The 57671-nt window shown below is 58.9% G+C and carries 51 protein-coding genes and 4 pseudogenes (2 of these 55 cut by a window edge); 24 read left to right on the top strand and 31 right to left on the bottom strand.

Annotated features, from left to right (window positions below):
* The 7 genes in view from rpmH to ACLI1O_RS11720 are tightly spaced (at most 33 nt apart) and all read left to right on the top strand, a layout consistent with a single transcriptional unit that may run on beyond the window.
* A protein-coding gene (rpmH, locus tag ACLI1O_RS11750; protein ID WP_005275994.1) for a 50S ribosomal protein L34 crosses the window boundary here: on the top strand, positions 1-31 show its final stretch. The gene continues 113 nt to the left of window position 1, outside the view; only the last 31 of its 144 coding nucleotides appear in the window; its start codon lies off the left edge, out of view; the stop codon is at positions 29-31.
* 3 nt (positions 32-34) lie between these two features.
* Positions 35-415 carry a ribonuclease P protein component gene (gene rnpA, locus ACLI1O_RS11745; RefSeq protein WP_034653281.1) on the top strand — a complete coding sequence of 127 codons (381 nt, stop codon included), beginning with the start codon at positions 35-37 and terminating at the stop codon, positions 413-415.
* A complete protein-coding gene (gene yidD, locus ACLI1O_RS11740) occupies positions 403-684 on the top strand; it encodes a membrane protein insertion efficiency factor YidD (protein WP_349839157.1) in 282 nt (93 codons plus the stop codon). Before rnpA ends, yidD begins: the two co-directional genes overlap by 13 nt.
* 13 nt (positions 685-697) lie before the next feature.
* A complete protein-coding gene (gene yidC / locus ACLI1O_RS11735; RefSeq protein ID WP_284785355.1) occupies positions 698-1681 on the top strand; it encodes a membrane protein insertase YidC in 984 nt (327 codons plus the stop codon).
* A gap of 33 nt (positions 1682-1714) precedes the next feature.
* Positions 1715-2314, top strand: a complete 600-nt coding sequence (gene rsmG / locus ACLI1O_RS11730; RefSeq protein ID WP_296090104.1) for a 16S rRNA (guanine(527)-N(7))-methyltransferase RsmG — start codon at positions 1715-1717, stop codon at positions 2312-2314.
* A gap of 10 nt (positions 2315-2324) precedes the next feature.
* Entirely contained in the window at positions 2325-3173 is an 849-nt protein-coding gene (locus ACLI1O_RS11725) for a ParA family protein (RefSeq protein ID WP_284783121.1), read from the top strand.
* A gap of 6 nt (positions 3174-3179) precedes the next feature.
* Positions 3180-4220: a ParB/RepB/Spo0J family partition protein gene (locus ACLI1O_RS11720; RefSeq protein ID WP_005275978.1), complete on the top strand. Its 1041-nt coding sequence runs from the start codon at positions 3180-3182 to the stop codon at positions 4218-4220.
* 75 nt (positions 4221-4295) lie between these two features.
* Here the strand turns inward: ACLI1O_RS11720 and ACLI1O_RS11715 are convergent, their stop codons facing one another.
* The 11 genes from ACLI1O_RS11715 to ACLI1O_RS11665 form a co-directional block, all read right to left on the bottom strand.
* Positions 4296-5657: an MFS transporter gene (locus ACLI1O_RS11715; protein ID WP_284770787.1), complete on the bottom strand. Its 1362-nt coding sequence runs from the start codon at positions 5655-5657 to the stop codon at positions 4296-4298.
* 141 nt (positions 5658-5798) lie between these two features.
* Entirely contained in the window at positions 5799-6980 is a 1182-nt protein-coding gene (locus tag ACLI1O_RS11710; protein ID WP_034659476.1) for an N-acetylmuramoyl-L-alanine amidase, read from the bottom strand.
* Between the two features lie 82 nt (positions 6981-7062).
* The gene (gene trxA, locus ACLI1O_RS11705; RefSeq protein WP_005280453.1) at positions 7063-7386 is read right to left on the bottom strand and encodes a thioredoxin; all 324 of its coding nucleotides are present in this window, start codon (positions 7384-7386) and stop codon (positions 7063-7065) included.
* A gap of 7 nt (positions 7387-7393) precedes the next feature.
* The gene (gene trxB, locus ACLI1O_RS11700) at positions 7394-8320 is read right to left on the bottom strand and encodes a thioredoxin-disulfide reductase (protein ID WP_005275966.1); all 927 of its coding nucleotides are present in this window, start codon (positions 8318-8320) and stop codon (positions 7394-7396) included.
* A 129-nt stretch (positions 8321-8449) separates the two neighbouring features.
* The gene (locus ACLI1O_RS11695) at positions 8450-8998 is read right to left on the bottom strand and encodes an RNA polymerase sigma factor (protein ID WP_411706885.1); all 549 of its coding nucleotides are present in this window, start codon (positions 8996-8998) and stop codon (positions 8450-8452) included.
* 93 nt (positions 8999-9091) lie between these two features.
* Positions 9092-11611 (bottom strand): aminopeptidase N, encoded by a 2520-nt coding sequence (gene pepN, locus ACLI1O_RS11690; RefSeq protein ID WP_284770790.1) that lies wholly within the window; start codon positions 11609-11611, stop codon positions 9092-9094.
* 91 nt (positions 11612-11702) lie between these two features.
* Entirely contained in the window at positions 11703-12074 is a 372-nt protein-coding gene (locus ACLI1O_RS11685) for a hypothetical protein (protein ID WP_284770791.1), read from the bottom strand.
* Positions 12075-12376: 302 nt separating this feature from the next.
* A complete protein-coding gene (locus ACLI1O_RS11680; RefSeq protein ID WP_023024584.1) occupies positions 12377-12910 on the bottom strand; it encodes a YceI family protein in 534 nt (177 codons plus the stop codon).
* Between the two features lie 111 nt (positions 12911-13021).
* The gene (gene murJ, locus ACLI1O_RS11675) at positions 13022-16459 is read right to left on the bottom strand and encodes a murein biosynthesis integral membrane protein MurJ (protein ID WP_239275428.1); all 3438 of its coding nucleotides are present in this window, start codon (positions 16457-16459) and stop codon (positions 13022-13024) included.
* Between the two features lie 20 nt (positions 16460-16479).
* Positions 16480-18711 carry a hypothetical protein gene (locus ACLI1O_RS11670; RefSeq protein WP_239269573.1) on the bottom strand — a complete coding sequence of 744 codons (2232 nt, stop codon included), beginning with the start codon at positions 18709-18711 and terminating at the stop codon, positions 16480-16482.
* Positions 18711-19376 (bottom strand): NUDIX hydrolase, encoded by a 666-nt coding sequence (locus ACLI1O_RS11665; RefSeq protein ID WP_239269574.1) that lies wholly within the window; start codon positions 19374-19376, stop codon positions 18711-18713. Before ACLI1O_RS11665 ends, ACLI1O_RS11670 begins: the two co-directional genes overlap by 1 nt.
* 28 nt (positions 19377-19404) lie before the next feature.
* Between ACLI1O_RS11665 and ACLI1O_RS11660 the strand changes: the two genes are divergently transcribed.
* Genes ACLI1O_RS11660 through ACLI1O_RS11645 form a run of 4 tightly spaced genes read left to right on the top strand, consistent with a single transcriptional unit; the run spans position 19405 to position 22541 of the window.
* Entirely contained in the window at positions 19405-20841 is a 1437-nt protein-coding gene (locus ACLI1O_RS11660) for a CCA tRNA nucleotidyltransferase (protein WP_023029759.1), read from the top strand.
* Positions 20841-21437: a YqgE/AlgH family protein gene (locus ACLI1O_RS11655; RefSeq protein WP_239269626.1), complete on the top strand. Its 597-nt coding sequence runs from the start codon at positions 20841-20843 to the stop codon at positions 21435-21437. Before ACLI1O_RS11660 ends, ACLI1O_RS11655 begins: the two co-directional genes overlap by 1 nt.
* 39 nt (positions 21438-21476) lie before the next feature.
* Positions 21477-22208, top strand: a complete 732-nt coding sequence (locus ACLI1O_RS11650; RefSeq protein WP_284772021.1) for an AzlC family ABC transporter permease — start codon at positions 21477-21479, stop codon at positions 22206-22208.
* A complete protein-coding gene (locus tag ACLI1O_RS11645) occupies positions 22209-22541 on the top strand; it encodes a branched-chain amino acid transporter permease (RefSeq protein WP_239269576.1) in 333 nt (110 codons plus the stop codon). It begins immediately after the preceding gene.
* A gap of 7 nt (positions 22542-22548) precedes the next feature.
* Here ACLI1O_RS11645 and ACLI1O_RS11640 read toward each other — a convergent pair whose 3' ends face one another.
* The 5 genes and pseudogenes from ACLI1O_RS11640 to ACLI1O_RS11620 all read right to left on the bottom strand — a co-directional run bounded on the left by ACLI1O_RS11640 (position 22549) and on the right by ACLI1O_RS11620 (position 25458).
* Positions 22549-22860: a hypothetical protein gene (locus ACLI1O_RS11640; protein WP_239269577.1), complete on the bottom strand. Its 312-nt coding sequence runs from the start codon at positions 22858-22860 to the stop codon at positions 22549-22551.
* A 6-nt stretch (positions 22861-22866) separates the two neighbouring features.
* Positions 22867-23840: pseudogene (locus ACLI1O_RS11635) on the bottom strand (bile acid:sodium symporter family protein).
* Positions 23841-23971: 131 nt separating this feature from the next.
* Positions 23972-24337, bottom strand: coding sequence for a Rieske (2Fe-2S) protein (locus tag ACLI1O_RS11630; RefSeq protein ID WP_411706884.1), 366 nt, complete (start codon positions 24335-24337; stop codon positions 23972-23974).
* 117 nt (positions 24338-24454) lie between these two features.
* Complete coding sequence (locus ACLI1O_RS11625; RefSeq protein WP_239269580.1) at positions 24455-24670, bottom strand: catechol 1,2-dioxygenase; 216 nt, start codon at positions 24668-24670, stop codon at positions 24455-24457.
* Positions 24671-24978: 308 nt separating this feature from the next.
* Positions 24979-25458, bottom strand: coding sequence for an SdpI family protein (locus ACLI1O_RS11620; RefSeq protein ID WP_370658460.1), 480 nt, complete (start codon positions 25456-25458; stop codon positions 24979-24981).
* 200 nt (positions 25459-25658) lie between these two features.
* Between ACLI1O_RS11620 and ACLI1O_RS11615 the strand changes: the two genes are divergently transcribed.
* Positions 25659-26870, top strand: a complete 1212-nt coding sequence (locus ACLI1O_RS11615; protein WP_239269581.1) for a dicarboxylate/amino acid:cation symporter — start codon at positions 25659-25661, stop codon at positions 26868-26870.
* Positions 26871-26962: 92 nt separating this feature from the next.
* Here ACLI1O_RS11615 and trpA read toward each other — a convergent pair whose 3' ends face one another.
* From trpA to ACLI1O_RS11585, 6 genes are read right to left on the bottom strand one after another with little or no spacing between them, the layout of a single operon-like run.
* Entirely contained in the window at positions 26963-27805 is an 843-nt protein-coding gene (trpA, locus tag ACLI1O_RS11610) for a tryptophan synthase subunit alpha (protein ID WP_239269582.1), read from the bottom strand.
* Between the two features lie 2 nt (positions 27806-27807).
* A complete protein-coding gene (trpB, locus tag ACLI1O_RS11605; RefSeq protein ID WP_411706883.1) occupies positions 27808-29010 on the bottom strand; it encodes a tryptophan synthase subunit beta in 1203 nt (400 codons plus the stop codon).
* A 2-nt stretch (positions 29011-29012) separates the two neighbouring features.
* Positions 29013-30440, bottom strand: a complete 1428-nt coding sequence (gene trpCF / locus ACLI1O_RS11600) for a bifunctional indole-3-glycerol-phosphate synthase TrpC/phosphoribosylanthranilate isomerase TrpF (RefSeq protein WP_239269584.1) — start codon at positions 30438-30440, stop codon at positions 29013-29015.
* Between the two features lie 23 nt (positions 30441-30463).
* Complete coding sequence (gene trpD, locus ACLI1O_RS11595) at positions 30464-31483, bottom strand: anthranilate phosphoribosyltransferase (RefSeq protein ID WP_411706882.1); 1020 nt, start codon at positions 31481-31483, stop codon at positions 30464-30466.
* The gene (locus ACLI1O_RS11590) at positions 31483-32130 is read right to left on the bottom strand and encodes an anthranilate synthase component II (RefSeq protein ID WP_239269586.1); all 648 of its coding nucleotides are present in this window, start codon (positions 32128-32130) and stop codon (positions 31483-31485) included. The genes trpD and ACLI1O_RS11590 overlap by 1 nt, the downstream gene beginning before the upstream one ends.
* Positions 32127-33653, bottom strand: coding sequence for an anthranilate synthase component 1 (locus tag ACLI1O_RS11585; protein WP_239269587.1), 1527 nt, complete (start codon positions 33651-33653; stop codon positions 32127-32129). Before ACLI1O_RS11585 ends, ACLI1O_RS11590 begins: the two co-directional genes overlap by 4 nt.
* Positions 33654-33963: 310 nt before the next feature.
* Between ACLI1O_RS11585 and ACLI1O_RS11580 the strand changes: the two genes are divergently transcribed.
* Together ACLI1O_RS11580 and ACLI1O_RS11575 are read left to right on the top strand one after the other, a co-directional pair.
* Positions 33964-35439, top strand: coding sequence for an NAD-dependent succinate-semialdehyde dehydrogenase (locus ACLI1O_RS11580; protein ID WP_239269588.1), 1476 nt, complete (start codon positions 33964-33966; stop codon positions 35437-35439).
* Between the two features lie 220 nt (positions 35440-35659).
* Positions 35660-36844: an MFS transporter gene (locus ACLI1O_RS11575; protein ID WP_370657797.1), complete on the top strand. Its 1185-nt coding sequence runs from the start codon at positions 35660-35662 to the stop codon at positions 36842-36844.
* Positions 36845-36870: 26 nt separating this feature from the next.
* On the opposite strand, the gene ACLI1O_RS11570 is transcribed toward ACLI1O_RS11575, so the two are convergent.
* From ACLI1O_RS11570 to ACLI1O_RS11560, 3 genes are all read right to left on the bottom strand, one after another.
* Entirely contained in the window at positions 36871-37503 is a 633-nt protein-coding gene (locus tag ACLI1O_RS11570) for an MOSC domain-containing protein (RefSeq protein WP_239269628.1), read from the bottom strand.
* A 1-nt stretch (position 37504) separates the two neighbouring features.
* On the bottom strand, positions 37505-40090 hold the full coding sequence (locus ACLI1O_RS11565) for a hypothetical protein (protein WP_239269590.1): 2586 nt from the start codon (positions 40088-40090) through the stop codon (positions 37505-37507).
* Between the two features lie 111 nt (positions 40091-40201).
* Positions 40202-41785: an alkaline phosphatase gene (locus tag ACLI1O_RS11560; protein ID WP_239269591.1), complete on the bottom strand. Its 1584-nt coding sequence runs from the start codon at positions 41783-41785 to the stop codon at positions 40202-40204.
* Positions 41786-42082: 297 nt separating this feature from the next.
* On the opposite strand from ACLI1O_RS11560, the gene leuS reads away from it, so the two are divergent.
* The 6 genes from leuS (at position 42083) to ACLI1O_RS11530 (ending at position 49408) form a co-directional block, all read left to right on the top strand.
* Positions 42083-44929, top strand: a complete 2847-nt coding sequence (gene leuS / locus ACLI1O_RS11555) for a leucine--tRNA ligase (protein WP_411706881.1) — start codon at positions 42083-42085, stop codon at positions 44927-44929.
* 3 nt (positions 44930-44932) lie between these two features.
* Positions 44933-45667, top strand: a complete 735-nt coding sequence (locus tag ACLI1O_RS11550; protein ID WP_284772023.1) for a metal-dependent transcriptional regulator — start codon at positions 44933-44935, stop codon at positions 45665-45667.
* A 136-nt stretch (positions 45668-45803) separates the two neighbouring features.
* Positions 45804-46277 carry a class Ib ribonucleoside-diphosphate reductase assembly flavoprotein NrdI gene (nrdI, locus tag ACLI1O_RS11545; RefSeq protein WP_023016373.1) on the top strand — a complete coding sequence of 158 codons (474 nt, stop codon included), beginning with the start codon at positions 45804-45806 and terminating at the stop codon, positions 46275-46277.
* A gap of 39 nt (positions 46278-46316) precedes the next feature.
* Positions 46317-47330 carry a class 1b ribonucleoside-diphosphate reductase subunit beta gene (gene nrdF, locus ACLI1O_RS11540; RefSeq protein ID WP_284772024.1) on the top strand — a complete coding sequence of 338 codons (1014 nt, stop codon included), beginning with the start codon at positions 46317-46319 and terminating at the stop codon, positions 47328-47330.
* A 246-nt stretch (positions 47331-47576) separates the two neighbouring features.
* Positions 47577-49211: an IS21 family transposase gene (istA, locus tag ACLI1O_RS11535; RefSeq protein ID WP_411696935.1), complete on the top strand. Its 1635-nt coding sequence runs from the start codon at positions 47577-47579 to the stop codon at positions 49209-49211.
* Positions 49212-49213: 2 nt separating this feature from the next.
* Positions 49214-49408: a hypothetical protein gene (locus tag ACLI1O_RS11530; RefSeq protein WP_284849815.1), complete on the top strand. Its 195-nt coding sequence runs from the start codon at positions 49214-49216 to the stop codon at positions 49406-49408.
* On the opposite strand, the pseudogene ACLI1O_RS11525 reads toward ACLI1O_RS11530, so the two are convergent.
* A pseudogene (locus ACLI1O_RS11525) lies at positions 49405-50622 on the bottom strand (IS3 family transposase). The gene ACLI1O_RS11530 and the pseudogene ACLI1O_RS11525 overlap by 4 nt on opposite strands.
* Before the next feature lie 69 nt (positions 50623-50691).
* Between ACLI1O_RS11525 and ACLI1O_RS11520 the strand changes: the two are divergent.
* Together ACLI1O_RS11520 and ACLI1O_RS11515 are read left to right on the top strand one after the other, a co-directional pair.
* Positions 50692-51339 (top strand): annotated as a pseudogene (locus ACLI1O_RS11520) (ATP-binding protein); the annotation flags it as partial.
* 82 nt (positions 51340-51421) lie between these two features.
* Positions 51422-51931 (top strand): annotated as a pseudogene (locus tag ACLI1O_RS11515) (NADPH-dependent FMN reductase); the annotation flags it as partial.
* 28 nt (positions 51932-51959) lie between these two features.
* On the opposite strand, the gene ACLI1O_RS11510 reads toward ACLI1O_RS11515, so the two are convergent.
* Complete coding sequence (locus tag ACLI1O_RS11510; RefSeq protein ID WP_284772240.1) at positions 51960-52598, bottom strand: hypothetical protein; 639 nt, start codon at positions 52596-52598, stop codon at positions 51960-51962.
* 278 nt (positions 52599-52876) lie between these two features.
* Between ACLI1O_RS11510 and ACLI1O_RS11505 the strand changes: the two genes are divergently transcribed.
* Positions 52877-53359 carry a MarR family winged helix-turn-helix transcriptional regulator gene (locus tag ACLI1O_RS11505; RefSeq protein WP_298693734.1) on the top strand — a complete coding sequence of 161 codons (483 nt, stop codon included), beginning with the start codon at positions 52877-52879 and terminating at the stop codon, positions 53357-53359.
* A gap of 83 nt (positions 53360-53442) precedes the next feature.
* Here ACLI1O_RS11505 and ACLI1O_RS11500 read toward each other — a convergent pair whose 3' ends face one another.
* The 4 genes from ACLI1O_RS11500 to ACLI1O_RS11485 are packed head-to-tail and all read right to left on the bottom strand — an operon-like array spanning position 53443 to position 57143.
* On the bottom strand, positions 53443-54417 hold the full coding sequence (locus ACLI1O_RS11500) for an MDR family oxidoreductase (protein WP_284772238.1): 975 nt from the start codon (positions 54415-54417) through the stop codon (positions 53443-53445).
* Positions 54418-54452: 35 nt separating this feature from the next.
* Positions 54453-55436, bottom strand: coding sequence for an NAD(P)-binding domain-containing protein (locus tag ACLI1O_RS11495; protein WP_284772237.1), 984 nt, complete (start codon positions 55434-55436; stop codon positions 54453-54455).
* Positions 55436-56053, bottom strand: a complete 618-nt coding sequence (locus ACLI1O_RS11490) for a response regulator (RefSeq protein ID WP_284772236.1) — start codon at positions 56051-56053, stop codon at positions 55436-55438. Before ACLI1O_RS11490 ends, ACLI1O_RS11495 begins: the two co-directional genes overlap by 1 nt.
* Positions 56046-57143: a sensor histidine kinase gene (locus ACLI1O_RS11485; RefSeq protein ID WP_284772235.1), complete on the bottom strand. Its 1098-nt coding sequence runs from the start codon at positions 57141-57143 to the stop codon at positions 56046-56048. The genes ACLI1O_RS11490 and ACLI1O_RS11485 overlap by 8 nt, the downstream gene beginning before the upstream one ends.
* 153 nt (positions 57144-57296) lie before the next feature.
* Here ACLI1O_RS11485 and ACLI1O_RS11480 point away from each other — a divergent pair, with 153 nt between their 5' ends.
* On the top strand, positions 57297-57671 hold the 5' end (the start) of the coding sequence (locus ACLI1O_RS11480; protein ID WP_239269598.1) for an ABC transporter permease. It continues 609 nt past the right edge of the window; the window shows 375 of its 984 coding nt (coding positions 1-375); it begins with the start codon at positions 57297-57299; the stop codon falls past the right edge of the window.

Below are 57671 nucleotides of genomic sequence, written 5' to 3'. Positions count from 1 at the left end.
CAAGAAGGGCCGCGCAAAGCTGTCCGCATAAGTCATGCTGCCAGCCCACCACAAGCTCACATCGCCGCCGCAATTTCGACGGACGATGAAGGGCAGTCGCCGGCAGGGCACTCGCACCGTCGTCGTGCATGCGCGCGATACTATGAGTGCGAATTCCAATGGCACCATGGGCAATCCGGCCGAGATCGCGGCCACCGGGCCGCGATTCGGCCTCATTGTTTCTAAAGCCGTCGGGAATGCAGTGGTACGCCACCGCACCTCCCGGCGGCTTCGCCATGTGTGCATGACGCTCATCCCCAAGCTTCCAGCGGGCGTGGATGTAGTGATTCGTGCGCTACCTGCAAGTGCGACCGCTACCAGTGAGCAATTAGAAAAAGATATTACTAAGGCGCTGCGCAAACAATGGGATATTTAAATACCCGTGGGGAAGAAATTCCCGCAGCCTCCGGACTGGCTGCACCGCTGGTTAAAGCGGTTCGTTTCTACCAAAAGCATGTCTCGGGCCTTAAGATGGTATCAACCTGTCGGTTCGAACCGACATGCAGTGCTTATGCCTTAGAGGCGTTGTCCAAACACGGCGCGCTTAAAGGTACGGCGATGGCAATGGCTAGGGTGTGCAAATGTGGGCCCTGGCATCCGGGCGGATTCGATCCAGTCCCGGGACCGGTCACCAACAACAACTGAGGATTAAACACTCGTGCTTAATTTCATTTACTGGCCAATTTCGGCCGTTTTATGGTTCTGGCACTGGCTGCTATCCCTCGTAATGGATCCCGCGTGGGGCATTACGTGGATTTTGGCCATCGTGCTGCTGACCTGGACGCTGAAGGCGCTCATGGTCAAGCCCACCGTGAGCCAGATTCGCTCTTCGCGCAAGATGCAGGAAATCCAGCCTAAGGTGCAGGAAATCCGCGCGAAGTACGGCAAGGATCAGGCTCGAGCTGCACAGGAAATGCAAAAGGTCTATAAGGAATCTGGCGTTCGCCCGATGGCCGGCTGCCTTCCGGTCTTGGTACAGATTCCAATGTTCATTGGTCTTTTCCACGTGCTGCGCTCGTTCGACCGCACGGTTTCTGTAGCCGGCGGCATTGGACACCCCAGCGGCGAGCCGATGTCCATTGAGGCCAACGCCAATACCGCGAACTACATCTTCAAGCCGGAGCTCGTTCAGCAGTTCTTGGACGCCAAGATCTTTGGCGTTCCGCTGGTTACGAACCTCCGCCTGAACTCGCCCTTGGTGGAAGGCGTTACCACCACCACCCAGGCGGCGTTCATCATTGTGCCGATGATTGCCGTCATTGTGGTGCTGATGCACTTCAACGCGCGCATGAGCCTGAACCGCCAAGAAAAGCGCCGCGCCCAGGGCAAAACTTCCGCCCCGCAGGGCCAGAATGCGGAAATGATGCAGCAGCAGATGGCCATGATGTCCAAGATGATGCTGTGGGTCATGCCCGCAATGCTGATCTTCTCCGGCTTCATCTGGCCCATCGGTTTGTTGTTCTACATGCTGTCCAACACCGTGTGGACCTTCTTCCAGACCCGCATCATCTACGGCAAGATGGACCGCGAAGAAGAAGAGGAAGAGGCCGCTAAGATTGAAGCTAAGCGCACTACCGCTCCAAAGCCTGGCGCTCGCAAGAAAGACAACCGCACCAAGAAACAGCGGAAGAACGACAACTAAACAGCTACTGAGGAGATTCTCATAGTGTCCGAGATGGACCCGTCTGCAGTATTTGGCTCCCGCCTGCCGCTCGCGCAGGAATACCACGATTCGCTCGCTACAGACGGGTCCACTCGTGGTTTTATCGGCCCGCGCGAGGTACCGCGGCTGTGGGAGCGCCACATTTTAAACTGCGCCGTTATTGAACAAGTCATTCCGGAAGGCGTCACGGTTATCGATGTCGGCTCTGGTGCCGGATTGCCCGGCATCCCGCTGGCCATCGCTCGTCCCGATCTGCACATCACGCTCATTGAGCCGCTTTTGAAGCGCTATAACTACCTCAATGAGATCACCGAAAAGCTGGGCTTAGATAACGTCACCGTGCTGCGCGGGCGCGCCGAAGAAGGACCCATTAAAAAGGCAGTGGCCGGCGCGGACGTGGTGACCTCCCGTGCAGTTGCTCCCCTGGGAAAGCTGGCAAAGTGGTCTCTTCCCCTAGTACGCAAAGGCGGGGAAATGATCGCGCTGAAGGGCTCTTCTGTACACGAAGAGCTGGAGCGCGATGCCGCGGATATTAAGAAGGCCGGCGGCGGAAAAGCCGAGGTCACGACCGTTCATGGAACCACGATTATCCGTGTCCCGCGCGTGAACTAAAGTAGACGGCATGACTAATCCGCGCCTTATCACTATTGCTAACCAGAAGGGCGGCGTAGGTAAAACCACCTCCGCCGCCAACTTGGCCGCAGCCCTTGCTACTGAAGGCAAGAAGGTATTGGTCATTGACCTTGACCCCCAGGGAAACGCATCGACCGCCATGGGCGCGGAACATAGCTCAGGAACCGATTCCAGCTATGAATTGCTCTTGGGTGATTGCACTGCGGAAAAGGCCATGCAGGCTTCCCCGCATAACTCCAACCTTTATTGCATCCCCGCGACCATCGATCTTGCCGGTGCGGAAATTGAGATGGTGTCTCTCGTGCGCCGCGAGTTTCGGCTTTACGATGCCCTCCATAACGGGTTCCTAGAAGAACACGGCTTTGAATACGTCTTTATTGATTGCCCGCCATCTTTGGGTTTGCTGACGATCAATGCCATGACGTGTGCGGAAGAAGTCATTATCCCTATCCAGTGTGAGTACTACGCACTGGAGGGCGTGGGCCAGTTACTGGGCAATATCACCATGATTCGCGAGCACCTCAATGAAGATCTGCATATCTCTGCGGTGCTCCTTACCATGTATGATGCACGTACACGTTTGGCCGAGGATGTGGCCGAAAACGTCCGCGAGCAATTTGGCGCCGTTGTCATGGGCAATGTCATCCCGCGTTCAGTGCGCGTCTCAGAGGCGCCTGGTTACGGGACCACGGTGATTGATTACGCCCCTTCGTCCACCGGCGCACGGGCGTACCTCGCCGCGGCTCGCGAGCTCAACAGGCGTGGTGATTATCGCCCGCATCCCACCACGGGAGCGATTGGCGTGAGCCCCGAAATTTATGCGGAATTGGAAGGATAGGATTTCATGGCAGAACAAAAGCAAGGTGGCCTAGGCAAAGGCCTAGCCGCTCTCATCCCGTCCGGCCCCGACGCACCCACCCGCAAACCACGGCTGGGTGATTCCGCCGCAGATATTATCTTGGGAAACTCCACGGGAAATAGTGAGCGCAAGGCACGCGGCGAAAAGCGCGTAAAAGGAGCTCCCACCATCCAACAAGGCTCTGGGTCCAAGTCCTCCAAAAAGCGGCAAGCTACGCCGGCGGCAATCGGTGCGACTTACCGTGAGATTTCCGTGGGGGAAATCGTCCCCAACCCCAAGCAGCCGCGCACCGTTTTTGATGAGGATGAGCTCAGCGAGCTGGTTCACTCCATCCGCGAGTTCGGCCTCCTGCAGCCGGTCGTCGTACGCCCCTCCGAGGAGGGCGGATTCGAGCTCATCATGGGTGAGCGTCGTTGGCGAGCTTCCTCCAAGGCTGGCTTGGCCACCATCCCGGCCATCGTCCGCGACACCAAAGATGACAACCTGCTGCGCGATGCCCTGCTGGAAAACATCCACCGCGTCCAACTCAACCCTTTGGAAGAGGCACACGCCTATCAGCAGCTCTTGGAAGAGTTCGGAGTAACCCAGAACGAATTAGCGGATCGCATTGGCCGCTCGCGCCCACAGGTGACCAATATGCTCCGCCTGCTACGGTTGCCGGTGGATGTGCAGAAGCGAGTTGCCGCAGGCACCCTCTCGGCCGGTCACGCGCGCGCTATCTTGGGCCTCGACGATAAGGAAGCGATGGACTACATCGCGGACCGGGTAATTTCGGAGGGCTTGTCCGTGCGTGCCACCGAGGAAGCCGTGACGCTATATAAGCGCGACGGGAAACCCGCAGAGAATAAGAAGAAGTCCCAAGTACCACAGCCGCAATTTTTCACCGACTCGGCCGAGCGCCTCTCGGATCGCTTCGATACTAAGGTCACCGTGACCATGGGCAAGCGCAAGGGCAAAATGGTCGTAGAGTTCGGCGACCAAGAAGATTTCGAGCGCATCATGGCGCTGATGGAGCGGGATAAATAACCTGCTCCTGTGGCAGGTTCCCCAGCTGCCTGCCACATTCGCAAAGTTAGTGCCCTCCTCTTTAGAGCGAGGGCACTATTTTTTAGAAAAGATGAAGTGGCCCTTGGCTTGTTCTTCCTCATGTTCGGCGCCCAGCGGAATGCCCTTGCGCTCGCGCAGGAGTAGGGCTGCAATAAATCCGACGATGCTTGCGGAGACAAGATATACGGATACCGCAAAGGTCGTGCCCGTTGCTTCTACCAACGAGGCCGCGATCATCGGGGCGAAGGCACCGCCGAGAACGGAGCCGATGGCATAGGTAATCGATACGCCCGAAGCGCGAATGGATGCTGGGAAAAGCTCTGTATACATGGCAGATTGCGCACCATAGGTTAAGCCGAGCCCAACCGTCAGGAAGATGAGGGCGGAATAAAGCAATCCCAGGGACGCCGTATTAACCAGCGGGAAAAGGGCCGCAGCGCCGATCGCTTGAATGACAAATCCGACGAGATACGTCGTGCGGCGCCCGATATAATCCGATAACCAGCCAGCGAAAAGCGTAAAGATGAGCCACGTGAAGGCCGATAGCGTGACGGCATTGAGGACATCGCCACGCGCGAGCGAGACCGGACCCTCGGGGTTGGTGGCGTAATTTTGGATATAGCCACCGGTGGTCATATAGCCCACGGTGCCGTTACCTGCAAAAACTAGGGCCGCGACGAGGACAAGCGGAAAATAGCGCTTGAACAAGATACCAATGGGGTTTGCCGCCTCGCGTTTCTTATTATCTGAGATCTCTTGAAAGACCGGTGACTCATCCACGCCGATGCGGATGGCATAGCCAATGATGACTAGGACGAAGGAAAGCAAGAACGGCACGCGCCAACCCCATTCAAGGAAGGCATCCCCTGGGGCGATGATATTCATGATGGAAAGCACGCCAGAGGACATCAGCAGGCCGATGGGGACTCCGATCTGTGGCCCAGCGCCAAAGAGGCCGCGCTTATCGTTGGGAGCGTGTTCAACTGCAAGCAGTACCGCGGAACCCCATTCTCCCCCGGCAGAGATGCCTTGAATGATGCGGAGGAAAATCAACAGGATGGGAGCCCATACTCCCGCCGTATCGTAGGTAGGCAGGAGGCCAATTAAAGTGGTGGCCCCACCCATGGCAAAAAGGGTGACCATGAGGACGAGGCGGCGGCCAAGACGGTCACCAAAATGGCCCGCTAGGAAGGCGCCAAGTGGGCGAAAAAGGAAGGATAGGCCCACGGAGGCGAAGGAGACGATGCTGGCTACCCCACCTTCTAAGGGGCCGAACATTACCTGGTTAAAAACTAGGCCGGCGACGGCGGCATAGAGAAAGTAGTCGTACCATTCAATCGCGGTTCCGATTGTGGTGGCAGCTACTACGCGGCGCGTTTCTTTTCTGGAAATTGGGGCGGAGGTTGAGCTGCCCATTATAGGAATCCATTCAATTAGTAGATATCAATAGCTTGGACTGATACTAATCGAATGAATTCTATTGGTGCAAGATAACGCAGTTAATCTTGCGCAGCGGCCAGTGATTAAGTCCGCTCTGTGCGCTCCAGCTTGTGCAGGCTAAGCCTGCTCCGCTTGAAGAAGCTCGGAGAATTTGTAGGTACCGGTAATGGCGGTGTCCTGCTCCATGAGGTACATGCGCTTGACGGCGATAACGATTGCTTCTGCAATATCGTCACGGCGCTTCGGGTTGGTAAGAATTTTGACGTCCTCAGGATTGGTGAGGTAACCCAAAAAGATCTGAACAACCGGCATCTGCGTCAGGCGCAAAAGATCCCAGGTGCGGCCGTGGTTAGAACAGTCCTGCAGATCGGTGCGCGCCACGATTTCACGCTGGATGAAGCCGGAAAGGGTTTCACCAATGAGTGAGGAGTTTCCGGATTCGGAACCAAAGTAGAACGTGGCTACGCCGTGGGCCTTCTCGTTGGGATAAGAATCGCACGCCAAAGAGATGACCATATCGGCATCAAAGGCATTGGCTAGCTCGGCACGGGATTGCACGTCCGCATCATCGGTGCGGGGGCGCGAAATAATGGTTTCCATGCCGGCGGCGATCATTCGGCCTTCGATGCGTTGGGTGAGATCCCAGAGGATTTCTTGCTCAGAAATATCACCAAAACGGCCCTTGACCGTGAAGCCGGAGTCCCGGCCACTTAGTGCAGGGTCAATGACCACGCGCTTGCCCGCCAACTTTGGACCAGCATTGCGCACACGCTCGCGCTCCAAAATATTGTGCGCCGAACCGCCGGTGATGCGGCGGCCGAGCAAGCTGAGCGCGCGAATGGTAGCCGGTCCACACACGCCGTCTTCCTGCAGCCCGCAATTGTGCTGGTATTCGGTTAAGGCAGCGTGGGTATTGCGGCCAAAATGACCATCGACGCGATCTTGATAGAAACCGAGCTCTTGCAGTTGTTGCTGCAATTGCGAAATGTCATCGCCCACCAATGGGTTGGTGGGTTCATAGCTCAATACGCGGCTGCCCAGGGTATAAGAGGCTTGGCGCAATTCGCGCAGGGTGAGATCGTCGATCTCTCCCGTTGGGAGGATGCCGCGCGATTGCTGGAATGCCTTGAGCACTTCAGCGAGATCGGCATCAAAGGTCTTATCAGTCTCGGAGTACTTCTGCTTTTTCCAGGCAGAGAGTTCGCCCGTGAAATCTGATAAGAGGCCAAGGCGAGCCAAGGTGGCGCGAGCTTCTGCTACGCGCACACTTGAATCACCAACCCGAAGAACGCGATTCACGCCTTTCACCCCTTCCACGGCCTAGGACTTTAGGCCGCATGGCAGATTTCCTACTCGGTAACTTTAGTAACAAGAGTAACAGCTATAGCTGCTTTTTCACTTGCGCCACGATGTCATCTTTAGAACGCAGGCCCACAAACTCGTCGACCTTTTCGCCGTTGTTGAAAATCAATACATTTGGAATGGACATGATTTGGAACATGGCGCCGAGGTTTCGTTCTTCATCGACGTTGACCTGGGCGATGGTGACTTCACCGTCGAGCTCATCTGCGACCTCTTCCAAGATCGGAGACAGCTTCTTGCATGGCCCGCACCATTCCGCCCAGAAGTCCACGACGACGGGTTTATCCGCCTCGATGACATCAGAACGGAATGTTTCAGTGGTTACCTTTTTGACGTTACTCATACTGAATCTAACGGTTTGCAGCCAAGAATTGTTCCGCATCCATGGCAGCGCGGCAGCCGGAACCTGCAGCGGTGATGGCCTGCTGATAGTGGTCATCTACCAAGTCACCGCAAGCGAAAACGCCAGGCAGAGAGGTCTTAGTAGAGGGCTGGTCAACCTCAACGTAACCATTGTCATTGAGCTTGACCTGGCCGTTGAGGAAGGACGAACGCGGATCGTGGCCAATGGCAACGAACATGGCGGTCACGTCCAAGGTGGAGGTTTCCCCAGTCTCAACGTCCTTGAGCTCTAGGCCGCCGACCTTGCCGTCATCTTCAAGCACGCGCTCGACAACCTTATTGGTTTCCCACTTAATCTGCTCGTTCTCCTGGGCGCGGTCCAACATGATCTTGGAGGCGCGGAAGTTTTCGGAGCGGTTCACAATGGTGACAGACTCCGCGAACTTAGTCAGGAAGGTAGCTTCCTCCATAGCGGAATCGCCGCCGCCGATGACGGCGATATTGTGGCCCTTGAAGAAGAAGCCATCGCACGTAGCGCAGGTAGAAACACCGCGGCCGGAGAGCTCTTCTTCGCCGGGAATGCCAAGGTGGCGTGGTGCGGCGCCGGTGGCGAGGATTACCGTGCGGGCTTCAAAAACCTCGTCGCCCACGTGGAGCTTTTTAATATCGCCCTCCAACTCGACGGAGTCGACGACTTCCATGCGCAGATCCGCACCAAAGCGGATTGACTGTGCGCGCATTTCTTCCATGAGCTCTGGGCCCATGATGCCCTTTTGGAAGCCTGGGTAGTTCTCCACCTCGGTGGTGTTCATTAATTCGCCACCGTATTCAAATCCCTCGAATACAATGGGGCTGAGTTCAGCACGAGCGGCATAAAGCGCGGCGGTATAACCGGCAGGTCCGGAACCTACGATGGCAACATCGTGGACGGTCATTGCTAACTCCCTAAAATCACAGTGTCATTTTGCGTAACGTCAAGAGTCTACCCGCCTGATTGCGAATCGTTCATATTGCAAAGGCTAGCGGCTGCGAAATTGATGCAAGAATGATGCGATATCGAGATGTTAACCGATGGCTTCGCGCAAGACCTCCCGCGCGCGTGCCCGGCGAGATTTAACGGTGCCAGGCTTTACGCCCTGGGCGGTGGCGACTTCGTTGACGCGGAACCCGGCGACATCGGTAAGCATGAGGGCTTCGCGCTGATCTTGCCTTAAAAGCTCCATGGTCTCGCGGACGACGAGCTGTTCCGCCAGATTTTCGGATGGGTTGTGTGCCAGCAGCGGATTGCGATCATCGGCAAAATCATCGCTATCGAGCGAGGCGTTTTCCCTATTAGCCCGGTGATTTAAATAGTCGTAGCCGGTGTTTTTCACCAGGCGGTGTAGCCACGTGCTTAAGGCCGATTCCCGCCGGTAGTTATGCAGATTGCAGCTAGCGCGCAGGAAGGCTTCTTGCACGACATCCTGCGCATCGTATTCATTCCTTGTATACCGCCGCGCCACGGTGGTCAGCCGCTTGCGGTGGCGTTCCACGATGGCGGAAAAGGCTTTATTATCCCCCTCGATAAAAGCATCAACTAATTCTTCGTCGCTGTGGTCAGGACTTAATGGCATCTGTAGATTCCCCCCGGATCAACAAGTGTTAAAGCAATTGTGACCCGAGGAGAACGCCGGCGCTAACCGGCGGCGGTACAGTTTATTGACCTTCTATTGTTGGGCGCGCACACGCAGGGTGCGGCGCAGGTGGTCGCGGCACTCCAGAAGCACGCGACGCAGCGCACCCGGCAGATCCTTGTGCAGGAGATCCGTGGTAGCGGACTCCGCCATGGAAGATTCCGGGTAGAGGCCGCGGATCAGCCGGTTGGCTATCTCTATCGGGTGGTTATCCCAGATGTCTTCGACGCGGCGGAAGAACTCTTCGGCGAAATCTTCTTGCAGCTTTGCCGAGCGTGGGGCATTGAAGCCTGCCAGCAGGGCATCGACCTCCGCATTGGAATATTCCTCTGGCGTCAGCGCGCTATCGAAGGCGGCCCGCTTGGTCTCCGGCGTGGGGAAGGCGTGGCTAGCGCCCAAGAATTCGGCGGCGCCGGTCAGCGTATTATCGCGCTGCTTTTCTGCTTTCAGCTCAGCCAGTTCGACGGCGTCGCGGGCGGCCAGGGCGCGCAGGATGGACCAGCGGATTTGCGGATCGAGGCGCAGGCCCTCCACCGTGCCAGCGAGCAGGTCACGCAGGCGCTCGGTTCCGGAGGCCTTAGGCGTTGCGGCCAGCGCGGCAATGGCGGTGCGGGCCAGAATGAGCTGCGCATCGGAGCCTGGATCCGCAGTGCCGAGCTGTTCCCACAGCGCATCGGCGAATTCGGCGCGCACCTGTTCGCGGCGGTCTTCGGCCACATAGTGCTGGATGGCAAAGTGCGCATTGCCGTAGGCGGTGGTCAGCAGCGTGGCATTGGTCTCTGCGGGCGCGTGCTTGGCGACGACCCCCACGTACTCCTCCGCAGTCCACTCCCCGTCCCTGGTGAGGTTCCACAGCGAGGTCCAGATGACCGCGCGGCTGAGCCCATCCTGGACCTCGGAGAGGTGATCTTTGATGGTGGCAAGCGAAGCATCGTCGAAACGGACCTTGGTGTAGGTGTGGTCGGCATCGTTAAGCAGCAGCAATGCCGGGGCCTTCTCCCCCGCTGCCTCATCCACGATGGTGCGGTGACCACCGGTGGGAAGGTCGATGTCGAACTCGCGGTACTTGTTCAGGCGGGCATCAAAAAGCGCCACGCTCAGGCGGTGCGGGCGGGTCGTATCCTCGGCCTCGGCGTTCACCGCGAGCTCGGTAATCTTCTCTCCCTCCGTGTGCAGCTCCGGGGTGAGGGTGTCCGGACCCCAGGTGCGCAGCCACGCCTTTGACCAGGAATCGAGGTCACGGTCAGTGTGCTTTTTCAGGGCCGTGAGCAGGTCATCGAAGGTGGCCGCGGCAAACGCATGCTCCTGGAAGTAATCCCGCGCACCCGCGTAAAAGTGATCGCGTCCCACGTAGTGCACGAGCTGCTTGAGCACCGCCGCGCCCTTGGCATAGGTAATGCCATCGAAATTCTGGCGCGCGGCATCCACGTCTGGGATCTCGGCCTTGATGGGGTGTGTGGTGGGAAGCTGATCTTGCAGGTAGGCCCAGTTTTTGCGCTGGCCGGCGAAGTTGACCCAGGCCTCTTCATAGGCGGTGGCGTGCACGGAGGCATCGGCGCCCATGAACTCGGCAAAGGACTCCTTGAGCCAGAGGTCGTCCCACCACTGCGGGGTGACAAGATCGCCGAACCACATGTGGGACATCTCGTGCAAAATGGTATTTGCGCGAGCGGCCTTCTGGCTGCGCGTGGCCTTAGAGCGGAAGATATAGCTTTCCGTGAAGGTCACCAGGCCCGGGTTCTCCATCGCGCCGAGGTTATATTCCGGAACGAAGATGGAATCGTACTTGCCCCAAGGGTAGGCAAAGCCGAAGTTCTCGTGGAAATAGTCCATGCCCTGCGCGGTAAGCTCCAGGATTTCCTCGTCTAAATACTCAAACATGGAGGCGCGGGCAAAGGCGCGCAGCTGCGCGGAGTGACCTCCATCCGGCGAGATCCAGGTGCGCTCCTGATACTTATATGGCCCAGCCGCAAAAGAGGTGAGGTATGTAGAAAGCGGCGGGGTGGGCGCAAAACGGACCGTAGCATTGTCCCCGTGCTCCTCGCGCTCAGCCTCCGGCTGGTTGGAGAGGATCTGCCAGTCCTTCGGCGCGGTCATGGTGACGTGGAACGGCGCCTTGAGGTCCGGCTGCTCAAAGCAGGGGAAGATGCGGCGGGCATCGGAAGGCTCGAGGTGCGAGTACAGATAGGTCGCGTCATCGGCCTGGTCGTGCATGCGGTGCAAACCCTGGCCCGTGCGCGAGTAGCGCGAGGCGCCAGTGACCTCAATCGTCAGCTCCTCCCCCACCGGTAGCCCGTGGAGGCGGATAAGGCTGCCATCAAAATCGACGTCCTGCGCCTGACCGTTAACCGTTACCTGCTCTACCGATTCTCCCAAGTAGTCCACGAAAAGCTCGGGCTCGGTGGTGGTGAGCTCTATGCGGCTCGTCGCGCCGAACGTGGGGCTTTCCTTCACCTGAGATAAGTCCAGGTGCAGGTGGTATGCCCACAGGTCTACTGCTGCGGCGCGCTCCTGAAGCAGCTCGTGCTGGGTTTTATCGCGTTGTGTCGTCATAGTTAGAAACTATAGTTACCGCAGTGAGAGATTTAACGAGATATCGGATGTGAAAACGATAAATGGAGTGTTGTGCTGCCGGGCTCAGCTCTCACTTTCCCGAGATTCGATAATCGCGATAGCAGCGAAAATAAGGTATACGATCAATAGCGAAAATAAGGTATACGATCAATGCGCCAGCCGTGGCATAGCTAAACGATGCCATTGCGGAACTTGAAAGGCTCTCCCTGAGCGCAAAGCCCACAGCTGACACAATCCCGAAAGTTATCGCAATGGAATCAACGGCAAGTGGAATCGTCGCCTTATAGTGATGAATCTGCCACGCGGTGACCGCCGTTCCACAAAGCAGGCCAATAATCGCAAATGCATTGTCTTGCATGTACATAGCCCACAGAGACGAGGAGAACGCTAATATCCCCAGCGATGCGTAGGTGAGGCCCCGTGAAGTAGTGGCCTTTTTCATGGTGTTCTCCTTGCGTCTCGTCCCGGCAATCAAGATCTGCTCGATCATTCGCGTAGGCGCAGACTCACACATCAAATCCGCGTACCTAAGGGAGGTGTACACCATCATTATTGCATGCTAGGAGCAGAGGAAGGGTGAGTTTGCTCTGGTATGGGCCCGTGCCACCCTAGCGCGGGCGCAGGCTTGAAAGCCTTGGGCAGGGAATATGACTAAAGCCCGCGGCCGGGCGGCGAGGCGGCGCGGGCTTTAGTGGTTGGTAACCAGGGGGGGCTGTGAGGCCCAAGATCTTCAAGGAAGTGCGATTACTGCTTGATGGCAGAAACCTCGAGCTCGATCTTGATGTCTTCAGAAACGAGGACGCCGCCGGTCTTGAGCGGAGCGTTGAAGTCGATGCCGAAGTCCTTGCGGTTGATCTTGGTCTGTGCCTCGAAGCCCAGACGGAAGTTGCCGAATGGGTCCTCAGCGGTAGCGACCTCTTCAACCTTGAGGTCGACAGACTTGGTGGTGCCCTTGATGGTGAGGTCACCGGTGACGGTGCCGTTGCCGTCCTCATCAACGTTGACGTTGGTGGTGGTGAAGGAAAGCTCTGGGTACTCCTCCACGTTGAAGAAGTCTTCGTTCTTTACGTGGCCATCACGGTCTTCGTTGCCGGTGGAGATGGAGTCAGCCTTGATGGTGGCCTCTGCGGTGGAGTCCGCGATGTTCTCGGCGACGTTGATGGTGCCTTCGAATTCACCGAAGTTGCCGCGCACCTTGGTGACCATGGCGTGCTTGGTAACGAAGCCGATAACGGTGTGCTCTTTGTCGATGGTGTAGGTACCTGCTGCGAGGGACATAATTGATTCTCCTAACGTTGTTGTTGATGTAACACCAACTACGATACTCGACTACGCACTTTAGTCAAGCCTTGAAGTAAAAATTCTTTTTCCAACCCGCTGACCTCGGCATTAAGGATGGCCTACAAGCTGGACCTCCCCCAGTGTAACCTCTTTTGCCTTAGGCAGTTCCGTGATGACTATGAGCGCGGCATCGAATTGTTGGGGCGCTTCTTTTAGCTCCAGCTCCTCGTTTAAGTGCTTGAACTTTCCTTCCGCCAATTTGGGAAGAGAGCTCAGCTGCGGGTGCTTCGGATCGAAATCGTCTTTATTAACGCCATAGATTTCGTAGTGCGCGCCATTGGACCTGGTGTGGGTCACGGTCATGACAGAAAGGTGGGCCGGGTTATCCAGGGTGACCAAGGCGCCGGAACCGGATTCCTTCGTGGACCAGGTGGTGATCGTCTTGCCATCGATAAGCTGCTCATTATCCTCGCCATCTGGCACCGTGATGGCGGATGATTCCTTGAGGTGCACTGGCGGGGTATCCGGGATCATCGTGGAGCCCTGCACGGTTTCGGTAACCGAACTGGTCTTTTCTACATCGCTGAGCAGGGACATCACCCACGTCGTCAGCGCCGCCATGCCCACGACGAAGATGGTGGCGAAAATGCCGATGACCACGACGCCAGAGCCCGAGTAACCGCGGCCGCCAAAGCCGGGTTCTTGCTTCGGATCCTCTTCCTGCGTGGGCTCATCTTCAACGACCACGGGGAGGGCCTCCGTCTTTTCTTCCTGCTCTTCCGGGGCAAATTCGCGCAGGCGCTTGGCGATGCCCGCCGAGGTCAGCCCCTCCGCCTCCTGCAGCTCTTCCAGCTTCTCTTCGCGGGTCTCTGCATCCGCAGCATCAAAGGCCAGCCGTGCCTCTTCGAGGCGCTCTGCGGCCTCATCGGCGGTGAGATTGGCGTCATCGGAAATATCGCGCAGCTTCTTCGGCGATGGTTCGGTCGATTCAACCAGCATGCTTAGCGCGGAGCTGAGGGCCTCGCGGTCGCTTTCTGCAGACGTCCCATCCAGCACCGCGGGGAAGGCAACCTTGACGATGCCGGAGGTGGATACGCGGAAGCGGTCGCGGTGCTCCACGCCGAGGATGAGGCCGGCGTCGTGGGCCGTGGCGGCATCGGCAAACAGCGGCGCGGTAGCGCGGGCAACGGAATTGGGATCGAGGTTATCTGCCTCTGCCACCTGCTTGAGGGAGGTGCCCTCAAACCAATCCGCCACCACCAGGCAGCCGGTGCGGTAGGACAAAATCTCGATATTATCCGCCATGGTCTCTAGGTTGAGCTCGGCCAAACGCCGCGTATTGCGGGAGATTTCGGCGGAGCGGCGGGCAGAGACCGTGGGCGTCGACGGCGCGATGGGTGCCTGGGTATTGGTATCGACGAACGTCAGCGCCACGAGGCGGCCGGTGGCTTGTTCGCGGGCTTGCCAGAACCGGGCGCCGGATACAGCGCCGTGATCCTGCAGGAGGCGGAAGCGACCGTCCGATACGGGGGCGCCGGGGACCAAGCGCGGGCCGCGGACGATACCGGCGGACATTGGTGGCGGGACCAAGGTGGCATTGAAGGAATCCTGTGTATAGACCGGCTGGATTTCCTGCAGGTCTGGTTCCTCGACCTCGATGGCCTTGGAATTGTCCACCGTGATGAACCGGGACATTCCCGGGATGCGCTGGAGGGCGCGCGCCAGGTTCTGCACCTCGGGCAGGGAGGACTTGGACAGAACCAACCCAGTGATAATCACAAAGACGATGCCCAGCACGACGACATTGACCAGCGAGACGATCGAAGGCAGCTGCTCCGGCAAGAACAATTGCACGAGCCAGTACAGCGCCCACGAGACAACCAGGCCTACCGCGCCGGCACCGGAGGACCACAGGACCGTCTGGGTCACGGCCTTGCCGCCCAGGCTGCCCAGCTTGCGCTTGAGCAGGAAGCCGCCGATGACCGCACCGGAGACAAAGCCAAAGCCGTTGGCGGTACCGAGGAGGATGACCACCCGGTCTGGGTTGCTGGTCATCAGCGGTGCCAGCAAGGTCAGCACGATCTTGGTCAGCGTGATGCCGGCAATGATGAAGGTGGGCGTCCACGCCTCTTCCCTGGCGTAGAAAACGCGCAGGTGCAGCAGCACCAACGCATATGGGATCAAGGTAAAGGCGGAAAAACTGATGGTGAGGCCGAGCTGCTCTGCGCTATCCGCGCCGTAGGCGCCGTACTGGAATAGCGCGCGGGCGATGGGCACGCCGAAGCCCGTCATGAAAATGACGATGGGGATTAGCGCGATGAAGGTCAGCTTGGTACCCAAGGTGAGGTCGCGCACCACGGCATCGACATCGCCATCGGCGGCATTGCGCGAAAGCCGCGGCATGATGGCGGTCAACAAGGTCACGCCGATAACGCCGTACGGCACCTGCAGCATCAGCCATGCGTTCTGGTACACCAGCGGCGCACCGGCATCGGCATACGCCGCCACACGGGAGGTGATGACGTAACCCAGCTGGGAGATGGCCACGTAGGTAATAATGGCCAGCGCCATGCCGCCGAATTGCTTGATGCGGGCATCGAGGCCCCACTTCGGGCGCAGGTTGATGCCGGCCTTTTTCAGGTACGGCACAAGGATAAAGCACTGCACGATCACCGCCGTGGTGGTGCCCAGGCCCAGCAGCATGATGTGTGGATCCGCCACCGGCGTAGGTTCGTGCGGGTCGAGGCGGCCTGGCAAAAAGCGATACGCCAGCAGGACGCTGATGGAGATGATGTTATTGACCACCGGCGCCCAGGCGCCAGGGCCAAAGATATTCTTGGTATTTAAGACCGCTTGGAAGAGGGCGAAAAGGCCGTAAAACAGGATCTGCGGCAAGAGCAAGAAGGCCAATGATGTTGCCTGCACGGCATTGGCCTTGGAATCTTCAGGCAGCATCATCCTTGTTAAGAATGGTGCGAAGATAACGGAGAGGATGGTAACGATGCCCAGGATCGAAAACGCCAGGGTAAAAAGTCTTCGGACGAAGGTTTCGCCGCGGTCCGAGTCCTCCTTCTCCGCGCGCACCAAGACCGGAACCACCAGTGAGGTCAGCACCGCGCCCAGCACGATTTCGGTGACCAGGTTGGGGATCTGGTTGGCGCTGCTAAAGGCCGTACCCACAGTGGCACCAAGGGTGGCGCCGATCAGCATCTGCCGCAGGAAGCCGGTGATGCGCGAGAGCAGCGTGGCGATGGCCATCGTTCCCGTCGCGCGGATGACGTCCTGATTGGAGGCCTCGATCTCCGCATTGCGGCCAGTCAGCGCGGACTTATCTTCCTCAGGGGGAACGGTCGTGTTCTGCACTGAGGGGGTGGGCCGCTTTTCTGGTACCGGTGCGGGCGGAGAGGCGCGCACGATGCGGCCGCGCGCGCCGGCGGTAACCGGGACACGGTTTTCTTCCGCATTGGGGGCGGTATCCGTGGGGTCTACCGCGCCTGCAGGTGCCTTCTCCGCGTGGTGGGCCTGGCGGCCATCTTTTTCGGTCATAGAGGATACAACTTCAACTTTTACTTTTCAGCCTTGTGATTTTTGCGTCGGTGACGGCCAAGCCGAAAGAGCGTAGCCAAAACCAGCGCGAGAGCGCCGGCTATGCCGGCAGCGTATAAGGTTACGATACCGGCACGTGTCTGCACCGAGATAGTGATGGGCTGCGAAATGGTCTGATCTTTAGGAGTGGCCAGCCACAGCCCAATGTCCGTGCGATCCGCATCCTTCGGCATATCAGCGGTCATGGATACAGTAATAGAGCCCTTAGCGGGAATACGGACGCTTTTGGGCGTGTTGAGCCGCGCGCCATCGGGGGCATCGTATTGCAGCTTCGCCTCCACCGGCAATGGCAGGCCATTTTCGGCCACGATGAGCAGCGGCGATGACTCAGATACGCGGGTATAAACATTGCCCGGCGGGATGAGGGAGACGGAATCGCGCAGATCCCGCAGCGTATTGGAGTGCATCTCCATGGTGCGGGAAAAGGACTGGCGCGCTGCGGCGTGGGTGCTCAAGCTATCGCGATTATTCAGCGATAAGGAATTGAGGAGATCGCGGCGCAGTGGCAGCACGAATTCAGAGCGCGTCATGGTGATATCAGGGTCATCCACCACGATATTCATTAGCTCATCGGTATAGCGCGCCTGTTGCTCAACGCGGGCCAATTCGGGCTCCGAAAAGACCGCCGGATCGATAAAGGGGCTGCCGGTGGGAGCGTTCGGATCGCCCTGCTGCAATTCCACCGCGCTGATCCCGCGGGGACGGGAGTGGCCGGAGTCGAGCAAGTCTTCCGCGGCGGCGAGTGCATGCTCGGCCGCGCTAGGGTCTAAGTAGTTGGGAAGCTTGGCCACGGTATCTTCCCCGCCCGCGAGGCTGAGGGCCGCCCCGCCCGTGATGGCGCGGGACAGAGCAGAATCTTTGGCGTAGTCATAGCGCAGCTCCGGGTTGGAATAGCCAACCGTCTGCGGCTTGGAGCCGGTTTGGGATAGCAGGGCGCCGAGGGAGGCATCGAAAGTCGCGGCCTCGCCGGACCAGTTCGAGTTATCCGCAACAAGGGATGGCACCGGCAATTTTTGGTCAATATAGCCGGAACCTACCGCCAAGATATTGCTGGCCGGGGCCTTGCCCAGGACGCGTTCGATGGTCTGGTTGCCGCGCTGCAAACCCTCAAAGACAAGGGCGGGATTATTAGCCCTTGCTACCGCAGAGGCATTCGCATTGGCCCAGGGCATGGCGATGAAGCAATCCAACTCGCGCAGGCGTTCCAGCCACCGCTCGGCATCATTTTTCGCATCGCCTGGCTCCCCCTTGTCATCGTCACTGCCCCGCGACCAGGAATCGCGCAGGCGCTTGGGGCGATCGCCTTGGGCGGGGCGGGTGGAATTGACCGTATAGCCTTGCGACATGCGGTTGACGGTATCGAGCAGCGCGGGGTCGATGGCCACACAGCCCGCCCCCTGCAGGTCATGATCCTCGTAGGTAGAAACCAACCTATCGAGGCGGCCGCCTTCGCGCAGTTCGTGCCCTAACTCATCGGAGGACAAGATGAGCTCTTCTCCCCCAAGCCCGCCGGGGACGATGTCTAGGTTGGCGCTGATGGGATAGACCACCGTGAGATCGTGGGGTTGGGAATCCTCGACTTCGTCGTGTCCTTCTTCTAGTGCCGTTTCTTCCGGTGCCTCGGTATCTTTGGCATCCGTGGGGCCCTCGTCAGAGAATTGGGCCACAAAGCGCTCCTCCGCCAGGCTCACCGCATCGCCCTCGAGAGTGCCGGTCAGGGTAAAGAGCAGCGGATAAGCGCCCGGTTCATTGATGGCCAAGGTGCGCTCGGCATCTAAGCCACTGGGCACGGTGAAGCTTATTTCCCGGGTTTCACCTGGTTGCAGCGGTGCGGTGGTCATGCCCGAGCCATAATAAGGAAAATTACCGGTGGCCATTTCCGTCCGCGCTTCTGCCGCATCAGCAACGCTATCGCCGCGGCGGCTAGTTACCTGCAGATCTTCCAAGGGCTGATCGGTGGGGTTATGCACGCGGAACCGCAGCCGCATGTCAGTGCCTACGGTAAAGGGCTGGGCATCGATAAGATCCAGATCGGCGCGCTCCGGCCCGCGCGCTCCCAACCAGGCTTGGATATCCATCTGCTCGTCCGGAACAGAGTCCATTTGGGCCGCCGCGTTTGGTAGGAACAATCCCCAACCGGTAAGTACCGCGCAACCGCCGGCCGCAGCGAGTGATTTCAGGCGCTGGTGCATTAGCGTGGGGTCGCTTTCCCTGCGTCGGCTTCCTTTCGTGCAAGATCGGGGAGGAGATCGTGCGCGATGCGCGCGAGCTTGCGTTCGTCCGCGTACGCCAAGTGCTCGATGAGTTCAGAAACGGGGATCCAGGACACCTCGGTAACCTCTGGATCCTCATCGTTCATGATGCCGTCCACAAAGCGCAGTAGGTGGTGGTGCACCGTCTTGTGGATGCGGACGCCATCAGAAACGAACCAATAATCGATCACGCCGAGGTCAGCGAAAACCTCGCCGGAAATACCGGTTTCTTCCCATACCTCGCGCTCCGCGGTGACCTCCTTGGCCTCGCCATTTTCCACGTGCCCCTTGGGCATGGACCACAATAAACGCCCGCGACGGTCTAGGCGCCCGATAAGAGCCACGTAGACGCGGGACAGGTCCGCTTTACCGTTGCCGTCGACGCACTCGGCCAGCCCAGAGATTACGAGCCCGCCCGCAGAGGTCTCATCGCGGGTCTCCATGACGGTGGAGGCGCCGTGATTATTGCCGCCGCGTTGCTGCCTGCGCTGCTGGGTGTTGCGGCGCGTGCGGTTATCCGGCCGCCGCCGGCGCCGGCGCCGGTTACGGCTACGGCCGCCTCCTTTGGAGGGGCCTTGCGCGGAGCCTTGTTCTTGGTTAGTCATCCCTGCCAATCGTAGTAGACTCTCACCCGTGAATTTTCAGGACACTCAGTTAATCGGCGTTCTTGCGCGCGCGGAGTCTACCGTGAACTCGCTCAGTGGCTTATTGAGCGGGCTGGTAGACAAATTCAGCGCGCGCGGGCATGCCCTCTACCTCGTGGGCGGCTCGGTGCGCGATGCCCTCCTCGGCCGCTTGGGCAATGATCTGGACTTCACCACCCCAGCGCGCCCGGAGGTGGTCAAGGAAATCCTGGATGAGTGGGCCGAAACGGTGTGGGATACCGGCATCGCCTATGGCACTGTGTCCGCCGTGTACAAGGGCCAGCAGATTGAAATCACCACCTTCCGCTCCGATTCCTATGATGGGCAGTCCCGCAACCCCGAGGTCATCTACGGCGATAGCCTGGAGGGCGATCTGGTGCGGCGCGATTTCAAGGTCAACGCGATGGCCATTGAGCTGCTTGCCGATGCCACCTTTGAGTTCCACGATCCCCTTGGCGGCCTCCACGATGTGGCCAATAAGGTGCTCGATACCCCGGATAAACCGGAAATCTCCTTCCACGATGATCCGCTGCGGATGCTGCGCGCTGCGCGCTTTGCGTCCCAATTGGAGTTTCACGTGGCAGACCGCGTGGTAGCCGCCATGCGCGATATGGCGGCAGAGATTCAGCGCATCACGGTAGAGCGCGTCCAAGTGGAGCTGGATAAGCTCATGTGCGGCAAAGCCCCGTGGGATGGCATCGATCTGCTGGTCAATACCGGGATTGCGGATTACATCTTCCCGGAGATCCCCGCCCTGCGCATGACCACGGACGAGCACGCCCAGCACAAGGATGTTTACGCGCACTCGCTGAAGGTGCTGCGCCAAGCCATGGATCAAGAAGAGGACGGTCCCGACTTGGTATTGCGGTGGGCCGCATTGCTGCATGACATCGGCAAGCCCGATACCTTCGATAACACCGACGGCAAGGTTTCTTTCCACCACCACGAGGTGGTGGGCGCCAAGTTGACGCGCAAGCGCCTGCGGAAGCTGAAATACCCCAAGGCCACGACGGAAGATATTGGCCAGTTGGTCTACTTGCACATGCGTTTCCACGGTTTTGGGGAAAATCAATGGACCGATTCTGCCGTGCGGCGCTACGTCAACGATGCCGGTGACCTCCTCCCCCGCCTGCACAAGCTGGTGCGCGCCGATTGCACTACCCGCAATGCCAAGAAGGCGCGGCGTTTGCAGCGCACCTATGACCAATTGGAGGAGCGAATCGAGGAGATTGGCCGTAAGGAAGACCTCGCGCGGGTGCGTCCGGATCTCGATGGCAACGAGATCATGGAGATCCTAGGCCTCTCCCCTGGCCCCGAAGTGGGACAGGCGTGGTCCTATTTGAAGGAAATGCGCCTGGAGTACGGCCCCCTCGAGCGGGAAGAAGCTATTGCGAAGTTGCGCCAGTGGTGGGAGTCTAAACAGTGATGTTTGCCGATAGATTATTTAATGCCCTCGAGCGCAACGATCCCGCCCCTGGGCAATTACTCGTGTCCGCACCAGGGATGTTGTCCCCGGAATTCGCCCGCTCCGTCATCTTATTGGTCGAGCACAATGACATGATGACCTTTGGCGTGGACCTTACCAAGCGCTCAGAGGTGGCCATTTTTAATGTGCTCCCAGAATGGATGCCCGTCGTTGCTAAACCGCAGGCGCTGTATATCGGTGGTCCGCTCAACCAGCAATCCGTCGTGGGCCTGGCGCAGACCAAGCAAGGCGTGGACCCAGATAAAGAAGAACAGCTCAACCGCCTCGCACCGCGCCTAGCGCACGTGGATCTGCGCTCCAACCCAGAAGATATCGAGCCGCTGGTGACCGGCATTCGAATGTTTGCCGGTTACGCCGAGTGGGGTCCCGGGCAGCTGGAGGAAGAAATCGAGGCCGGCGAATGGTTCGTGGCGCCCGCCCTAGCGCAGGACGTGGTGGCCCCAGGCCCGGCCGATTTGTGGGCCGATGTCATGAAACGCCAGCCTATGCCCCTGCCGCTGTATTCCACCTATCCCGTGAATGTGGATGATAATTAATTCCTAGCGGCCGGTATGTGATCGGTTACACTGACCCGTATGCGCGAGGAAATCCACAAGGGCATTAAAGACACGTGGGCGGTGGCTCTCGGGCTAATTCCATTGGGCTTGGCTTTTGGCCTCCTGATGGTGCAATCCGGCTTTAGCTGGTGGTGGACGCCCATATTTTCCATCGTTATCTACGCCGGCTCTATGGAGTTTCTCGCCATCTCCATGGTTACCGGCGGTGTTTCCGCGCTGTCCTCGCTCCTTACCGGGTTTATGGTGAATTTCCGCCATATCTTCTATGGGCTAACATTCCCCCGCAAACGGATTAATTCCCCCGTGGGCAAGGCCTATTCCACCTATGCCCTCACGGATGAAACGTATGCCATCGTCTCGGCGCTCCCGCGCGAGGAGCGGCCTACCGGCACCCGCATTTTGAGCATACAAATCTTTTGCCAAATTCTGTGGGTAGGCGGCGGCATCGTTGGCGCGCTCGCCGGCCAGGTAATCCCCTCTTCCGTCGAGGGAATGGAATTCGCCCTCGTCGCCCTATTCGTTGTCTTGGCGATGGACTCCTTCCGCAACAATCAGGATCTGTCCCTACCGCTATCGGCCGCGGCCTTGGGCATCCTCGCCGCTTTCATCACCCCGGGGCAGCTGCTGATGGTCTCCCTGAGCGCCTATTTCTTGTTGCTCATCATTCGCTACCTGTCACCGCGCGCGGATAACGCGCTTACCTGGCGGCTGCAGCCCCTTCCCTCCACGACCGTGAAGGAGGATAACTAAATGCCGGACGGAGTCAGTTTAGGGGCGATTGCTGCAGTGCTCATCCCTGTAGGCATCGTGACCGTCTTATTGCGGGAGCTTCCCTTCTCCGCGAAGAAGTGGATGAAGGATAGCGAGTTCTTTTCGCTGCTGGGCTTGATGATGCCCGTAGGCGTCATGACCATCTTGGTGGTCTATGCCGTTGCCGGACAGGCGGATGGCACCGGCGGGCTGTGGCCGGTGCTCTTGGGCGTGCTAGTTACCGTCGGACTACACAAGTGGAAGCGCGATTCCGGATTATCCATATTCGGCGGTACCGCGTTCTACATGATCCTGGTGAACCTGGTGCTGTAGGCCGCGGCTAGCTAAGCCCAAACTTTGTGGTGGCTTCCGTCCACAGCGCTTCAAATTGTTCTTGGTCCATGTACTGGGCGCTAATATCCGGGAACTCATCGTAGGTATCGGGGTGCGGAACTACTTCTTGCGGCGTGTCCACGTTTCCCGTGGAACTATCCGGGGTCGCTACCCCGACCACGGAATCCGCGGGATCCAAAGCGATCATGCGGTGCATGCGGCAGCGTTGGGCGTCGTGTTCTTCTAATTCTGCGAGGTGGACCGCTGAGCCCACTCCTGGGACGGAAAGCTCGGTGCGCACATAAAGGTAATTAGCCATGGGCACTTAGTGTAGTTGCTCCTCGTCCTCCTGTGCGTACCGGGAGGCCAACACAGAACAGATCATCAGCTGCACCTGGTGGTAAATCATGAGCGGGAGGATCAATAGCCCGAGCGATGTCGACCCTGAGGCAAAGATGACCGAGGCCATGGGAAGGCCGGTAGCCAAAGACTTCTTAGAGCCACAGAACTGGATCGCGATGATATCGGCACGAGAAAATCCTAGTTTCCCGGAGATAAACCGCGTCAGCCACAACATGAAAATGACGAAGGCTGCGGCGAAAACCACGAGGAACACGATCTCCCAGATAGAGATGGAGGACCAGATTCCATCGACCACGCCCTTAGAAAATGCGGAATAGACCACCATGGCAATGGAGCCGCGGTCGACCACCTTTGTGGCCTTGCTCTGAGCGAAGTCCGCAATCCAGCGCCGGGTTAATTGGCCCAATATGAATGGCGCGAGAAGCAAGAGGGAGATTTCCCCAAAGACGGAGGTATCGATATGTAGGCCGGAACCGGTACCCATGAGCACCATGACCAGGACAGGCGTGATGAAGACGCCGGCCAAGTTAGAGGTTGAGGCGGAGACAATTGCTCCAGATACGTTGCCCTTGGCAATGGAAGTAAAAGCCACGGAAGACTGCACGGTGGACGGGACCAGCGTAAGGAATAGGATCCCCATGTACATATCGTCAGTGATGAACTCGGTAAGGGGCCGCAGGGCCAGACCGATGAGGGGATAAATCACGAACGTGAAAGCAAGAATCGTGATGTGGAGCCGCCAGTGCTTAAGCCCGTTTAGAGCTTCTTGGGTGGATAGCCGCGCGCCGTAGAGAAAAACAACAGCGCGATCGCCACATTCGTCAGGCTGCCAAAGACGTCAGCGAAGGTGCCGCGGGCCGGTGCAATGATCGCGATTGCGACGGCCGTAAGGATGAGGACGATGAGCGGATCCGGCTTTTTAAGTCTGTGCAGCATGACCCAAAGTGTAAACCGTCTCGCTTGGTTCCACGAAAGGTAGTGCGGATAATTTTCTTCTGCGTACTCCCATTGAGTCTCATGGTTTCACGTGAAACGATGGGCGTAGAGGGTGAAGCGTCCGCGGGGATTTACGCTGTAGTGACCTTTGTACCCTCTTGGCTTACCCCAAATTCTTTGAGTGGGTTTCGGCCAGGTCCTTCAATGACCGAACCATCTTTCAGGTTATAGGACGTATGATGCGCCGTGCAGGTAGCAGTCATACCGTCGATTTCTGTAATGGGGTTTTGTTGGTGCGGGCAGGTTTGGGAGTAGGCCTTAAACTCCCCTTCTTTCGGCTGCGTGAAGATAACCCTGTCGACGATGATCCCGGAGCCTACTGGAATGTCCGTTGCCGCGATTTCCGCGGACGGTTCTGAGCCGCAGGCCGCGAGGTATGCACCTGCGAAAGTCGTAGCGGATCCGAGCAAGAACATGCGGCGCGAACAGATAGTCATAGCCTCTACTCTATCCTGAATGGTTCACGGCCGGAACATGATTTCGGCAACGGTTAATCATATTTCGGGGCAGCTAAAGTGAAATGGCTCAGTGTAGGTTTCACGTGAAACACGAAATTAGGACAGATTGCCGTTCCAGGTTGCGACCGGCCCAGCCTCGGTGGGTGTGAGTTCATAGGTGCCGGAATCTAGACCTATGTCATTAACGATGGGATGTGGCCCGTCCCCTCCTGCGGCGTGCGATTCAGGTTCGACGCGGTGGGAGTCGGCGACATAGGTACCGATGCTGAAGGTGGAAACGGCGATTGCGGCGAGGGCTGTGGTTTTCTTCATGTCTCCCATTGTCAACCCTTCCCCGCGTTAGGTGTAGTGGCGGAGCCGAGCTCTGCGGAACCTCTATGCGAGTTCTAGGAATGCCCACAGGAATCCCCGTAGGTTGAGACGCGCAACTATAGATGGAGTCCAACATAGGTACGAGTCGTTAAATACCCCCAACTTAATTTAGTTGTGACGAAAAGTGTGGGATTCCGTGGTTGGAATAATAACGTCACAGTGTCATAAAAACTCTCCCTGACCCGTCCCTGTGTGGCGCGATTGCCGGACAGGAAAGGGAGGGAGAAAGAAACTCAAAAGATAGTTATTTAATTATCAGAGTGGCGAGCGGCCTGGCGGAGGGCACCCAGATCAACCTCGGGTTGAGCGGCGGAGTCTGTGGCCTCCTCCCCACCGCAGCCTCCGGAGCCGCAGTTGCAGCTATCGCCACAACCATCGTCATCGGCATGCGCTTGCTCATAAAGAAACGCCGCGCGCGAGCCAAGGTTTGAGCCGACGGAAAGCGCGAGGATAGCGATTACGAAAGTGGTGACCGGAATAAGCCACATCCAACCTTCCGCGCGGAAGGCTACGACGCCGCCGAAAAGCAGCGAAACTCCGCCAAGGGCCCAGAAGGGGCCCGCAACGGCGTGGGCGTTATCCCACGCTTCACGTGACTTTCGGATCTCTTGTAAGCGCAAGCCGATGTATTTATTGCCGGGCAACCGCTTGGTGGCGGCGAGTGCGCCCACCGCGATAAGGAAAACGGCAAGGATTAAAAATATGATTCCCACTGCGACCATATCCATAGTTTAATCCTGCAACGCGATATTGGAAATTAAGCTACGGGGCTTGTGTCTTAAATATAAGGCGGCTCGGGTAATATTCAATTTGGATCGATCGATAGATATTCGCTCGATTTTGCACCTGCACCACGTTGTCTCTCCTTCCGTCGAACCACACACAAGTGAGTCCCCGGACTGGGAACACCTAACCTGATTGTGATTGCATGAATCTCAAGAAAATAGCGGACTCTCTCCTTTTCCGCATCGTTCTCGCCATCGTGCTTGGCATTGTCGTCAGCTTCTTTGCGCCCGAATGGTTCGGTCGAGCCTTTGCCACCTTTAACGGGCTCTTTGGTAACTTCCTCAACTTCTTCATTCCTGTGCTGATTTTCGCCCTTGTCGCCCCGGCGATCGCCGGTCTTGGCAAGGGCGCAGGAAAATGGTTGGGGGTTACGGCGGGCATCGCCTACGGTTCCACCATTCTCTCGGGATTGATTGCCTATGGCCTGGCACAGTGGCTCTATCCTTCGATGCTGGCGGGCCAAACCCTAGTGACCAACGTATCGGACGTGGACGAAGGCTCCCTCTCACCTTATTTCGAGGTGGAGATGGCACCACCGTTTGAGGTGATGACGGCGCTATTGCTTTCCTTCTGCATTGGTGTCGCCATGACGTCGGTGAAGTCCGATACGCTCTATACCGTCACCAAGGAACTGGAAAATGTGGTGGTTAAGGTCATTTGGGGATTCGTTATTCCCATCTTGCCGTTCTACATTTTCGGCATGTTCCTTGGCCTGGGTATGAATGGCAATATTGGCGACGTCCTTTCTGCCTTTGCGAAGGTACTGATCCTGGCAGTGGTCATGACGCTGGTGTACCTCGTGCTCCAGTATGTGGTTGCCGGTGCAATCGCAGGAAAGAATCCTTTTAAGGCCCTGCGGAATATGCTGCCGGCATACTTCACTGCATTGGGTACGTCATCTTCTGCTGCGACCATTCCGGTGTCTTTGGAATCCAGCTTGCGTAACGGCATTTCGAAGCCGGTCGCGAGCTTTGTGATCCCGCTGTGCGCGACAATTCACCTGTCCGGGTCCATGATGAAGCTGACGCTTTATGCCTTCGCCATCGTCTTTATGGCGAATATGGATATCAGCACTGGCACCGGCCTTGGCTTTATCTTCCTGCTGGGAATCATGATGATCGCCGCACCAGGCGTGCCGGGTGGTGCCGTTATGGTGGCCGTTGGCCTTTTGGCGGATATGATGGGCTTCGATGACGGAATGGTGGCGCTGATGATCGCCGCTTATATAGCGATTGACTCCGTCGGCACCGCAGCGAACGTGACCGGCGATGGTGCCATTGCGATGGTCGTCGATAAGTTCGCCCGCGATAAGGTCGATACTCTCAATGAAGAAGAGGCGGAGACTGCGGCCTAGTTTCCCGTGAAACATTTGCGCCCCCTGGCTTCCCCACCCAACAAATGTGGGAGGAAGCCAGGGGGCTTTTTGGCGCTACCGTCCGGAAGGCTCTAACGCTTGGTCGCTTCCTTCATCGCGGAGATGAAGTCGGTCAGCTCAGCGTGCAAGGCATCGGCATCCTCGATCGTCCCAGCGGCACCGGTTTCACGTGAAACATGGCGGTCGATGATCTTGGTGATCGCGGACCCAGTAATGGCGCCCGCGGCGTTTGCGGCGATGGCATCGGCGACGTGCTGCGGTGAGGAGATACCGAAACCGAGCAGCACCGGTGGACCATCAAAGCGCTGAATGCTGGCGACGACCTCGTCGAGGCCGGTGGTCTCGGATTCCTTCTCGGTTCCCGTGACGCCATCACGGGAGATGGCGTAAATATATCCCTGTGAATGCTCGGCAACGCCGGCGAGCGTGCGCTCCGCGGCGCGCGCGGGGGCGATGAAGATGGGGTCGATACCGGCTTCTTTTGCCGCGGCGATGAATGGGGCGCCTTCGCGTACGGGGACATCGGGAAGCAAAATGCTATCGGCGCCAGCGTCCGCGAACTCCGCATAGAATTGCTCCACTCCGCGGGCGAAGGCAACGTTCCCATAGATCAACATGCCGATGGGCAAATCAGGGAACTCGGAACGAATCGTCCGCACCTGATCCAAAGCACTATCAAGAGTTGCTCCCCCATCGAGGGCGCGGATATGCGAAGCCTGGATGGTGGGACCATCCGCCACTGGGTCAGAGAAGGGGACGCCGAGCTCCAAGGCGTCGGCCCCGGCGGCGACTGCGGTCCGGATGATCTCCAGGCTGGCCTCAGGGGTCGGATCGCCCAGCATGATGAAAGGGACAAACGCGCCCTCATTCTTCTCACGCAACGCGGCAAAAAGCTTATCATAACGGCTGCCCATGATTAGTTCTCCTTGAGTTGCAGTTCGGGGTGGGATTCCAGCGTGTGGCGGACATGGTCGATGTCCTTATCGCCGCGGCCAGATAGTGAGACCAAGATGGTGATGTCCTCGTTTTTGCGTTTGAGGGCATAGGCCAGCGCGTGGGAGGATTCGAGGGCGGGAATGATGCCTTCCTTCTTGGACAAGAGTTGGAATGCCTCTAGGGCCTCGGCGTCCGTGATTCCCACGTATTTTGCTCGGCCGGTTGCGTGAAGGTGCGCGTGCTGTGGGCCCACGCCGGGGTAGTCCAAACCCGCAGAGATGGAATAGGATTCTTCAACCTGACCGTCAGAATTGCGCATGAGGTAACTGCGCGCGCCGTGGAGGATGCCCACGGTGCCGTTGTTGATGGTGGCTCCGTGTTCGCCGGAGTCGAGGCCCGCACCGCCTGGTTCGGCGCCGACCAATTCCACCGCGTCCTCGTCAATGAAGTCCGCGAACATGCCGATGGCGTTGGAGCCGCCGCCCACGCAGGCGACGACGAGATCGGGAAGGCCGCCCGTCTTCTCGATCAGCTGCGCCTTGGCTTCGGTAGAAATGACGCGGTGGAATTCGCGCACGATGGTGGGAAATGGGTGCGGCCCCGCCGCGGTGCCGAGCAGGTAATGCGATTCATGGAAGGTAGCGGTCCAATCGCGCAGGGCCTCGTTGACGGCATTCTTCAGGGTTCCGGATCCGGTATCAACGGGGATGACCTTCGCGCCCATGAGTTCCATGCGGAAGACGTTCGGTTGCTGGCGCTGGACATCCTTGGCGCCCATGTAGACCACGCATTCGAGATCGAGCAGCGCACACGCTAATGCCGTTGCCGTGCCGTGCTGGCCCGCGCCGGTCTCGGAAATGATTCGCTTTTTGCCCATACGCTTTGCCAGGAGGGCCTGTCCGAGCACTTGGTTGGTCTTGTGTGCCCCGCCGTGGACGAGGTCTTCGCGCTTTAGGAAGATCCGCGCCTTCCCGCCGAGCTTTTTTACCTCGGTAACGGGGGTTGGACGACCCAGGTAGTCGCGCAGCAATCCGGCGAGCTCTTCGCGGAACCTGGGATCATTTTGGGCATCAACAAACGCCTGCTCCAATTGATCCAATGCGGGGATGAGGGATTCCGGGACGTATTGACCGCCGAATTCCCCGAAGTACGCGGGAAGGAGTGTTTCACGTGAATCGGGCATGGTTAATCTTTCTTGTCTGGTTGGTTGAATAATTGGATGGTGCGGAAGGTTTGAGAAATCAGGGCGGCGTCTTTGTTCCCGGGGCGCGTTTCTAATCCTGAATTCAGGTCGAGCCCAGCGGTACCCACGCGGAGCGCGCCTTCCAGGTTGTCTAGACTGAGGCCCCCTGCCAGGAGGCTGTGAGCTTTGATGTCTTCCGGGATCGACGCCCAATCAAATCTTTGGCCGGTGCCTCCCCTACCCGAGTCGAGCACGAGGCGGTCCACACGCGCGGCGAGTTCCGGCGCCATCTCTATCCACTGGGGGTTGGTCATGTCGATGGCCCGCCAGACAAACTCGGCATCGGTGTCCGCGAGCACCGCGCGGGCACGCTCGATCAGCGCCAGCTCGCCATCCAAGTTGCCCTGGAACGGGGCGTGCAACTGGATTCCGGATAGCCCGCGGGTCGCCGCCGCGGCCCGCAACTCTGCGGGGTCGTCGCTGCGGCTGACTGCTACGAAATCCAAGCCGTGCTCGGCGGCGATGATTTTCTCGGCGGTTTCACGTGAAACATTGCGCGGGGAATCCGGGGCGAAGATGAGCCCTCCGTAGCGGGCACCGGCGGCACGGGCGGCTTGGGCCGTGGAGGTGGCGGTGAGCCCGCACACCTTATTCGCGCCGAAGAGCAGATCCCGGGCGGCGCGGTCGATGTCCTCGTGAGAGGTGAGTTGGGAGCCGACGAGGAAGGCATTGGCGTGGGCACCTAAACGCCGGACGGTGTGGTTATCGCGGATACCGGATTCGGAGACGACGACCTTATCGTCAGGCACGTACCCGGCGAGTTGCTCGGTGCGGGAGAGGTCGATGCTCAAGTCATGGAGGTTGCGGTTATTAATGCCGATGATCTCCACCCCGAAGGATAGCGCCCGGTCCACCTCCTCCTTGGTGATGGCTTCAGTCAGTACATCTAGTCCTAATTTATCCGCCAAGGACTTCAGCTGTGCAAAAGTTTCATCATCCACGATGGACATCATGAGCAAAATCGCATCCGCGCCGTAGTAGCGCGCGGCATAGACCTGAACCGGATCGACGATGAAGTCCTTGCACAAAACCGGCAGGTGCGTGGACTGGGCTACGGTCTGGAGGTGATCGTAATCCCCGCCGAACCGCTCCGGCTCACACAGCACGGAAATGGCATTCGCGTAGCGGGAATAGACGCGCGCGATTTCGCCGGGGCGGTAATCCTCGCGAATCATTCCGAGTGATGGCGATGCAGACTTGCACTCCATGATGAAGCGATTGGTGCCATTGAGCGCCGCAAAAAGCGAACGCCGAGACGGCTCAAGCTTGTCCACATCTACGTGGGCGATGCGCTCGCGAATGCCGGCAAGGTGAGTGCGGCGCTGAGCCACAATCCCCTCGAGCACCGTCGGCAGTTTCTGTTTTGTCATTTCTTTTCCCTCGTGTGGCCTTCTTAGTATTCCGCTTGCTCGTGGGTGCGCAGCCAGCGGTCCACGTCCCCGCTATCGATGAGCCCCTTGGCGTGCGCGACGCCCTCTGCAATGGAGGCCGTGGTGCCACCCAGATAAAACATTGCCCCAGCCGATGCCACGACAGCGTCATAGTGCGCCGGCTTACCCGAGCCATTAAATATGGCGCGCACGTGCGCGGCATTATCTTGGCCGTCGCCGCCGGCAAGCTCACTGAGCTCATGCTTGGCGATGCCCAACTCCTCCGGCGTTAGCTCATAGTGTGAAATCTCGCCGTCCTTTAGCTCCCAAACCTGGGTGGTGCCGTGGGTGGCAATCTCATCGGTACCAGCGCCGTGGACGACGAGCGCCCGCGTGCGCCCCAGCTCCCGGAAGACTTCCGCGATCATGGGACCCTGGGCGGGGTTGGCGATGCCCATGATCTGTAGTTTGGGGCGGCCCGGGGAGAGCAGGGGTCCCAAGGTATTGAAGATGGTGGAGACCCCGAGCGCCTTGCGCACCGGTTGCACGTGAGCCACTGCGGGGTTGTAGGCCGGAGCGAAGAGGACGGTGAAATTGGAGGCCTCGAATTGCCGGACGGCGCGGTCCACGTCCAGGTCCAGGGGAATATTCAGTGCCTCGAGCACATCGGCGGAACCGGACTTGGAGGAAACGGACCGGTTGCCGTGCTTGACCATCCTCACTCCCCCAGCGGCGGCAACCAAGGAGGCCGCCGTAGTGATATTGATGGTATTTGCGCCATCGCCGCCCGTGCCCGCGGAGTCCATGAGTCCCTCGCCGGTAATGGGAAAGGGGTGTCCAACTTTCAGGAATGCCTTGGCGGCACCCGTGATATCCGCGAGGGTTTCGCCGCGGGTGCGGATATGTGTGAGCAACGCGGAGATCTGAATATCGTCATAATCACCCACGGCAACCGGGGTGAAGACCTTGGTGGCCTCCTCCACGGTGGGTGCGGGATTATCCAAGAAGGCTTGCAGCGTTTTCAATGGGCTTTGGTTCGTCATTAATGCTTTGGCTCCATAGTGGGATGGGTCGATAGTCGGTGGATGCAACGGTCTAGCATGTCTGGGCCACGGGGCGAGAGGATTGACTCGGGGTGGAATTGCATCCCTAGTGCCATCCCATCGTCCGTTTCTGCCGCCATGGCGATGGTCCCGATCTCTGCCTCCGTCTCCGCGAGCACCCGCATGCCGGCTGGCACGCGCGTGCACCCCAAGGAGTGATACCGGGCCACGGGGACCTGGGTGCCGGGGACGCAGGGCTGGGCGGGATCGGCATCGGTGGCTAGGCCGGCGAAGACTGGGTGGGCGGTGCCGGCATCGGTAAGCGTCATAGGTATGGACTTGCCGTGCACGGGGCCGCACGGCCCTACCCCGCCACCGTGGTATTCCAGTAGCGCCTGGAAGCCCAAGCAGACGCCGAGGATGGGGATGGTGCCCAAGGTGGCACCGATAAGCTCCATTATGCAACCAGCATCGCGCGGGTGGCCGGGGCCTGGGGAAAGGACAATAATATCGGGCTCGGCCGCCAGCACCTCCGCGACGGAGACGCTGTTGCGGTAGACGGTGGTGCGGTAACCGGCGAGGGCATCGACGAGGTTATAGACAAAGGAATCGTGGTTATCGAGCAAGACCACGTGCGGTGAATTCATCGCTGTACCTCCAGGGTGGCGTTGTGCGCGAGGGCAATGGCGTGGAGAACGGCATAGGCCTTGTGCAGGGTTTCATCGGCTTCGGATTGCGGGATGGAATCGTGCACCACCCCGGCACCAGCTTGGACGGCGGCCGTACCGCGGTGGACGAAGGCGGAGCGAATGACAATGCAGGTATCCATGGCGCCGTCGCCGCGCAGGTACCCCACTGCGCCGCCGTAGGAGCCACGGCGCTTGTGTTCGGCCTGGCGGATGAGCTCGCTGGCGCGCAACTTGGGTGCGCCGGTCAACGTTCCCATGTTCATGCAGGCGCGGTAGGCATCGAGGGCATCGAAGTCCTCGTGCAACGTGGCGGTCACGCGGGAGACCAGGTGCATGACTCGTGAATAGCGGTCTACTTGGAGCAGGTCTGCCACCCGCCGGGTGCCGGGTTCTGCTACGCGGGCGAGGTCATTGCGCGCCAGATCTACCAGCATGGTGTGCTCGGCTAACTCCTTGGTATCCGTGCGCATTTCTAGCTCATTGCGGATATCCAATTCATCGTTGATCGTGCCGTCCGGGTTGAGCCCGCGGGGCCTAGTTCCGGCAATGGGATAGAGCTCCACCTGCCGCGTCTCTGGGTCAAACTTCAAATTGGATTCCGGTGATGCGCCGAAAAGCTCATAACCTTCTCCCCGGAGATAGAACATATACGGCGAAGGATTAGTCTCCCGGAGCTGGCGATAGGCCGCGAAGGCATCGGGGCAGTCCACCGTGAAGGTGCGAGCGGGGACGACCTGGTAAATATCGCCAGAGTCAATATTGCCCTTGAGCCGCGTCACCTGCTCGCAAAACGCGGCATCGTCAATATCCGCGGTCGCCCTCAAGGTCTCCACGGGCTGGTCAAGCGCCGGATTCTCTATCGCGTCGATGGGCGTGGCGGCCAAGGCGTCGAGCCTGTCTTCCAAGCGGGCTCGGTCGATATCCCAGCCCTCTACCCGCGCCGTCTTCGTTAGGTGGTCCACCGCAAGGACAGTTTGGGCGACGAGGAATTCATAATCGGGAAACGTATTGGGCCCCTCGCCTACCTCAGGCAGGTTTTCAAAAGTGGCCAAATAGTCATAGGCAAAGCCGCCGGCGACGAATGGCAACAAGGGCGAGGAATAGGAATGATCGCGCTGCAGCGCGCGGAGGATATCGGCCGTCGATTCATCTAGGAGCCGTTGCCGTTCATCAGACTCGCTGGAGGGCGAGAACTCAAAGACAATTTCCGTGGTTTCACGTGAAACAATCCGGTTTGTAAAACGCGAGTACAGCATGGTGATGAGCTGCTCCCCCGCTGGGCTGAGTGCGAGGACGCGAACTCGCTGGCCGGTGCAGGTCACTCTCGCCGCGGCATCGAGCACGGCCAGGCACGTGAGGTTTTTCTTGGTTTCAATATCCGCGCTTTCCAATAACAAGGAATCGCTCGATCGCGCCAAGCTATGAAATAGCGCTGAGGCATCCCGGCAATAGGCAATATCGCGGGTGGCGGTGTATGTCATTGCAGTGCCCTTTCAGGAGTAACTGAGGAACAGAGTGCGAGGGACCCGGGGTATCCGCGAGCAAAGGCACTGAAAACGCCGAAAGGCCCGCAGAATGCGAGCCTAAAAATGGGGTGCGAAGAAAGGCCCGCGAGTTACGCGCGCCACCACCAACGAGTAGTCATTTTCTTCATGGGCACTAGCCTAGCCTAAATTTCTATAGCGTGGAAGAAACAAGTGAAAAATATTCAATCGGTATCTAATGAGTGGTCTTCGCGCCCGTTAAGGGTAATGTGGTGCAGGTCAATATCTTCAAGAAAGGTGACGATAAGTGAGTATTAATATCGACGAGGTAATTGCAAAGGTCCCCACCCAATTGCTTATTGGTGGTGAGTGGCGCGATTCCACCTCCGGCGAGACTTTTGACGTTGAAAACCCAGCGACGGGCGAAACGCTGGCGACGCTATCTTCCGCAAACTCGGACGATGCGATTGCTGCCCTCGACGCTGCCTGTGCCGTGCAGGATGACTGGGCGCGCACCACGCCGCGCGAGCGCGCGGAGATTCTGCGCCGAGCATTCGATCTAGTACAGGAGCGGGCAGATGAATTCGCCGCCCTGATGACGCTAGAGATGGGCAAGCCCTTCGCGGAAGCTAAGGGCGAGGTCACTTATGGCGGCGAGTTCCTGCGTTGGTTCAGTGAGGAAGCGGTGCGCGATTACGGTCGCGCCGCAACCGTTCCCGAAGGCACGCTGCGGATGATCACTCGCCGCAAGCCGGTGGGCCCCTGCCTTCTGATCACCCCGTGGAACTTTCCGTTGGCCATGGCTACTCGCAAGGTGGCTCCTGCGGTGGCAGCGGGTTGCACGATGGTGCTCAAGCCGGCCAAGCTGACTCCCCTGACTGCGCAGTACTTTGCGCAAACCATGATCGATGCTGGGCTTCCAAAGGGCGTTCTCAACGTCGTTGCCGGCAAGTCTGCATCTGCAATTTCGGAGCCATTGCTTGCCGATGACCGCTTGCGCAAGCTTTCCTTCACCGGTTCTACCCCAGTGGGCCGGACCCTTTTGAAGGGCGCGGCCGATAACGTGCTGCGTACCTCCATGGAACTGGGCGGCAATGCCCCATTCATTGTCTTTGAGGACGCAGATATTGACCAAGCGGTCCAGGGTGCGATGGGCGCCAAGATGCGCAATATCGGCGAGGCCTGCACCGCAGCTAACCGCTTCTTGGTCCACGAGTCTGTTGCTGAGGAGTTCTCTGAGAAACTCGTTGCGGAGTTTGAGAAGCTCAATCTGGGCAATGGTATGGACGAAGGTATTACCTGCGGACCTCTCGTCGAGTCCAAGGCTTTGGAGAGCATTGCGGCATTGGTGGACGATGCTGCAGAAAAGGGCGCTACCATCGCCACCGGCGGTAAGCGCGGGGACGGTGCCGGATACTTCTACGAGCCTACGGTGATTACCAATGTTTCACGTGAAACACGCGTCGCCCAGGAAGAGATCTTCGGTCCAGTCGCCCCGATTATCACCTTCAGTACCGAGGAAGAGGCGCTCGAGATCGCCAATGATACCGAGTACGGTTTGGCATCTTACGTCTTTACCGAGAACTCGGACCGCCTGTGGCGCATCGCTGATGGCCTAGAGTTTGGCCTGATGGGCTTCAACGCCGGCGTTATCTCTAATGCCGCTGCCCCCTTCGGCGGAGTGAAGCAATCCGGAATGGGCCGCGAGGGTGGCGCGGAAGGTATCGAGGAATACACCTCCGTGCAATACCTAGGCATCCGCGACCCTTATGCCAACGCTTAGGCCTTTAGCCGGCAACGCAATCACTGTTTAGCGCGCTTATAACCGTGTTTGATTAAACATTTAAGTGCGTGCGGCGTATACTCACTCCCCGCATAATTGTGATTGCTTTCCTTCTCCCCGCACGCGGCCCTTCTGGGGCCGTGCGCGGTTGGGAGGATTTTTTATTTTTTATTTGGAGTGAGTCTTGTCAACAACGAATTCAGCGGCAGCTCAGCCGCCATTGATTACACCCACGTTCCTATTGGCGTGGGTGGCTAATTTTGGCCAGTTCCTTGTCTTCTACCTAACGGTGACGACCATGGCCCTGTATGCCGTCGAAAGCTTCGGGGCGTCCGATACCGTCAGTGGTTTTGCCTCCAGCGCCTTCGTTTTGGGCGCGACCTTCATGCGCATCGTCTCCGGCTGGTTGGTGGACCGCGTGGGGCAAAAGCACGCCGCCCTGACCTCGCTGGCCTTCGTCAGCATCGTGACGGTGGGCTATTTCGTGGCGCATAACGTGGCCGTCCTGATCCTGGTGCGCCTGCTTCACGGCGCAGGCTATGCGCTGACCTCTACGGCGCTGATGGCCGTCGCGCAATCCGTCATCCCCCAGCAGCGCCGCGCGGAAGGCACCGGCTACTTCGCCTTGGGCACCACCCTTGCCACCGCCTTCGGCCCGGCAGTGGGCTTGTTCTTGGCCAATAATATTGGCTATAACACCCTCTTTGCGGTCGCCCTAGGTTCCAATATCGTCTCCCTCGTGCTGGCGCTCGTATTGCGCTACCCGGCGGAGCTCGATGAGGAAAAGCCGGCCTTCAAGCTGCGCAACGCGGTGCACCCCAACGTGTTGCCGATCGGCTTTTTCATGCTGCTTGTGGGCATCGCCTACTCCGGTGTGGTCACCTATCTCAATGCCTATGCGCGCGAAGAGGACCTGGCCGCCGGCGCCGGCCTCTTTTTCATCGGCTACGCCGTAGTCATGCTCATCATGCGCTTCTTCTTGGGCCGCATCCAGGACCACAAAGGCGATAACTCGGTCATGTACCTGGGCCTGGTGTCCTTCGCCATCGCCCTTATTATCATGGGCTTTCCCAGCAATGACGTGATGCTCGTGGTCGCGGGTGCGTTTACGGGCATGGGATACGGCACGCTAAGCCCCGCCTGCCAGGCCATTTCTGTACGCTCTGTATCGGCCGCCCAGATAGGCGCGGGTATTTCCACGATGTTCCTCTTGATGGACTTCGGCATCGGCCTCGCCCCCTTCGGGCTTGGCCCCATCGTGAGCGCCACCGGCTTCGATACGATGTACCTCATCCTGGCCGGCCTCATCGCCGTAGCGGCGGTGTACTACTACATGGTCCACGGGCGCTACCCCAAGGCGAAGGCGCCCGTCGTCAGCGCCACAGAGGGCACGCAGCCGGCTTAAAGGCGCAATGAATTTTGGCTCCGGGTTTATACCCGGAGCTTTTTTGCGTGCTGGGGCGGCAAGCACTTGGCATCGACCACGCGCCGGGCCAGCGCTCGGTCCCCCATCTTGGCCGCAAATGCCATGCGCATGGTGATATCGTGCGCGGGAGCGGGGCCGCGGGTGATGGCATCCCCCGCAGAAATGCGCCCGGGCGAGATGACGCGGAAGTACACGCCGCAATCACCGCGCGCGGTCCACCGCTTGAGCCAGCCCTTTTCCTGCACCCAGCCGGAAAAGGTAGCGCACGGCTGGCGGGGTATGGAGACCTCGAGCGTGGTCGTACCGATGTGGAGGCGTTGATTGATAAGCAGCGCGGAGAGATCAATACCGCGCGTGGTGAGGTTCTCCCCAAAAGACCCTGAAGCCAGCGTGCGGCCCAGCGAATCCTCCCAATAATCCAATTCCTCGCGGGCATAGGCATAAACCGCCTTGTCACTTCCACCGTGGTGATCGCTATCGCCGATAGAATCACCGCGCACGCCAGAACCATCGCCGTAATTTGGTCCGGGAGCGGAGATATCGATGAAGTCTTGCGGGCGCTTGTCGATGCCCGAAAACTCATGCCTCCCGCTCGGATCCGGCCTGCGCACGGCGACGTTGGTGGAAATAACCTGCATATCAGTCACTGTAGTCGCGGGTAAGTGCCTCCGCAGTGAGAATATCCCGGTAAAACAGCTCCGGGGCCAGCGAAACCGCCTCCGCGAGCTGCGGGAGGGCGTTATCCAGCGCGGAGGCCACGGCTGGATCGGTGAGCTTCCCATTGGCCACCCCTCGCGCGGTAATGGCAAAAACATAGGAAATAAACGGGATCCAGGCAGAGCCGCCAAGATCCGTGTTTCCATCCCCGAAGGCGTCCAGGGCGAGCAGGGTGTGCAATACCGACTTATCTACGCCCAATTGCTGCAGCGTCACCCGCAATTGCAGCGCGGTAGAGCGCAGGTTGGACATGGTCCCCAGGCGGGTCAGCGCCAAGTCGTTATCGAAGCACTCGCGCAGCGCGGCGATGCGGTGGGCGTCATCGCACAGCTGCGCGCTGTCAGTAGCGGGCGTTGGGGCCTCGCCGGTGGCGCTCATGAGCAGCATGGGGCGGGTGACATCGTCTACGCCCGTAGTGGCCGTCCGCCACAGCGAGGGGGAGCCGGAGTGCTCCACGTGGGCCTGGTTGGCATCGGCAAGCGCGGCGAGCACGGAAGACGGATCCGTGGCCTCTTCCCCATCGCTGTTAAAGGAACTGGTAATCAGGCCCGTGCGCACCAACGCGCGCATGCGCTGGCCGCGCGCGAAGTCCACCTGCATGAGCGCATCGAGGCTGGCGCGCGGATCAGCCTCGATGTCCTTGATAACGCCCTCGAAGGTCTCCTTGGCCTTGGGGGCAAGGCGGCGCAGGGCGGCATAGGTCTCCCACGTGCCGGCGGTATTCTCGCTCTCGCCATCGTGGAAGATGATAAGCGAGCTCGCCGGCGGGTACTGCGGGGCGGCGAGATCGCTGGCCGGTTCATCCTCGCGGAAGTCCACGATGAGATCGCCCGCCTCGTGCAATTCCTCCGGCAGCTCGAAGCCCTCCTCAACCGGCTCCAAGGGCAGCGGCTCGCTGGCGGGGTTGCCAAGCGGCCACGCCCAAGCCAAAAGCTCCACCTCTTCCTCGTGGGTTTGCTCGGGCATAAGAATGCCGTCTTCGATAGTGGCGCGGGCGACCAGCGGCGTCTTGCGCACCGTGGCGATGGCGGCATAGATAAGGTCGCTTGCCGCGGTTGCCTCGTATTCCATCACGCGGCGGTCCATGCTGCGCTTCAAGTGCGCCGCGCGCTCCTTATCCGGCAGGCCCTCCAGGTACTCCTCGTAGGACAGCGTGGACCACAGGAGGTAGAGCTCCAGCGAGGACTTCTTGGTCAGCGCGGCCTTAAGCGCGCGATTCGGCACGGAGAGAGTATTGGTCGCCTCCGTCGAGCCATTGGCAGTAACGAGATCCCGGATCTTCTGGTTCTTATCAATGACCACGAATTTCGCCAGCGGCAGCGGCTCCGGTGAGTGCACCGTAAAGAGTGCATCCGCATCCAGCTGATCCGCCAGGATGACTTGCTTGTCCATATAATCCACGGGCTCGGCCGCGGTACGCTTCACGCGCGTGCGGATGGTCGCCGGAATGACCTCAAAGGTCAGCTCGTAGCCGGCCTCGCTGCTGATGGTCTCCTCGCGCACCGATTCGTCTTCGCCAAATACGCGTTGGCCCTTTTCCATGTGAATGGGCTTATCGGAAGACGAGGCCAGGGCATAGCTAAACGGCGAGAGGTTACCCAGCGCGTCGATGAAGCGGAAGTTGGTGCCGCGGGGCCCCTCGTTCTTGGAGCGCATGTGGAGCGTTTCGGCAAAGTTGAGATAGTGGACATCGACAAGCTCCTCGCCCTTAAACAGGCTAAAGCGATACCGGCCCACCCAGGGGTCTTCGAAGACGTCGCCGGGTAGAACCTCATGGATTCCCTCCGGCAGCTCATCTTCTAAGATTTCTTCCTCTTCCCCACCGATGGGGACATAGGTCAGCTGCAGGTGAAGTGGGGTATTGACCAAGAGGCGCGGGGATTTCGTGTACACCAGCTCGCCGTCCAGCCCGCGCGCGTTGGGCAGGGACTTGACCGCCATATCCCAGGAAAAATCCGCGCTATCCGCAACGGTGATGGTGGCCTTGTCCTGGCGCGGCACAGCAATGGAGAAGGAATCTTCTGCCGCTAGCTCAAAGATGGACCAGCCTTCCCACGCGCCATGCGGGCGCGGCTGGCTATCCGGGGTAGGTGTTAGCTGCGTGCCGTTCGGCGCGATGAAGGTGTACGCGCCCTGCGGGATGGGCTGCGTGCTATCGACGGGGCGGTGCGCGGAATCGAGCAGCAGGCCGCCATTGGCAATACCCGCAAACTCCAGGGTCTGCTCCGCAAACGTTACGGCAAGGTGGGTAAAGGGCTGTGGCATGGAAACCCACAGGCCAGGTTCTTCACCGGCGACGTAATAAAACTTGCGGGTGACCTCCGTACCATCCAATAGCTGCGTGGCCACGGTCCATTGCGGGTCTTCTGGTTCATAGGCCGCGCCCACGGCTGGCAGGTAAAGCTCTAAAGTATCGGTATCCGGCGCGAGGCGAAGATGCGGGACCCCCTGAAAAACCGCCGCGTCTAGAAAAGATGATAGCTGGCTACGAAACTTCTCCTGGCTCATTTACACCAGCCTAGATCATTTTTGAAAAGATGTGGATTCTGCAGGCAGAGGCCAAAAAGGCTTTCACCACCGCCGGTGATGAAAGCCTTCGCGCGCGATTAATCGCGTGGATTAGTGGAAGAAGTTACGCCACGCATTCGGGTTGATGGTGATGATGCCCAGCTTTTGCGCCAAGAAGGCAATGGCCCCGATGGCCAGCGAGGCGATACCGGCGCCCGCGATGCCGGCGAGGAGCCCGCTCTTGGAAGAGCCGTCATCGCCGTTGTCATTGTTGCCGGGCTGATCGGATGCAGAATCGTCTGCCTGGTCGTTGCCGCCCTGGTCATCGTGCTTGATCCACCATTCATTCAAGGTGAGCTTGGCCAAGGTGGTGTTATCGATGTAGTCACCGCGCACAGGATCGGTGTGGGTGGCCTTCGCGCGAAGGGCCTCCGAGCCAGCACCCTGGAAGAAGAATGGGACGACCTGGTTGGTGTGCTGCGTGGAGTACCACTGGTGGCCAGAGGGCAAGGTGTTGTTACCGCCACCGTTCATGGAGTTGAACTTGCCCTCAGAGCGCTCATTGGCACCGGAGAGGTATCCCGTTTCGTGGTCAGCGGTAACCACCAACAGGGTCTCGTCCCAGGAGGAGTTTTCTTCTACCCAGTCGATGGCGGCATCGACGGACTTATTGAAGTCCTGTACCTCTTCGATATCGCGGGCAGATTGGTTGCCGTGGCCGCTCCAGTCGATGGCACCGCCTTCGATCATGACGTGGAAGCCCTCGTCATTTTGGCCCAGCGCGTTGAGGGCGCCGGTGGTCATGGTGGGAAGATCCACGACATCGTTAAACGGAATGTCAAAAGGCTCCGCTGACTCGCCGGTGCGCCCCTGCTGCAAGGTCGAGGCCACAGGCGCCAGGCCGAAGTACTTCTCCCCCGCCGCGACCTCGCCTTGGGCCAAGGCCTCAAATTGCTCCTTGGTTTCGGCGTAGTTCCAGTCGGACTCGCCGGAAGACAGCTTGTTGTAGACCTCTTCAGATAGGTACTTGTACTTGGCCTCATCCTTCTTCTTATTGTCATCGTCGTAGAACGAGTGGCCGGCACCCATGATGACATCAAGATCAGAGTTGAACATCTCATCCGCAATCTCCAGGTAGTTATTGCGGGAAATGTTGTGCGCGGCCCAGGCAGCTGGGGTGGCGTGGCTAAACGGCACGGAGGAGACCACGCCGGCGGATTTTCCGGCCTTCTTGGCGCGCTCGGAGGTGTTTTCCTGCTCGTGGCCGTAATCGTTCACGCCCAGCTTGCCGTTATCGGTCTTCACGCCGGTGGACATGGCGGTGCCGGCAGCAGAGGAATCGGTGTATCCCTTATCCACGTACTCATGGCTAGCCCACGCTTTTTGTGGGTCATAGGAAGAGTTATTTGGGTAGGTGGTCATGGACAGGCGGTTGAAGTCTTCGAAGCGCTGCACGGATTCGCCGTCGAGTTCTTCTGGACCTTCGGCGCTAAATGCGCCATCGACCAGGTACTTGGATTGGCCGGTTTCGTAGAGGTTATTAAATGCCACGTGGCCGTAGCCCATCCCATCACCAATCATGTAGATGATGTTCTTTGGGCCCTGGGATTCGGCGGCGGTGGCTGGGGCAATTGCGCCAGCGGTAGCCACGGTTGCGGCTACGGCAGCGGCGCCAATGCGGAGAGAGGTGCGCATGAATTGTCCTTTGTGGAAGTGAGAGATGAAGAGATGGTGGCTTTGCGAGCAAGAGAGAAGTAACCCAGACATAGCTGGGTGCAAAGCCTTGAATTGAAGATAAAGGCGTGGTTTAACCATGAAAGGAACTGGGCGTTAATAGCTCCTAAACACCGCCGGAACATCTCGTGGCGGGCCTTAGTCCTTGCCCCACTCCCCCTTCGTCACCGCCAGAGTGCCAGCCCGGTGCCGGATTAGTGAAGCAAAACCCACCTCTGCCTACCCCGCGCCGGGCTGGGGCTATTACACTGTGTGTTTATGACTAAACCGAGCGATTCCACGTCGTACCGCTACACCCCTGAGCTGGCGAACCAGATCGAAAAGACTTGGCAGCAGTATTGGAAGGACCACGAGACCTTTAACGCGCCGAACCCGGTCGGTTCGCTAGCCACGGGTGCGGGCGAGCTGCCCAAGGAAAAGCTCAATGTGCAGGACATGTTCCCCTACCCTTCCGGTGCGGGCCTGCATGTGGGGCACCCGTTTGGTTATATCGCCACCGATACCTACGCCCGCTATAACCGCATGCTGGGCAAGAACGTGTTGCACACCATGGGCTACGATGCCTTCGGTTTGCCGGCCGAACAGTACGCCATTCAGACCGGTACGCACCCGCGGACCACCACGATGGCCAATATCGACAACATGCGCCGCCAGCTGGGCATGCTGGGCTTGGGCCACGATCCGCGCCGCTCGGTGGAATCCACGGATCCTGAGTTCTTTAAATGGACACAGTGGATCTTCCTGCAGATTTATAATTCTTGGTTCGATGAAGAGCAGCAAAAGGCCCGCCCCACTGCTGAGCTCATCAAGGAATTGGAGGCCAATAAGCGCACCACCAAGGACGGGCGCTACTACGAGGACTTGTCCGCGCAGGAAAAGGCCCAGGCCGTCGATGAGTTCCGCCTGGTGTACCTGTCCAACTCCACGGTGAACTGGTGCCCGGGCCTGGGTACCGTCTTGGCCAACGAGGAGGTCACCGCGGAAGGCAAGTCTGAGCGCGGCAACTTCCCGGTCTTCCGTAAAAATCTGTCCCAGTGGATGATGCGCATTACCGCGTATTCGGATCGCCTGCTCGATGATCTGGAGCTGCTGGATTGGCCGGAGAAGGTCAAGTCCATGCAGCGCAACTGGATCGGTCGCTCCCGCGGTGCGGAGGTAACCTTCCCCGCGGAAGGCTACGGCATCGACGTGTTTACCACGCGCCCAGATACGCTCTTTGGCGCGGAATACGTGGTCTTGGCACCGGAGCATGAGCTTGTCGATGCCCTCTTGTCCCCCATTCCTTACGACGATGACGTGGACGAGCGCTGGACCTACGGCAACGATGACCCGAAGGAAGCCGTCGAGTCTTACCGCGCGGATATCGCGGCAAAGTCGGACCTGGAGCGCCAGGAAAACAAGGAAAAGACCGGCGTATTCTTGGGCACCTATGCCATCAACCCGGTCTCCGGCAAGCGCATCCCGATCTTCATCGCGGACTACGTGCTGACCGGCTACGGTACCGGCGCCATCATGGCCGTTCCCGCGCACGATACGCGCGACTATGAGTTTGCCCAGGCCTTTGGCCTGCCGATTACGGAGGTCGTCTCCGGCGGCAATATCGAGGAAGAAGCCTGGACCGAGGACGGCGCGTTGGTAAACTCCGCCAACGATAATGGTCTGGACCTCAATGGCCTGAATAAGGCGGAGGCCATCGCCCAGGCCATCGAATGGCTGGAAAAGGACGGCTCCGGTCGCGGCAAGATTCAGTACAAGCTGCGCGACTGGCTCTTCGCCCGCCAGCGCTACTGGGGCGAGCCCTTCCCCATCGTCTACGACAAGGACGGCATGGCTCATCCGCTGCCAGAGTCGATGCTGCCGGTGGAGCTGCCCGAGGTGGAAGACTACAAGCCGGCCTCCTTCGACCCAGAAGATAAGGACTCGGAGCCGCAGCCGCCCTTGGCCAAGGTCCGCGACTGGGTAGAAGTAGAGCTGGACTTGGGCGATGGCCCGCAGACCTACTACCGCGATACCAACGTTATGCCCCAGTGGGCGGGTTCTTCCTGGTACCAGCTGCGCTATATCGATCCCCGCAATAGCGAGGCCTTCTGCGATATCGAAAACGAGCGCTACTGGACCGGCCCGCGCCCCGATGAGCACGGTGAAAACGATCCGGGCGGCGTGGATCTGTACGTCGGCGGCGTCGAGCACGCCGTGCTGCACCTGCTCTACGCCCGCTTCTGGCACAAGGTGCTCTTTGACCTGGGCTTTGTCAGCTCTCAGGAGCCATATCGCCGCCTGTACAACCAGGGCTATATTCAGGCCTACGCCTATACCGATTCCCGTGGCGTGTACGTCCCTGCGGCCGAGGTAGAGGAAAAGGACGGCAAGTTCTACTACAACGGTGAAGAGGTCAACCAGGAGTACGGCAAGATGGGCAAGTCCCTGAAAAACGCCGTGGCCCCGGACGATATCTGCCGCGACTTTGGCGCCGATACCCTGCGCGTGTACGAGATGTCCATGGGCCCGCTGGATACCTCCCGCCCGTGGGCGACCAAGGACGTCGTCGGTTCGCAGCGCTTCCTGCAGCGCCTGTGGCGCCTGGCCATCAATGAGGACACCGGTGAAGTGGCTACTACCGATGCCGAGCTCACCCAGGATGATCTGAAGCAGTTGCACCGCACCATCGCGGGCGTGCGCGATGATTATGAGAACCTGCGCCTGAACACGGTGGTGGCCAAGCTCATCGAATACGTCAACTACCTGACCAAGACCTACCGCACCGAGGCACCGCGCGCGGCGGTGGAGCCCATCGCCCAGCTGGTCTCCCCCATCGCCCCGCACATTGCGGAGGAACTGTGGCAGCGCTTTGGCCACGATGAGACCATCACCTACGAGCCACTCCCCTCATTTGAGGAGAAATACCTGGTAGATGATGAGATTCAGGTGCCAGTCCAGATCAACGGCAAGGTTAAGTCCCGCATCAACGTCGCGGCCGATGCTGACCAAGACGCCGTATTCGAGGCTGCTTTTGCCGATGCCAAGGTGGCTGACCTTACCTCCGGCAAGAACGTGGTGAAGAAGATCTACGTTCCCGGCCGGATGGTGAACCTGGTGGTTAAGTAACCAATGAGCGTGGACGTCTCGGGCCTCTCGCCGTCCAATCAGGACTACCTCAAGGCCCTGTTTAAGCTGGGCGAATGGCACGACGAGCCCGTGACGGTGAAGATGCTCGCCCAGCACATAGGCGTTCGGCTCTCCAGCGCGTCGGATGCGGTGCGGCGACTAGAGAAAAAGGGCCTCGTCACCCATACGCCGTATGGTGCCATCGGGCTGAGTGCCGAGGGGCGTGCCTTTGCCCTTGCCATGGTGCGGCGGCACCGCCTCATCGAGACCTTCCTGGTGGAATCCCTGCACTACCGCTGGGACCAGGTCCACGCGGAAGCCGAGCAATTAGAGCACTGCGTCTCCGATTTCTTTCTGGAGCGCATAGACGCTGAACTGGGGTTCCCGCGCCGCGATCCGCATGGAGACCCCATCCCCAGCGCCGCGGGTGACTACCCCGCAGACTATGCCGCGACCCCCGCGTCCGAGCCAGGAGATCTGCGCAAACTCAGCGATTTGGAGCCTGGCGAGGCCGGCGTAGTCGACCGCATCAGTGATGCGGATGCCGATCTGCTGCGCTTTTTCAGCGAGAATAACCTGACCATCGGCGCTGCCGTGAGCGTGCGCGAAAGCCAGCCCTATTCCGGCGGGATGGTAGTGCGCGTAGAGGGCAACCAGAACGAGAATGCCCAGAATGAGTATTCCGTGGCGTTTTCTTTGAGCTCCCATGCAGCCCGCGCCGTGTGGGTGCGCATGTAACTTTCCTACCCCTCCTCTTTTTGGAAGTTGGGTTATTTGCGCATGTCAACGGTGGTTAGTTGCGACGTAGTTAAAAGTACGTTAGATCTGTAGTTGAAGCAGAAAGTGCGCTTCGGCGCAGCCACTAAGGAGCGAGATGACTACAGCCTCGACGCCACCCTGCGGCACTAAGACCGCCGCTAATCTTGTGTATTTTTCCTCGGTCAGTGAAAATACCCACCGTTTTGTCCACAAGCTGGGCTTTCCGGCGGCACGCATTCCTTTGCGGCCGAAGCGCGAAGGAATGCTCTATGTCACCGAGCCCTTTGTGCTCATCGTCCCGACCTACGGTGGCGGCAATATCAAGGCGGCGATTCCGGTGCAGGTGCGCCAATTCCTCAACGTTCCGGAAAATCGCGCACTCCTGCGCGGCGTCATCACCTCTGGAAATACCAATTTTGGTGAAGCGTATTGCTGCGCCGGGCCACAGATAGCCCGAAAGTGCGGCGTGCCTGAGCTCTACCGTTTTGAGCTGCTCGGTACCGACCGCGATGTTGCCCGCGTACGGGAGGGGTTGCAGGACTTCTTTGCGCACCACCTCTACCCCACCGCCCACGCGTCCATTGCCTGATGGCTAGGGCCTCGAAGACAAAGAAAAGAGAAAATACCGATGAAATATCAAGAGCTCATTGAGCGATCCCAAACCCCGCCGCATTTTCGCCACGATGCCTCCACCCCGTTGCGCCCAGTGAACTGGAATCGCATCTGGGATGATAAGGATTTAGAGGTGTGGAACCGCCTGACCTCGAATTTCTGGCTGCCGGAGAAGGTCCCGCTTTCCAATGACCGCAATGACTGGTCCCGCATGGACCCAGCCGAACGAGACCTCACCATCCGCGTATTTACCGGGTTGACCCTACTGGATACCGTGCAGGCGACCGTCGGTGAAATCAGCCAGATTCAAGATGCCCGGACTGAGCATGAGGAGGCTGTTTATACCAATATCGCCTTCATGCAGGCGGTGCACGCGCGGAGTTATTCCTCCATCTTTTCCACCCTGGCCAGCACCGAAGAGATCGAAAAATCCTATGCGTGGGCCGTGGATAACCCAGTGCTGCAGCAGCGCGCTACCAGTGTGATGGTGCATTACTACGGCGACGATCCACTAAAACGCAAGGTTGCCTCTACCCTCTTATCCTCGTTGCTGCTGTACGCCGGCTTCTATCTTCCACTGCACTTTAGCGTGCACGGGAAGCTCACCAATACCGCTGACATGATCAGGCTCATCCTGCGGGATAAGGCGGTCCACGGTTACTACTCCGGATACAAGTTTCAGCGGGGACTGGACCATGCTACGGAAGCTCGCCGCGAAGAAATGCACGAATTCACCTTTGACCTGGTGCGCAAGCTCTATGATCTGGAGATGCGCTATTCCGGCGAGCTCTATGAACCGTACGGGCTTATGGATGATGTCGCTACATTCGTGCGCTACAACGCTAATAAAGCCCTGATGAATCTGGGCTATCCCAACCTCTTCCCGTACGAGGAATGCCAGGTCAACCCGAAAATCCTCGCGGCACTCACGCCAGGATCGGATGAAAACCACGACTTCTTTTCGGGGTCGGGGTCCTCTTATATCATCGGCAAAGCCGTAGAGACCTCCGATGCCGACTGGGATTTCTAAAATCAACAAGCCTCCACGCGAAAGGACACACATCATGAAACTTCTTGTACTCGTTGGCAGCCTGCGGCGGGAAAGCATTGCGAAGAAGATCGCCAACCATTGACGCGCGACGCTATTTAGTACCGGTAGGGCGGTATCGAGTACCGACCGGTGCGGATATCGGGTACCGGGGGTAGTTTTTAGGCACTCTTTAGTGGACGGCCCACGCAGTGTGTACGCGTGGGTCGCGTTCACGTGGAAGGAGTGATGGTGGTGACGGATTACCGTGCCATCATGTTTGTCTTGGTTGCCGGGAATCGTTCCTGGAACCAGATTCGAGCCGATTTAGGGGTCTCGAAGTCGACGATTGATAAGGCCAGTCGCGTTGTAAGGGACCATCGACTCGATGCTCGTGGGATTGCTGGATTGTCGAATGCCCAGTTAGAGGAGCTATTTCCGGATAACCGGCGTCGCAACGATGCGGAGTTCCTCGCACCGGATTTCAAAAAGGTTGCTGAGCGGATGGTCTCTGGCAAGCGCGTGACGTTGAAAGTCGCGCACGCCAAGTACCTGGAGTTCCCTGTTGGTACTGGTCAGCGTCATTATTCGTATCGACAGTACTGTTCGCTGTTTGAGCATTATGTCGATGTTCATCAGCTGTCAGCGCCACTGAATCACGATCCCGGTGACGAGCTCATGGTGGACTGGTCGGGCGATGGAATGGTCGTTGTGGATCCTGTCTCAGGCCAGCGGGTTACCGCGCACTTGTTTGTAGCTTCATTGCCGCACTCAGGGATGATGCATGTATCGGCGTGGCCGGATCAAAAAATGCGGTCGTGGCTTTTAGCCCACCGTGCGGCTTTGGAGTATTTCGGTGGTTGTCCGCTGCGGTTGATCCCGGATAACGCGCTCACAGCCACGCAACAGATTTCCTGTGGGCTGCGGGGGCGTATCCCGGTTGCGGAGTATTCTACATTTGCCGATTTCTATCAGATAGGTATTACTGCGGCGAAAGGCTACCGGCCGCGGTATAAGGCGAATGTTGAAAAGGCCGTGGATATTGCCCAGCAATGGTGCGTGGAATACCTCGACGACCAGGAGTTCTACAGTTTCGACATGCTCAATAAGGCCCTCGAGGACCAAAGCGATTTCATCAACGATCGCCGTCCCTTCCGCGGGCAGGATATCTCTCGTCGCCAGTTGTTTGAAGACCATGAGCAACAGCTGCTGCGCCCATTGCCCGACCGGCGGTGGTCGTGGTCGCGGTGGAAGAAGTCCAAGGTCGCAATGAACTACCACATCCGGATCGCCAATCACTGGTATTCAGTGCCGTGGAAGCTAGCGGGCAAGTTCGTCGACGTGCAACTTTTTGATGACTATCTGGATGTCTTCTACGACGGTGAGATTGTTGCTTCACATCGTATTGCCCCTGCTAATTATGGCTACTCCACCTTGGATGAGCATGTCCCCGACAACCATAAGGACTTAAACACCCAGTGGAACCGGCAACGCTTGGAAGACTGGGCGAAAAGTATTGGGACCGCGACAGCACAGCTCATCGGCCAGATGTTTAACGCTCGTAAAGTCGAAGCCCAAGCATATTCTAGCGTTCTGGGCGTACTGAACCTATCGAAGGATTACTCCCGAATCGAACTCGAACAAGCCTGTGGTCAGCTGTTATCGCGCAAAGCAGTCCCCAGCGTCAACAAAGTAGCCCAAGAGCTCAAGGATCTAAAACAGGCCGCAGCACAGGCGTATTTGCCCACCGATGTACCACTGTCGACGGCCATCGACACTACGCGTGCGCACCGCCAACAGCCCACGGCGGACACGCCGGACTCTGTGTCGCATGTACGCGGGGCCGGGGCGTTTGCCTTCACTGATAAAGAATGGAAGGTATAGCCATGGCTCTTACCGATGAAGACTTCGAACTGCTCGGTTCTCTTCGCGGGATGCGTGTGTTTGCCACGACGCTGCAGGAGATCGTCAACGATCCCAGTCGTGACTTGGACTCCTTTGAAGACAAGATCAAAGAAGCTCTCGATGCTCTGGGGTTGCCCGCAAATCGTGGACACGTAGTGGAGCTACCTAGTGGTTAGGCAGCGATTTCTTTTCTGCTGGTGGTTAGGCTGGTGTGGTTTTCGAAATCGACGGGGCTGACCATCCCAAGGGCGGAGTGCCGGCGCCGACGGTTGTAGACTACTTCAATCCAGTAAGCCACAGCCTGACGCGCAGTATCGCGGGTTGCCCAGCGTTTCCGGTCGTAGAACTCGGTCTTAAGCGTCGACCAGAACGACTCGGCCATCGCGTTATCGAAACACACCCCAGTGCGCCCTACCGACTGAGCAACCCCTAGGTTGCGGCACACGTCCCAGAGCTGCTCGCTGGTAAATTGTGTTCCCCGGTCAGCGTGAAACACCAGCCCCTCAGGAACGTCACCACGCAGTGTATGTGCCATCCGCAGCGCTCGTTCGACCAGGTATGTATCTTGCACGCTATCCATAGCCCAGCCCAGTACCCTGCGGGAATGACCGTCGCGAACTGCGCATAAGTACAACCAGCCCTCGCCGGTGCGCAGGTAGGTAATGTCCGACATCCATACTCGATTGAGCTCGCCGGTATCAAACATGCGCTTTACCAGGTCAGGAAGAGCAGATTTACGCTTAGATTGAATCGTTGTCACCGGCACAAAAGCACGCGGTGAAATCCCTTCAATGCCCATCAGACGCATCCGCTTGGCCACAGTCTTGCGATTCACACTGATCTGGTAGCGCTCACCTAGCTCTGCGGTGATCCGCGGAGCACCATAGACCTCATCGGAGTCTTTCCAAATCTGATGAATCTTGCGATCAACATCATCGTAAAATGATGCACGATCATCCTTACCGGTTAAGCGTTGCTGCTGTATATGGGTCCATTTGTAGTATCCAGACCGAGATACCTTCAACAAGCGCGCCATGCGCTTGATACTGAAATTCGCCTTCTCCTGCTGCATTAATTCGAACTTTTCTCTTCGCGTTGCCTTAAAGCGAAGAAGGCTGTCGCTTTTGACAAAAACTCATTATCCATCTTGGCTTCTGCCAGCTCACGACGCAGACGAGCATTCTCCGCACGAAGATCAGCCTCGCTTAATCCATCGGAAGATCCTTAGGCGTTGACGCTCATTTTTTACCCATCGGCCTAAAAGACCAGGTGCGACACCAATTTCTTTCGCTACATGAGCAATTGGGCGCTGCGATTCGATTACCAGGTTCGCGGCTTCGCGTCGATACTCAGGTGTGTATTTCTGGCGTTGTTGACTCACAATGAACATCCTCTCTTACGGACACAAGATCCGCACTAATCGGGTGTCCACTAAACGAGGGTAACCTCAGCTCAGGTAGCTGCACGTGATTCGAAAGTAATCGAAAAACTCGTCAAAGCCGCCAAGCTACCCAACGCGCTTGCGGCTTTGGAACGCTTTGAAGCACACAGCAACCGAGGGATCACTCCAGACCGTATTGAGCGGTTAGCTACCTGCGACTGGATTACCTACGGCAGAGATCTAACCATCGTGGGAGCTACCGGCACCGGCAAAAGCTTCCTCGCCCAAGGCCTAGCCGTGGCTGCGTGCCGGCATAAACTAACCGCACGCTACTTTAGACTCGCCGACTTAGCCGACGAGTTCGACGCCACAGCCGACGCTGCCTATGAGCGCAAAGCCCTCCTTGAGGAACTGACAAAGCCGGCTGTGTTGGTCATCGACGACTTCCTGGCCACGGACGTATCTGCCTTCGCCTTAGCCCAGGTATTCAACCTCCTGGTCAAGCGGGAGCATTCCTCAACCGTCATCGTCAGCCAGCACGAGCCGGAATACTGGTACAGCGTCTTTAGTGAAAACGCGATCGCCGACGCTGTCCTATCCCGACTTGCAAACAACGGCAGCAAACTCACCCTCATCGGTGAAGACATGCGCACCCGTGACGACTTCCAAGAAGAAAGGGGAACACTTAGCAAACAGCTCAAGCAACGTCAACGGTCCAAACGATAAGCGGGGGTAAAACCGGCTACCGGGCGGCTACCGCCACCCCGGTACCTGGTACCGCCTTACCGGTCCCTAAAACAAGCCCGCGTCAAACCATGCCATTGAACTCGTTCCCGAGCACGTAGAGTGCCAGCGCTATGACCTGCGCACACTCCCGCTTTATGATTTCGACTACGACGATCCTGGCGTGGAGGATAAACCCACGCCGGAAGAGTACACCGATTTCCGCAACGCCATTAAGGAAGCGGATGCCATTTTGTTCGTCACTAGCGAGAATAACCGGACGATCCCGGCGTGTTTAAAGAATGCCATCGATATTGGGTCCAAGCCCAATTCCGATGTCGCCTGGAAGAATAAGCCAGCTGGCATCATCAGCCACTCCGTCGGCCGCATGGGTGGCTATTCTTCCCACAAGAATGTGCGCCTAGCCTTGTCCTACTTTGACATGCCGATGCCCGGTCAGCCTGAGGTATTCTTGGGCAATTCTCCCCAGCTCATCGGCGAGGATGGAAAGATCGCGCCTCCCAGCACCATCGATTTCGTGCGGGACTACCTCGAGCGTCTTTTAGCGTTGGTACCTGCAGCTCCGCAACACTAGGATCTACATCCTCCTAGCAGCGAGGCGGTTAATCCCAGTATTCCGTGGCGCAGAGCGCGATGCCGTGCGCCCGGATTTCCTGGCCCGCCTCAACTGGGGCATCAACGATGAGCGGGAGCCCGTCGATTTCGCATACCCAGAACTCCCCTCCCCCAAATTCATTGGTCCTGTTCTCGACGTTGTTCACGGTCCCCGCTAGCTCCACCTGCGGGTTGAGCAGGCTGGGCTTGTAGTTCTGATAAAACCGTTCCGTGGCTGGGGAGCGCAGCGAAAACTCCGCCGGGTCCGTTAATTCATAGTCCAGCGCAACGACCGCGGGCCGCACGCGGCCGCGCAGTTTTTCGCCGCCCACGGGGTTGCCGGTGGGTAGCGTGAAGGGGGCATCGCTAAGCACTGCCCACCGCAGATCTTCCATTTCTAAGATGCCAATAAATGGCATGGCGCGATAAAGCGTTGCCTTAACCTCTTCCCCGCCCCGGAATGACGGCAACACGGTCCACTCCCCCTCGTACTCCATCGCCGTGACGGCTATGCCGGAGGGATCCGCATAGTAGAGCACTTGATCAAAAGCAGGCGCATCCCACAGGGTCCGCTCTGCGGGAAGCTCCGCGATGAGCTCCTCGGTGCCTAGGAAATCGAATCCGCAGACGCTAAAAAGTTTATCCATGTCCGCCATCATAGACAGGCGTCTGCCCTACAGGAGTCGCGGGCGGTCTGAAAATAGTCCGGTGTTTACTTACTAGTGACTAAATATAGAGACAATCAACCGAATATTAATACCAATAAATAGGTTATAAAAAGCGAAGTACATGCGATTAAACGAGCAAAAGTATGGCGCACGAAAATTATTGGTACGGTGAATCCAAGACGTTTAATAATGTTGAGGATTGATGGGTCAACTGCGGCAATCGATACAGGGTTGAGTAATCAACTGCGCAGGGTATAATGCCAATTAAGTCAGAAGCTAAAGGGAGAGATGCCGTGCGCGCAGAGGAAAGTGCGGCGTGGGCGGATTTTGTAGCAATGCAGCGGGCGCTGCATAAGGAGTTGGCCAACGCGCTGCAGGAAACTGCGAATGTGAGCGAGGCCGATTATGCGGTGTTGGCCGTCCTGCAGCGCCGCCGTGGGCAGAGCACCCGGCCGCACGAGTTGGCCGCGGAACTTGGGTGGGAGAAATCGCGCCTGCACCGACAACTGGTCCGGATGGAGGGGCGCAAGTTGGTGACGAGGCGGCACGCGGAGGAGTTAGGACCCCGCGCTATTGACGTCACAGTGACGAAAGTCGGCGGGGAAGCATTCGCCACAGCACTGGAGAGCCACACCGCGAAGGTGGATGACAAGGTGGTCTCCGTCTTGACGGGAGAGGAATTGCGGCAGTTGGGTTCCATCTCAAGAAAAATCATGCGCGGTTTAACGGGCGATACCTAGACCCCAAGGAGTCAATCGCACAAGGAAGGCACCCCGTCACTGATGGGGTGCCTTCCTAGTTTTGAATCCTAAAGACTAGGACCTTAGGAAATCTTCAGCACCGTGCGGCCGTGGTGGTTGCCGTTGATGAGCGATTGCGCTTCCTTTACCGCATCTTCCAGGGGAAGGGTATTGGTCAAGGACTCCAGGATGGACAGGTCCAGGGTGCGGGCGAGGAGCTGCCAAGCATTCTGGCGGTAGTGCAGCGGGGCATCGACGGAGTTCACGCCGGCTAGGTGTACGTTGCGCAGGATGAAGGGCATGACGGTGGCGGGCAGGTCGGGGCCGCTGGCCATACCGGTGGCGGCGACGGTGCCGCCCCACTTGGTACGGGCCAGGACATTGGCCAGCTCCTGGGAGCCGGAGGTGTCCACGGCGCCAGCGTAGATGGCCTTTTGTAGGGGCTTGCCCGGCTCGGTGAATTCGGCGCGGTCAATGACCTCATGTGCGCCGAGCTCGTAGAGGTAGTTGGCGTAATCGTCGGGGCGGCCGGTCATGGCGTGGACCTCGTAGCCAGCATTGCGCAGAAGGTTGACGGCAATGGAGCCGACGCCGCCGGTGGCACCGGTGACGAGAACGGGGCCCTCGGGAAGCCCGCGCAGCGAGTTAACGCACAGCGCCGCGGTGTAGCCGGCGGTACCGACGGCAGCTGCCTGCTCCGCGGTGAAATCCGCAGGCAGGGCAACGGTGGCGCGGGAATTGACGCGCTGCTTCGGGGTATAGCCGCCGTGGCGGAATTCGCCAAGGCCGTCGCCAAAGGAGGCAACCAAGGTGCCCACCGGCAGTCGCTGCACATTGGAATCGGATACGGTGCCGACCACATCAATGCCGGGCACCAGTGGGTTGGTGCGGACGACGCCGGGATCACCGGTGATCGCCATCGCGTCCTTGTAGTTCAGCGAGGAATAAGAGACGTCAACGGTCAGGTCGCCCTCGCCGAGGAATTCTCCATCCTCAAAGGAGGTAGTGACAGATTTGTCTTCGTTACGGGTAACAAGTAGCGTGCTCATGCTCACCATGGTACGTGAATTGTGATGCAAGCATTTTTGGGCGGCTAACGAGCGGGGGAGCAGAGCTTGGCGATGTCCGCAGCGGTCTGCTTGGCAAAAGGGCTCACCCCGGTAATCGTTGCGGAACCGGGGCCCGTCCACGTTCCGTAGCCGACGAGGAAGAGGCCCTCGACGGTGGGGGTGCGGCCATCGAGAAGCGTGCGGAAAGGCCCCAGCGCCGGGCGGAACCCGGTGCACCAGATGAGGTGATCTGCCTTCACCTCATCGAGGCTGGAGAACATGGGGGAGGACTTAAGCAGTCCCTCATCGCGGGCGCGCTTGACGGGAGGAACAACGACGATATCGCCCAAGTTGGTATCCGCGCCGGGATCGGGCTCGCCGCGCATCATGGCATTGAGGCGGGCGCGGTTGCGCTGGAAAAGCACGCGGCCGTCAACGTCATCGGGCATCCACCGCGGCGGCTTCGCCGTAAACCACGTGGTATCTACGCCAGAGAGCACAAGCTCTGCGGCAATCTGGGCCCCGGAGTTGCCTGCCCCAACGACGGCGACGGACTCGCCACGGAAGGGATCGGGCCCGGGGTAGACCGCCGAGTGCCATTGCCGCCCGGCAAAGGAACCGGGGTAGTAGGGGATAAACGGCGAGGACCACGTGCCGGTAGCCGCGACCACGGTGCGCGCGGTAAAAAGCTCATCATCGGTAATGACATGAAAGCGCTCGCCATCGTGGGTGACCTCTTGGACCCGCACCGGCCGGCGTACGGGCAGGTCATAGCGCTGCTCGTAGCGGGTAAAGTAATCGATGACGTGGCTGGCGGGCGGAAATCCGTCGTGGTGGGGCATCGGCAAGCCGGGCAGGTTGGAAGAGGCGCTATTGCTAAAGAGCGTGAGCGATGGCCACGCGTGGCGCCAGGCCGCGCCGGGGGAGGGCTCGGCATCGAGGATCTGGAAGTCGAGTCCCTTCTTGCGTAGGTAATAGCTGGTGGCCAGGCCGGCTTGCCCGCCGCCGATAACGATGGAATCGAGCATTAAATGAGCTTTCTTTCGCGGGCTACGGTCACCGCGGCCGTGCGGGTGTCCACGCCCAGTTTTTGATAGATGTGAATGAGGTGCGTCTTCACCGTGGCCTCAGAGATAAAGAGCTGATTGGCCAGCTCCTTATTGGAGGAGCCGGTCGCAAGGGCACGGAGGATTTCCAGCTCGCGGGTGGAGAGGGACTGCTCCGGCTGGCCCACGCGCTGGGCCAAGAGGTTGACCACCTCTGGGGCGAGGGTGCGCTGGCGCGCGGCGGTATTGAGCACGGCTTCGTGCAGCTCTTCCTCGGGCGAGTCCTTGAGCAGGTATCCCATCGCGCCGGCCTCCACCGCGGCCAGGATATCGGCCTGGGTGTCATAGGTGGTGAGGATGAGCACGGGCGGGCCGCCGGCCTCGGTCAGCTTTTTGGTGGCGGTGATGCCATCGACGCCCGGCATCTGGATATCGCAGACCACGACGTCGACCTCGGGGGCGTCATCGGCAAAGAGCTTGTTCACGTCCGCGCCGTTATCGCCTTCCATGACCACGTGGACATCGGCAAAGGTATTGAGTATCGCGCGCAGCCCGGCGCGGACGACGGGGTGGTCATCGATAAGCATGACGTTAACCATGGGGCTGCTCCTTGAGGGGGATTCTAATGGCAAGGGCGGTGCCGTCGCCGGATTCGAGGCTCAGGGAGCCACCGACGCTCTCCACGCGCTGGGACAATCCTTGCAGGCCAAAGCCGCTATCGCCGCCGTGGCTCGGGGGCTCGACTACACCGTGCCCATTATCCACGACGTCCAGGGTGACCGCATCCTCAAAAAGGCCCAGGGTGACCACCGCGCGGGAGGCGTGCGCGTGCTTGATCACGTTATTAAGGCCCTCCTGCGCGGCGCGCACGACCACCTGCTTGATATCGCCGGGCACGCTCCCGCTGCCGGAAACGACGAGGTCAAAGGTGGTATCGTCGCCCAGTGCCTCCGTGCGTCGGCGCATCTGGGACAGGATGGAATCCAACTGGGTCTCCAGGCGCTCATCGGGCCCGGCGAGCTCGCGGACGAAACGGCGGGCCTCGGCCAGGTTCTCGCCCGCGGTGTCCTCGATGACGGCGAGCTGTTCATTCTTGGTCGCTAGGTCATCGGTATTCCGGGCGGCGCGGGATAGCAGCAGGATGGAGCTCAGCCCTTGGGCCACGGTGTCATGGATATCCCGGGACAGGCGTTCGCGCTCTTCCAGGCGCCCGGCTTGGTGCTCGCTGGCAGCCAGCTCGGCCTGGGTTTCGTGCAGCTGCTTGGCGATGTCCCTGTGGTGCACCGCCTCCGCCTGCAACCGGCGCTGGATATAGAACACGCCCGCGGCAAAGGTCGTGCCGATAAGCGGCCCGATGGCCGCGGCGATGGACCAGCCATCCGGATGCAGCCACGCCGGAATGAACGCGGCCGCCGCCCACAGCACTGTGATGGAGATAAGGCCTGGCCACTTGGGCAAGGCGCGCAGGAAGACGAAGATGAGCGGGAACTCGAGCCACATGAAGTCCTGCGCGTGGACCATCAGCCCCAACCAGAGCAGGCACAACCCGGTGAGCCAGAGCCAGGTGGGAAGCCAGCGCGCGGCCGCGTACACCGCGGCTAGGCCGATGGCCAAAAGGATGGCGCGGGCATCTAGGCGGTCATCGATATAGGCGCGGGCCACACCGAAAAGCAGCAGGAACACGAACATGGCGTGTAAGCCCCAGAGCCATAATTTTTGTCCAGAAAACACAATTTTCTACAGTAACTGCCGGAGGGTGGATGAGGGATCAACCAGTTGGTTGACTGGAGGTTCAACTAGGCCGCCGATTACTTCTGAACTGCGCAAAGGGACTATAGAAGTATGTTCTTAGCTATTCGTGAAATCACCGCAGCGCGCGGCCGCTTCGGGCTCATCGGCCGCACCGTGGCGCTTATTACCCTGCTCTTGGTGATGCTTTCCGGCCTGACGGAGGGCCTATCCAAGCAAAATACCTCGGCGCTTGAGGCCGTGGCGCAGGAATACCCCTATGTCAGCTTTTCTACTGAAGAGCCCGCTTATAACGAGTCCGAGATCAAAGAGGAAGACCTTTCCGGCGAGGCGATTGCCTTGGGCACCGCGCAAACCAAATTGGAGGGCGAGGGCGCGGTAGGCGTGATGGGCTTGCCGGCCGGTACGACCATCCCTAATACCAAAGCCACCATCCCGGAAGATGGCGCCGTCCTGTCTGACACGATT

This window comes from Corynebacterium sp. LaCa78 (genome assembly GCF_046717505.1).
In the GTDB taxonomy this organism is placed as follows: Bacteria; Actinomycetota; Actinomycetes; order Mycobacteriales; family Mycobacteriaceae; genus Corynebacterium.
The sequence above is the reverse complement of the archived record's forward strand: the minus strand, read 5'-3'. Positions and strand labels throughout refer to the sequence as shown.

Coding starts and splice junctions, on each gene's coding strand:
- ACLI1O_RS11685 (WP_284770791.1), bottom strand. CDS start 12,074: ATGAAAAAGGCCACTACTTCACGGGGCCTCACCTACGCATCGCTGGGG.
- ACLI1O_RS11585 (WP_239269587.1), bottom strand. CDS start 33,653: ATGACATACACCGCCACCCGCGATATTGCCTATTGCCGGGATGCCTCA.
- ACLI1O_RS11665 (WP_239269574.1), bottom strand. CDS start 19,376: ATGACTAACCAAGAACAAGGCTCCGCGCAAGGCCCCTCCAAAGGAGGC.
- ACLI1O_RS11725 (WP_284783121.1), top strand. CDS start 2,325: ATGACTAATCCGCGCCTTATCACTATTGCTAACCAGAAGGGCGGCGTA.
- ACLI1O_RS11620 (WP_370658460.1), bottom strand. CDS start 25,458: ATGGATATGGTCGCAGTGGGAATCATATTTTTAATCCTTGCCGTTTTC.
- ACLI1O_RS11505 (WP_298693734.1), top strand. CDS start 52,877: ATGCCAATTAAGTCAGAAGCTAAAGGGAGAGATGCCGTGCGCGCAGAG.
- istA (WP_411696935.1), top strand. CDS start 47,577: ATGGTGGTGACGGATTACCGTGCCATCATGTTTGTCTTGGTTGCCGGG.
- ACLI1O_RS11495 (WP_284772237.1), bottom strand. CDS start 55,436: ATGCTCGATTCCATCGTTATCGGCGGCGGGCAAGCCGGCCTGGCCACC.
- ACLI1O_RS11645 (WP_239269576.1), top strand. CDS start 22,209: ATGCCGGACGGAGTCAGTTTAGGGGCGATTGCTGCAGTGCTCATCCCT.
- leuS (WP_411706881.1), top strand. CDS start 42,083: ATGACTAAACCGAGCGATTCCACGTCGTACCGCTACACCCCTGAGCTG.
- pepN (WP_284770790.1), bottom strand. CDS start 11,611: ATGACGACACAACGCGATAAAACCCAGCACGAGCTGCTTCAGGAGCGC.
- trpCF (WP_239269584.1), bottom strand. CDS start 30,440: ATGACAAAACAGAAACTGCCGACGGTGCTCGAGGGGATTGTGGCTCAG.
- ACLI1O_RS11670 (WP_239269573.1), bottom strand. CDS start 18,711: ATGCACCAGCGCCTGAAATCACTCGCTGCGGCCGGCGGTTGCGCGGTA.
- trpA (WP_239269582.1), bottom strand. CDS start 27,805: ATGGGCAGCCGTTATGATAAGCTTTTTGCCGCGTTGCGTGAGAAGAAT.
- ACLI1O_RS11650 (WP_284772021.1), top strand. CDS start 21,477: ATGCGCGAGGAAATCCACAAGGGCATTAAAGACACGTGGGCGGTGGCT.
- trpD (WP_411706882.1), bottom strand. CDS start 31,483: ATGACGAACCAAAGCCCATTGAAAACGCTGCAAGCCTTCTTGGATAAT.
- trpB (WP_411706883.1), bottom strand. CDS start 29,010: ATGCCCGATTCACGTGAAACACTCCTTCCCGCGTACTTCGGGGAATTC.
- rnpA (WP_034653281.1), top strand. CDS start 35: ATGCTGCCAGCCCACCACAAGCTCACATCGCCGCCGCAATTTCGACGG.
- murJ (WP_239275428.1), bottom strand. CDS start 16,459: ATGACCGAAAAAGATGGCCGCCAGGCCCACCACGCGGAGAAGGCACCT.
- rsmG (WP_296090104.1), top strand. CDS start 1,715: ATGGACCCGTCTGCAGTATTTGGCTCCCGCCTGCCGCTCGCGCAGGAA.
- ACLI1O_RS11630 (WP_411706884.1), bottom strand. CDS start 24,337: ATGACTATCTGTTCGCGCCGCATGTTCTTGCTCGGATCCGCTACGACT.
- ACLI1O_RS11640 (WP_239269577.1), bottom strand. CDS start 22,860: ATGGCTAATTACCTTTATGTGCGCACCGAGCTTTCCGTCCCAGGAGTG.
- ACLI1O_RS11615 (WP_239269581.1), top strand. CDS start 25,659: ATGAATCTCAAGAAAATAGCGGACTCTCTCCTTTTCCGCATCGTTCTC.
- ACLI1O_RS11550 (WP_284772023.1), top strand. CDS start 44,933: ATGAGCGTGGACGTCTCGGGCCTCTCGCCGTCCAATCAGGACTACCTC.
- ACLI1O_RS11560 (WP_239269591.1), bottom strand. CDS start 41,785: ATGCGCACCTCTCTCCGCATTGGCGCCGCTGCCGTAGCCGCAACCGTG.
- ACLI1O_RS11500 (WP_284772238.1), bottom strand. CDS start 54,417: ATGGTGAGCATGAGCACGCTACTTGTTACCCGTAACGAAGACAAATCT.
- nrdI (WP_023016373.1), top strand. CDS start 45,804: ATGACTACAGCCTCGACGCCACCCTGCGGCACTAAGACCGCCGCTAAT.
- nrdF (WP_284772024.1), top strand. CDS start 46,317: ATGAAATATCAAGAGCTCATTGAGCGATCCCAAACCCCGCCGCATTTT.
- ACLI1O_RS11485 (WP_284772235.1), bottom strand. CDS start 57,143: ATGTTCGTGTTCCTGCTGCTTTTCGGTGTGGCCCGCGCCTATATCGAT.
- trxB (WP_005275966.1), bottom strand. CDS start 8,320: ATGACCGTCCACGATGTTGCCATCGTAGGTTCCGGACCTGCCGGTTAT.
- ACLI1O_RS11530 (WP_284849815.1), top strand. CDS start 49,214: ATGGCTCTTACCGATGAAGACTTCGAACTGCTCGGTTCTCTTCGCGGG.
- ACLI1O_RS11720 (WP_005275978.1), top strand. CDS start 3,180: ATGGCAGAACAAAAGCAAGGTGGCCTAGGCAAAGGCCTAGCCGCTCTC.
- ACLI1O_RS11510 (WP_284772240.1), bottom strand. CDS start 52,598: ATGGATAAACTTTTTAGCGTCTGCGGATTCGATTTCCTAGGCACCGAG.
- ACLI1O_RS11570 (WP_239269628.1), bottom strand. CDS start 37,503: ATGCAGGTTATTTCCACCAACGTCGCCGTGCGCAGGCCGGATCCGAGC.
- ACLI1O_RS11655 (WP_239269626.1), top strand. CDS start 20,841: ATGTTTGCCGATAGATTATTTAATGCCCTCGAGCGCAACGATCCCGCC.
- ACLI1O_RS11625 (WP_239269580.1), bottom strand. CDS start 24,670: ATGAAGAAAACCACAGCCCTCGCCGCAATCGCCGTTTCCACCTTCAGC.
- ACLI1O_RS11680 (WP_023024584.1), bottom strand. CDS start 12,910: ATGTCCCTCGCAGCAGGTACCTACACCATCGACAAAGAGCACACCGTT.
- ACLI1O_RS11715 (WP_284770787.1), bottom strand. CDS start 5,657: ATGGGCAGCTCAACCTCCGCCCCAATTTCCAGAAAAGAAACGCGCCGC.
- yidD (WP_349839157.1), top strand. CDS start 403: ATGGGATATTTAAATACCCGTGGGGAAGAAATTCCCGCAGCCTCCGGA.
- ACLI1O_RS11565 (WP_239269590.1), bottom strand. CDS start 40,090: ATGAGCCAGGAGAAGTTTCGTAGCCAGCTATCATCTTTTCTAGACGCG.
- ACLI1O_RS11695 (WP_411706885.1), bottom strand. CDS start 8,998: ATGCCATTAAGTCCTGACCACAGCGACGAAGAATTAGTTGATGCTTTT.
- ACLI1O_RS11490 (WP_284772236.1), bottom strand. CDS start 56,053: ATGGTTAACGTCATGCTTATCGATGACCACCCCGTCGTCCGCGCCGGG.
- trxA (WP_005280453.1), bottom strand. CDS start 7,386: ATGAGTAACGTCAAAAAGGTAACCACTGAAACATTCCGTTCTGATGTC.
- ACLI1O_RS11590 (WP_239269586.1), bottom strand. CDS start 32,130: ATGAATTCACCGCACGTGGTCTTGCTCGATAACCACGATTCCTTTGTC.